The 57,192-nt window shown below is 60.5% G+C and carries 50 protein-coding genes and 1 tRNA gene (2 of these 51 running past the window's edge); 21 read left to right on the forward strand and 30 right to left on the reverse strand.

Annotated elements, in window-relative coordinates:
- Nucleotides 1-539, reverse strand: the start of a protein-coding gene (gene murA / locus GRI43_RS10140) for a UDP-N-acetylglucosamine 1-carboxyvinyltransferase (protein WP_160731004.1). Its footprint begins 745 nt before the window's first position; the window shows 539 of its 1,284 coding nt (coding positions 1-539); the start codon lies at nt 537-539; its stop codon lies off the left edge, out of view.
- 115 nt (nt 540-654) lie between these two features.
- Between murA and galU the strand changes: the two genes are divergently transcribed.
- Entirely contained in the window at nt 655-1,542 is an 888-nt protein-coding gene (gene galU, locus GRI43_RS10145) for a UTP--glucose-1-phosphate uridylyltransferase GalU (protein ID WP_160731005.1), read from the forward strand.
- On the opposite strand, the gene GRI43_RS10150 is transcribed toward galU, so the two are convergent.
- From GRI43_RS10150 to GRI43_RS10195, 10 genes are all read right to left on the reverse strand, one after another.
- Complete coding sequence (locus tag GRI43_RS10150) at nt 1,543-2,205, reverse strand: DUF4259 domain-containing protein (protein WP_160731006.1); 663 nt, start codon at nt 2,203-2,205, stop codon at nt 1,543-1,545.
- A gap of 69 nt (nt 2,206-2,274) precedes the next feature.
- Nucleotides 2,275-4,029: a flotillin family protein gene (locus GRI43_RS10155; protein ID WP_160731007.1), complete on the reverse strand. Its 1,755-nt coding sequence runs from the start codon at nt 4,027-4,029 to the stop codon at nt 2,275-2,277.
- Between the two features lie 26 nt (nt 4,030-4,055).
- Nucleotides 4,056-4,700, reverse strand: coding sequence for an OB-fold-containig protein (locus tag GRI43_RS10160; RefSeq protein ID WP_160731008.1), 645 nt, complete (start codon nt 4,698-4,700; stop codon nt 4,056-4,058).
- Nucleotides 4,701-4,845: 145 nt separating this feature from the next.
- Complete coding sequence (locus GRI43_RS10165) at nt 4,846-5,583, reverse strand: SDR family NAD(P)-dependent oxidoreductase (protein ID WP_160731009.1); 738 nt, start codon at nt 5,581-5,583, stop codon at nt 4,846-4,848.
- A 238-nt stretch (nt 5,584-5,821) separates the two neighbouring features.
- Nucleotides 5,822-7,120 (reverse strand): cytochrome P450, encoded by a 1,299-nt coding sequence (locus tag GRI43_RS10170; RefSeq protein WP_160731010.1) that lies wholly within the window; start codon nt 7,118-7,120, stop codon nt 5,822-5,824.
- A gap of 1 nt (nt 7,121) precedes the next feature.
- On the reverse strand, nt 7,122-8,648 hold the full coding sequence (locus GRI43_RS10175; RefSeq protein WP_160731011.1) for an acyl-CoA synthetase: 1,527 nt from the start codon (nt 8,646-8,648) through the stop codon (nt 7,122-7,124).
- Nucleotides 8,649-8,805: 157 nt separating this feature from the next.
- Nucleotides 8,806-9,492, reverse strand: coding sequence for a M23 family metallopeptidase (locus GRI43_RS10180; protein WP_160731012.1), 687 nt, complete (start codon nt 9,490-9,492; stop codon nt 8,806-8,808).
- 149 nt (nt 9,493-9,641) lie between these two features.
- Complete coding sequence (locus tag GRI43_RS10185) at nt 9,642-10,454, reverse strand: ferritin-like domain-containing protein (protein WP_160731013.1); 813 nt, start codon at nt 10,452-10,454, stop codon at nt 9,642-9,644.
- A gap of 18 nt (nt 10,455-10,472) precedes the next feature.
- Nucleotides 10,473-10,937, reverse strand: a complete 465-nt coding sequence (locus tag GRI43_RS10190) for a peroxiredoxin (RefSeq protein WP_160731014.1) — start codon at nt 10,935-10,937, stop codon at nt 10,473-10,475.
- Nucleotides 10,937-13,645 carry a bifunctional [glutamine synthetase] adenylyltransferase/[glutamine synthetase]-adenylyl-L-tyrosine phosphorylase gene (locus GRI43_RS10195; RefSeq protein WP_160731015.1) on the reverse strand — a complete coding sequence of 903 codons (2,709 nt, stop codon included), beginning with the start codon at nt 13,643-13,645 and terminating at the stop codon, nt 10,937-10,939. Before GRI43_RS10195 ends, GRI43_RS10190 begins: the two co-directional genes overlap by 1 nt.
- 88 nt (nt 13,646-13,733) lie before the next feature.
- Between GRI43_RS10195 and GRI43_RS10200 the strand changes: the two genes are divergently transcribed.
- From GRI43_RS10200 to GRI43_RS14030, 3 genes are read left to right on the forward strand one after another with little or no spacing between them, the layout of a single operon-like run.
- A complete protein-coding gene (locus tag GRI43_RS10200; RefSeq protein ID WP_160731016.1) occupies nt 13,734-15,404 on the forward strand; it encodes a M28 family metallopeptidase in 1,671 nt (556 codons plus the stop codon).
- Nucleotides 15,405-15,435: 31 nt separating this feature from the next.
- Nucleotides 15,436-16,419 (forward strand): agmatine deiminase family protein, encoded by a 984-nt coding sequence (locus GRI43_RS10205; RefSeq protein ID WP_160731017.1) that lies wholly within the window; start codon nt 15,436-15,438, stop codon nt 16,417-16,419.
- Nucleotides 16,420-16,453: 34 nt separating this feature from the next.
- On the forward strand, nt 16,454-16,576 hold the full coding sequence (locus GRI43_RS14030; RefSeq protein WP_268893596.1) for a hypothetical protein: 123 nt from the start codon (nt 16,454-16,456) through the stop codon (nt 16,574-16,576).
- Between the two features lie 22 nt (nt 16,577-16,598).
- On the opposite strand, the gene thrS is transcribed toward GRI43_RS14030, so the two are convergent.
- Complete coding sequence (gene thrS / locus GRI43_RS10210; protein WP_160731018.1) at nt 16,599-18,596, reverse strand: threonine--tRNA ligase; 1,998 nt, start codon at nt 18,594-18,596, stop codon at nt 16,599-16,601.
- A 275-nt stretch (nt 18,597-18,871) separates the two neighbouring features.
- A complete protein-coding gene (locus tag GRI43_RS10215) occupies nt 18,872-20,524 on the reverse strand; it encodes an alkaline phosphatase D family protein (protein WP_160731019.1) in 1,653 nt (550 codons plus the stop codon).
- A 150-nt stretch (nt 20,525-20,674) separates the two neighbouring features.
- On the opposite strand from GRI43_RS10215, the gene GRI43_RS10220 reads away from it, so the two are divergent.
- The 8 genes from GRI43_RS10220 to GRI43_RS10255 all read left to right on the forward strand — a co-directional run bounded on the left by GRI43_RS10220 (nt 20,675) and on the right by GRI43_RS10255 (nt 30,665).
- Nucleotides 20,675-20,854: a hypothetical protein gene (locus GRI43_RS10220; protein ID WP_160731020.1), complete on the forward strand. Its 180-nt coding sequence runs from the start codon at nt 20,675-20,677 to the stop codon at nt 20,852-20,854.
- Nucleotides 20,851-21,474 (forward strand): hypothetical protein, encoded by a 624-nt coding sequence (locus GRI43_RS10225; protein ID WP_338090036.1) that lies wholly within the window; start codon nt 20,851-20,853, stop codon nt 21,472-21,474. Before GRI43_RS10220 ends, GRI43_RS10225 begins: the two co-directional genes overlap by 4 nt.
- Nucleotides 21,471-21,662 (forward strand): helix-turn-helix transcriptional regulator, encoded by a 192-nt coding sequence (locus GRI43_RS10230; protein ID WP_160731021.1) that lies wholly within the window; start codon nt 21,471-21,473, stop codon nt 21,660-21,662. Before GRI43_RS10225 ends, GRI43_RS10230 begins: the two co-directional genes overlap by 4 nt.
- Nucleotides 21,663-21,918: 256 nt before the next feature.
- Nucleotides 21,919-22,659 (forward strand): alpha/beta fold hydrolase, encoded by a 741-nt coding sequence (locus GRI43_RS10235; RefSeq protein ID WP_160731022.1) that lies wholly within the window; start codon nt 21,919-21,921, stop codon nt 22,657-22,659.
- Between the two features lie 17 nt (nt 22,660-22,676).
- Nucleotides 22,677-23,504, forward strand: coding sequence for a tetratricopeptide repeat protein (locus GRI43_RS10240; protein ID WP_160731023.1), 828 nt, complete (start codon nt 22,677-22,679; stop codon nt 23,502-23,504).
- The gene (locus GRI43_RS10245) at nt 23,504-24,487 is read left to right on the forward strand and encodes an LLM class flavin-dependent oxidoreductase (RefSeq protein ID WP_160731024.1); all 984 of its coding nucleotides are present in this window, start codon (nt 23,504-23,506) and stop codon (nt 24,485-24,487) included. The genes GRI43_RS10240 and GRI43_RS10245 overlap by 1 nt, the downstream gene beginning before the upstream one ends.
- A 147-nt stretch (nt 24,488-24,634) precedes the next feature.
- On the forward strand, nt 24,635-29,356 hold the full coding sequence (locus tag GRI43_RS10250; protein ID WP_160731025.1) for an NAD-glutamate dehydrogenase: 4,722 nt from the start codon (nt 24,635-24,637) through the stop codon (nt 29,354-29,356).
- Nucleotides 29,357-29,438: 82 nt separating this feature from the next.
- Nucleotides 29,439-30,665 (forward strand): NAD(P)/FAD-dependent oxidoreductase, encoded by a 1,227-nt coding sequence (locus GRI43_RS10255; RefSeq protein WP_160731026.1) that lies wholly within the window; start codon nt 29,439-29,441, stop codon nt 30,663-30,665.
- Here the strand turns inward: GRI43_RS10255 and queG are convergent.
- Nucleotides 30,649-31,725, reverse strand: a complete 1,077-nt coding sequence (gene queG, locus GRI43_RS10260) for a tRNA epoxyqueuosine(34) reductase QueG (RefSeq protein WP_160731027.1) — start codon at nt 31,723-31,725, stop codon at nt 30,649-30,651. The two genes, GRI43_RS10255 and queG, sit on opposite strands and share 17 nt — an antisense overlap.
- A gap of 44 nt (nt 31,726-31,769) precedes the next feature.
- On the opposite strand from queG, the gene GRI43_RS10265 reads away from it, so the two are divergent.
- From GRI43_RS10265 to msrB, 4 genes are all read left to right on the forward strand, one after another.
- Nucleotides 31,770-32,804 (forward strand): ABC transporter ATP-binding protein, encoded by a 1,035-nt coding sequence (locus tag GRI43_RS10265; protein ID WP_420849998.1) that lies wholly within the window; start codon nt 31,770-31,772, stop codon nt 32,802-32,804.
- The gene (locus tag GRI43_RS10270) at nt 32,801-34,066 is read left to right on the forward strand and encodes an ABC transporter permease (RefSeq protein WP_160731028.1); all 1,266 of its coding nucleotides are present in this window, start codon (nt 32,801-32,803) and stop codon (nt 34,064-34,066) included. The genes GRI43_RS10265 and GRI43_RS10270 overlap by 4 nt, the downstream gene beginning before the upstream one ends.
- Nucleotides 34,067-34,140: 74 nt before the next feature.
- The gene (locus GRI43_RS10275) at nt 34,141-35,457 is read left to right on the forward strand and encodes a cytochrome P450 (RefSeq protein ID WP_160731029.1); all 1,317 of its coding nucleotides are present in this window, start codon (nt 34,141-34,143) and stop codon (nt 35,455-35,457) included.
- Between the two features lie 102 nt (nt 35,458-35,559).
- Nucleotides 35,560-36,057 (forward strand): peptide-methionine (R)-S-oxide reductase MsrB, encoded by a 498-nt coding sequence (gene msrB / locus GRI43_RS10280; RefSeq protein WP_160731030.1) that lies wholly within the window; start codon nt 35,560-35,562, stop codon nt 36,055-36,057.
- A gap of 17 nt (nt 36,058-36,074) precedes the next feature.
- Here the strand turns inward: msrB and GRI43_RS10285 are convergent, their stop codons facing one another.
- The 7 genes from GRI43_RS10285 to GRI43_RS10315 all read right to left on the reverse strand — a co-directional run bounded on the left by GRI43_RS10285 (nt 36,075) and on the right by GRI43_RS10315 (nt 41,849).
- Nucleotides 36,075-37,907 carry a hypothetical protein gene (locus GRI43_RS10285; RefSeq protein WP_235903725.1) on the reverse strand — a complete coding sequence of 611 codons (1,833 nt, stop codon included), beginning with the start codon at nt 37,905-37,907 and terminating at the stop codon, nt 36,075-36,077.
- The gene (locus GRI43_RS10290; RefSeq protein ID WP_235903726.1) at nt 37,865-38,314 is read right to left on the reverse strand and encodes a GtrA family protein; all 450 of its coding nucleotides are present in this window, start codon (nt 38,312-38,314) and stop codon (nt 37,865-37,867) included. The genes GRI43_RS10285 and GRI43_RS10290 overlap by 43 nt, the downstream gene beginning before the upstream one ends.
- Nucleotides 38,315-38,324: 10 nt before the next feature.
- Nucleotides 38,325-39,923 (reverse strand): NAD(P)/FAD-dependent oxidoreductase, encoded by a 1,599-nt coding sequence (locus tag GRI43_RS10295; protein ID WP_160731031.1) that lies wholly within the window; start codon nt 39,921-39,923, stop codon nt 38,325-38,327.
- A 55-nt stretch (nt 39,924-39,978) separates the two neighbouring features.
- Complete coding sequence (locus tag GRI43_RS10300) at nt 39,979-40,671, reverse strand: PilZ domain-containing protein (RefSeq protein WP_160731032.1); 693 nt, start codon at nt 40,669-40,671, stop codon at nt 39,979-39,981.
- 169 nt (nt 40,672-40,840) lie between these two features.
- Nucleotides 40,841-40,925, reverse strand: a tRNA-Leu gene (locus GRI43_RS10305).
- A 119-nt stretch (nt 40,926-41,044) separates the two neighbouring features.
- Entirely contained in the window at nt 41,045-41,326 is a 282-nt protein-coding gene (locus GRI43_RS10310) for an integration host factor subunit beta (protein ID WP_160731033.1), read from the reverse strand.
- Nucleotides 41,327-41,507: 181 nt separating this feature from the next.
- A complete protein-coding gene (locus tag GRI43_RS10315; RefSeq protein ID WP_160731034.1) occupies nt 41,508-41,849 on the reverse strand; it encodes a GntR family transcriptional regulator in 342 nt (113 codons plus the stop codon).
- A 202-nt stretch (nt 41,850-42,051) separates the two neighbouring features.
- Here GRI43_RS10315 and GRI43_RS10320 point away from each other — a divergent pair, with 202 nt between their 5' ends.
- From GRI43_RS10320 to GRI43_RS10340, 5 genes are all read left to right on the forward strand, one after another.
- Nucleotides 42,052-43,884 carry a peptide MFS transporter gene (locus GRI43_RS10320; protein ID WP_160731035.1) on the forward strand — a complete coding sequence of 611 codons (1,833 nt, stop codon included), beginning with the start codon at nt 42,052-42,054 and terminating at the stop codon, nt 43,882-43,884.
- Nucleotides 43,885-43,912: 28 nt separating this feature from the next.
- Nucleotides 43,913-45,289, forward strand: a complete 1,377-nt coding sequence (locus tag GRI43_RS10325; RefSeq protein WP_160731036.1) for an amidohydrolase — start codon at nt 43,913-43,915, stop codon at nt 45,287-45,289.
- Nucleotides 45,286-46,593, forward strand: coding sequence for an amidohydrolase family protein (locus GRI43_RS10330; RefSeq protein WP_160731037.1), 1,308 nt, complete (start codon nt 45,286-45,288; stop codon nt 46,591-46,593). The genes GRI43_RS10325 and GRI43_RS10330 overlap by 4 nt, the downstream gene beginning before the upstream one ends.
- Nucleotides 46,594-46,608: 15 nt before the next feature.
- Nucleotides 46,609-47,100 carry an FKBP-type peptidyl-prolyl cis-trans isomerase gene (locus tag GRI43_RS10335; protein ID WP_160731038.1) on the forward strand — a complete coding sequence of 164 codons (492 nt, stop codon included), beginning with the start codon at nt 46,609-46,611 and terminating at the stop codon, nt 47,098-47,100.
- 73 nt (nt 47,101-47,173) lie between these two features.
- Entirely contained in the window at nt 47,174-47,857 is a 684-nt protein-coding gene (locus tag GRI43_RS10340; protein WP_160731039.1) for an NnrU family protein, read from the forward strand.
- A 196-nt stretch (nt 47,858-48,053) separates the two neighbouring features.
- On the opposite strand, the gene GRI43_RS10345 is transcribed toward GRI43_RS10340, so the two are convergent.
- The 9 genes from GRI43_RS10345 to rpe all read right to left on the reverse strand — a co-directional run.
- A complete protein-coding gene (locus tag GRI43_RS10345; RefSeq protein WP_160731040.1) occupies nt 48,054-48,851 on the reverse strand; it encodes a crotonase/enoyl-CoA hydratase family protein in 798 nt (265 codons plus the stop codon).
- A 28-nt stretch (nt 48,852-48,879) separates the two neighbouring features.
- Nucleotides 48,880-49,491: a hypothetical protein gene (locus tag GRI43_RS10350; protein ID WP_160731041.1), complete on the reverse strand. Its 612-nt coding sequence runs from the start codon at nt 49,489-49,491 to the stop codon at nt 48,880-48,882.
- Nucleotides 49,488-51,410 carry a 1-deoxy-D-xylulose-5-phosphate synthase gene (gene dxs / locus GRI43_RS10355; protein WP_160731042.1) on the reverse strand — a complete coding sequence of 641 codons (1,923 nt, stop codon included), beginning with the start codon at nt 51,408-51,410 and terminating at the stop codon, nt 49,488-49,490. Before dxs ends, GRI43_RS10350 begins: the two co-directional genes overlap by 4 nt.
- 76 nt (nt 51,411-51,486) lie before the next feature.
- Nucleotides 51,487-51,951, reverse strand: a complete 465-nt coding sequence (locus tag GRI43_RS10360) for a Fur family transcriptional regulator (RefSeq protein WP_160731043.1) — start codon at nt 51,949-51,951, stop codon at nt 51,487-51,489.
- 57 nt (nt 51,952-52,008) lie between these two features.
- Nucleotides 52,009-52,695: a peptide-methionine (S)-S-oxide reductase MsrA gene (gene msrA / locus GRI43_RS10365; protein WP_160731044.1), complete on the reverse strand. Its 687-nt coding sequence runs from the start codon at nt 52,693-52,695 to the stop codon at nt 52,009-52,011.
- Nucleotides 52,692-52,829 (reverse strand): hypothetical protein, encoded by a 138-nt coding sequence (locus GRI43_RS10370; protein ID WP_160731045.1) that lies wholly within the window; start codon nt 52,827-52,829, stop codon nt 52,692-52,694. Before GRI43_RS10370 ends, msrA begins: the two co-directional genes overlap by 4 nt.
- Before the next feature lie 217 nt (nt 52,830-53,046).
- Nucleotides 53,047-54,636, reverse strand: a complete 1,590-nt coding sequence (purH, locus tag GRI43_RS10375; RefSeq protein ID WP_160731046.1) for a bifunctional phosphoribosylaminoimidazolecarboxamide formyltransferase/IMP cyclohydrolase — start codon at nt 54,634-54,636, stop codon at nt 53,047-53,049.
- A 9-nt stretch (nt 54,637-54,645) separates the two neighbouring features.
- Nucleotides 54,646-56,553, reverse strand: a complete 1,908-nt coding sequence (locus GRI43_RS10380; protein WP_202391695.1) for a heparinase II/III family protein — start codon at nt 56,551-56,553, stop codon at nt 54,646-54,648.
- On the reverse strand, nt 56,553-57,192 hold the 3' portion of the coding sequence (gene rpe, locus GRI43_RS10385) for a ribulose-phosphate 3-epimerase (RefSeq protein WP_160731047.1). 23 nt of this gene lie beyond the right edge of the window; the window shows 640 of its 663 coding nt (coding positions 24-663); its start codon lies off the right edge, out of view — the gene reads right to left on this strand; its stop codon occupies nt 56,553-56,555. Before rpe ends, GRI43_RS10380 begins: the two co-directional genes overlap by 1 nt.

The raw sequence follows: 57,192 nt of genomic DNA on the forward strand, positions 1-57,192 counted from the left end.
ATCAAGGCATTTTCGGTAGCGCCGACAGATACAACGGGAAAATCATAATCCCCGCCGGGCAGCCCGCCATCGGGTGCGTGCGCGCGAACGTAGCCCTGCGCCAGTTCAATTTCCGCACCCAGTGCTTCCATCGCTTTCAAGTGCAGGTCGATCGGACGGTTGCCGATGGCACACCCGCCAGGAAGCGAAACCGTTGCCTCGCCTGCCCGTGCCAGCATCGGGCCGAGCACGAGGATCGAAGCGCGCATCTTGCGGACCAGATCATACGGCGCGACGGTCGAGGTAAGGCGCGACGCTTCGAAAGTAACCACGCGGCCAAATTCCTCAGGCCGTTTCCCGCGAATACCGATCGAGGTGCCGAACTGGCCCATGAGATGCTGGAATCCATCGATATCGGCCAGCCGCGGAAGATTGCGCAGAGTGACCGGTTCCTCTGTCAGCAGAGCGCAGGGAATCAGCGTCAACGCAGCATTCTTCGCGCCAGAAATCGGAATCGTGCCGGAAAGGCGGTTTCCGCCTCGAATAATAATCTTGTCCATCGCAGCGGTTTAGCCGGAATGACCGGGAGAGCAAGCGTCAGGTCAACGCTAAATCAGGCCGATTTCATCATGGCGCGGTTGACCGCCCAAGCGAGGCCAAGATAGGTCTGCGGATATGAACCAGCACAAACCGATCAAGAAAGCCGTTTTCCCCGTCGCAGGACTTGGCACACGGTTTTTGCCCGCGACCAAAGCCATCCCGAAGGAATTGCTCCCCATCGTGGACCGGCCGCTGATCCAGTATGCGGTGGATGAAGCGCGCGAAGCCGGTATCGAGCAGATCATTTTCGTAACCGGCAGGGGCAAGACCGCGATCGTCGAACATTTCGACGTCGCGTTCGAGCTGGAAACCACGATGGAAGAACGCGGCAAGGACATGTCCGTGCTTGAGGCGACGCGCGCGACTCCGGGCGATATCATCACCGTGCGCCAGCAGGTTCCGCTGGGCCTTGGCCATGCGATCTGGTGCGCCCGCGCGATTGTCGGCGATGAACCCTTTGCGATCCTTTTGCCCGACGAGCTGATGGTCGCGAAAAAGGGCGGCGGAACAGGCTGCATGAAGCAGATGGTCGAGGCGTATAATCAGGTTGGCGGCAATTTGATCAGCGTGCTGGAGGTTCCGCAAGATGAAGTGTCGAGCTACGGCGTCATCGACCCGGGTGCGGAAAACGGCGCGCTGACCGAAGTGAAGGGGCTGGTCGAAAAGCCGGCGGTCGCCGAAGCTCCGTCGAACAAGATCGTGTCAGGCCGCTACATCCTTCAGCCCGAAGTCATGCGCACACTCGAAAATCAGGGCAAAGGGGCCGGCGGCGAGATCCAGCTGACCGATGCGATGGCGAAAATGATCGGCACGCAGCCCTTCAATGCCGTGACCTTCGAAGGCCGCCGTTTCGACTGCGGCAGCAAGGTCGGCTTCGTAGAAGCAACCTTGGCGCTCGCATTGGAACGGGATGATATGGGCGAGGAAATTCGCGCGATGGCCAAGCGGCTACTTGGCTGCTGATCAGTCGTCTGGGGCGTCTTCCGCCCTTAGTTTCTTCATCACGAAATCAAGCAATTCATCGTCGAAGTCCCAGGTCTGGAACATGTGTTTCGGATGAAGCGCCGCGTTGAGGCATTGCAGATGTACCCAGCCACCCTGTTTCGATGACGAGATGTCGTCTTCGTGGATGGTGATGTCGAGCATATGAAATGCGCCATCGCCCATCGGCTTGTCGCAGAAAATGCATGGTGAAGGGTTGGGTGCGGGGCCTTTCTTCAGTTTGGGCGTTTTCTTGGCGCCGCCAACCGGTTTGTTCAGCCTCTCCATCAGTTCGGTAACCGCGCGGTTCCAATCGCCTGACCCCTCTTCCGCCCAAAGTTCCACCAGTTCGCCCCGGCTCATCACGGCTGACAGATTTTCTCGCGCCTTGTTGTACAGCGCAATCGGGCATTTGCCGAAAGTGCTGATTTTGCCGGCCAAATCATCTGGCAAATCCTGTGAAGGATGGCCACGCATTGCGGCGATGCATTCAGCGGCCACGATCACGCTGCAACCTTCGTCGAGCTCGATAAATTCCGATCCCGCTGCCACAAATGCGCGCTCCACATCGGCGACGCTCTCGATCTCGAAAACGAAATCGAGCGCGCTGTCATTTTCAAACGAACCTGAACCCCAAGCACCCATAGAAAGACCCCTCCTGCCGCAGCCCAAGGCCAGGCAGAAGGGGTCATAGCACTGAAATTATTACCGATGCTAACTGGCGGGGCCGGATTTGTCCTTCTTGCCCGCGCTGTCAGGGTTCGGCTTGGCTTCGTTCACCTGGTCCGCCACGTCGGAGAGGATTTCCGTCAATGACGCAGGCTTGCCTGCCTCGCCTTCTGCCGGACCCTTCACAAGGCCGTTGAGCGAAGACCCATCGAGTCCCAACTCTTTCATCAGCCCATCCAGAACGGGTGCCTGGGCACGGTAGGACAGCGCAGCAGACACGGCATCGGATGCAAGATTGCCCGATCCGCCACCTGTTCCGGAACCCGCCGCGGCACTCTTTCCGCCGCCATTCTGGGTAAGGCCGTCGACCTGCACGATCTTGATCGAGTCGATGGCTTCCATCGGCTTGGCGCTTTCGCGGATAACCTCCGGCAAGACTTTGAGCAGGGCGAGCTTGGTCTGAAGGCTGATCTGATCCATCGAAAGGATGTTGGCAGCTTCGTTGATTGCCTGCTGACCGGCGGCCTCCACTTCGAAGCGCACGCGTGCGGCTTCTGCGCGAAGCTTCTCGGCCTCGGCCTCACCTTGGGCTTCCAGCCTCAGCGCTTCGGCACGGTTCGACGCAGCATCCCTTTCGGCTTCCGCCTCGACCTTGACACCGATCGCCTCACGTTCCGCCTGCTTGGCGGCTTCGATCAGTTCGATCTTCTTCTGGCGTTCCGCGATTTCGCTTTCGCGGGCGGTTGAAACCTGTTCTTCCGCTGCAACAGCCTTGGCCCGCGCCTCGTCTGCTTCGGCCTTGGCCTGGCTTTCCTCGCGCGATTTGTTCTGGACGGCAATCTGCTGTTCCTGACGCGCGATTTCGAGCGCTCGCACCTGATCAATTCGCGCTTCTTCCACCATCCGGTCGGCTTCGATCTGCTGTGCATCGACCTGTTTCTTGGCCTCGATCCTCGCAGCGTCGGCCTCGCGGGTGCGTTCGGCCTGCTCGCGGGCAATTTCCGATGCCTGAGCGGCGCGGCGCACCTCGACTTCGCGTTCCTGCGCAAGACGTGCGTATTCCTTGTCGCGGCCAATCTCGTACGATTTGGTGTCCGCTTCGAGGTTCTTCGATTCCATTTGGACGCGCGTGTCCTGCTCGATGTCGTTGCGCAGTTTCTTGCGCGCCTCGATCTGTTCGGTCAGCTTCGTCAGGCCCTCTGCGTCGAAGGCGTTGTTGGCGTTGAAATGTTCGATCGATGTCTGGTCCAGCCCGGTTAGCGAAACCGATTCCAGTTCGAGCCCGTTCATGGCGAGATCGCTCGATGAAACCTGCTGCACCTTCTGGACGAAGTCGGCGCGTTGTTCGTGCAGTTCGTTCATGGTCATCCCGGCGGCGACAGAACGCAGCGCGTCGACAAACTTGCCTTCCACGAGATCCTTCAGCATTTCCGGCTGCATGGTGCGCTGACCCAGCGTCTGCGCGGCCATCGCAATAGCATCCGCATCCGGTTTTACGCGGACATAGAATTCTGCCTTCACATCGATCCGCAAGCGGTCGAGCGTGATCAGCGCCTCTCCATCACGGCGCACAACGCTGAGCACCAGCGTGTTCATGTTTACCGGCATGGTTTCGTGGAAGATCGGGAACACCAGCGCACCGCCATTCATGACCACGCGCTCTCCGCCGAAACCTGTCCTTACAAAGGCGGTTTCTTTCGATGCCCGGCGGTAAAGCTTGGTCAGAAAAATGACGATGGTGAGGAAGGCGATGATCGCCGCCACCACCCCAATGACCCCGATATCTAACAAGTTTTCCATATATTCTCCCTGTTGTTGAATGTGTTTCAGGTGACCGGCGACAGATTTCGCTCAGCCTGCGCCACCCCGTAAAATGTCTGTCCGTCGCGGCGGACGATCAGCAATTCGTCGCCCTCGTGCATCTCGCTGCTGCCTTCATGCGGCTCCACCATCACGTAGTGGACATGCCCGTGCCGATCACGCACGCTTGCGCGCGCCGGATATCCTGCAGCCGATCGGCCATTGGTAATTTTCGCCCGGCGCCCCACGAGGCTGTCGAGACTAACCGCAGTCGTTTCATCCTGCGGGATGATCCGCGCCAAAGGACGAACGATCAGCGAAGTTGCCGGCACACTCGCTCCGAATGAAAACAGCGCGGCAAGCCAGCTGTAGAGCGGCGAACCGGTAAGATCGGCAGCAAAGGCCTGGATACTCAATCCGATCAGCGCGAACAGCAGCAGGAATACGATCAGCCATACTAGCAAAGGCACGCGCCCCAGCCCCAGCAACGTTGTAATCGCACCGCCGATGCCCGCGCTGCCGCTGACCGCACTCGCATCGGGACCCGCATCGAGATCAAGATCGACGTCGGCATCGAAACTGCCGATGCCGACAACCTGCAAAACGCCCAGCAGGGCCATGATTCCCAGCGCAATTGCGAAAGGCATATTGTAGTCGGAAAACAGGCTCACGAATTGCCGCCCAAGAACTCGTTTCCAAGTTCAGGCCCTCTCTTCTTATAGTTCTTTATCATGCCTCATTATCTACCATGAATGGCGATGAAATGACAGGATAATCGGGCGAACCGAGTACGGTTTCCGGACCGACTTCAAGGCTTTACGTAAGCGTCAGCCCACCGTCGACAATGATGGTTTGCCCCAGAATGTAGGAGGACAATGGGGAGGCGAGGAACAGTACAGCGCCGGCAAGTTCGGATGGCTCACCGGTGCGCCGCAGGGGAATAGACCGAACGACCTGCTCGGTGCGCTTTTCATCATCGAAGGTCACTGCGGTCATCTTCGTTCTGACGTATCCGGGGGCGATCCCGTTTACCCTTATGCCATCACGCGCCCAGGCCGAGGCGAGCGTGCGCACCAGCGCCACCGCTCCCGCCTTTGACGCGCCATAGGCCGGGTTGCCGACGGTTGCGTGGAACGCGGCGGTGGAGCTGACGACGATCAGCGAACCTTCCGCCTCCCGCAGCGCGTCATGAAATTTGCGCGCACAATCCATCACCGAGTTCAGATTGACATCGAGCACCTGATGCCATGCCTCACGCTCGAACTCGGCGCGGTTGTAGCGCACGGCACCCTGACAGAGAACGAGCACATCCAGCCGGTCCATATCGGGCGCTGCATCCACGGCAGCCGGATCGGACACGTCGACGGATGTGTAGTGCAGGCCGGTAAGGTCGCAGCCTTCGTCCTTCGCGTAATCGTCCGCGCTTGGCCGCGTGCCCCAGACATGCACCTCTGCCCCGCGCGCCCGGAAGGACTGCGCCATGCCATTGCCGATGCCGCTGGACCCGCCGACAATCAGCACGCTCTTACCGGTGAAATCGAGTGGATTTGTCATGTCGCCGCCTTGAGAATTCTCAACACATATTCGCGGTTACCGTTTCGGTCAGCGCATTCGAGCATACGCTCGACAGTCTCACTTATAGGCCGGCCAGCATTCAAAGCGCTTGGCACATTATGAAAAACGTCCGCGAGTCCCTGAGCAACTTTCAGGTCCTGCGCTGCCCGGATCTCTACCAAAGCCCAGCCCAAAGCTTTGGACAGACTACGAGCATCAAGCTTCGGTGAAGTCTCGCTCATACAGTTGTAATCCTGAGCGGCAGGGTCTTCAGCCCTCCAACAAAGGTCGATTTGGAGCGGGCAGGTTCGCCTGCCAGCTCCACAGCTTCGACACGGTCCAGCAAGGTCTCGAACAATATCCGCATTTCCAGCCGCGCCAGATGCAGGCCGAGGCATTGATGCGCGCCCGCTCCGAAAGCGAGATGGCGGTTGGGGCTGCGGGCTGCGTCAAAGCGTCGCGGATCATCGAATTGTGCCGGGTCGTGATTGGCCGCGACATAGTTGATCATCAGCCAGTCACCCTTGGCGATTTTCTGGCCACCAATCTCCACATCTTCAGCGGCTGTACGCATGAAATGCTGCACCGGGCTGGTCCAGCGGATTGCTTCTTCGACGATACCCGCCAACAAGGAGCGGTCCGCCTTGACCCTGGCGAATTGTTCGGGATCGCGCGCCAATGCCAGCATAGCCCCTGCGGTCGAAGCCGAGGTTGTGTCATGCCCCGCCGCTGCGACGATGATGTAATAGCCCATCATGTCCCGGTCATTCAGCGGCTCGCCGTCAACCGCGGCATTGGCGATGGTGCTGGCAACGTCTCCGGTCGGATTGGCGCGCTTTTCCGCGGTCAGCTTGGCGAAATAGGATTCGAAATCCTTGACCGCCCCGGCAACCAGCTGGGTGATCTGTTCGGCCGTCATGTCTTTCATGCCGGAATGGTTCAGGTCTTCATCCTGACCGCCGAACAATTGCTGGGTCAGCATCAGCATCCGCGGTTCATCTTCTTCCGGCACGCCGAGAATCTGCATCACGACGTGCAGCGGATACGGGGCCGAAACCAGAGGCACGAAATCGGTTTCGGGCCCTGCGTCGATCAGGCGCTGAACGGTATCTTGCGCGATTGCCCGGATTTCATCTTCGATCCCGCGCAGGTTCTTTGGCATGAACCATTCCTGCGTCAGCTTGCGGTATTTCATATGGATCGGAGCATCGAACGTAACGAGGCTCGCGACCATATGGGGGCTGCCGCCGGTCATCGCTTTCGCAAATTCGATGCCCTCGGTGAGAGAGAATACCACCGTTCGCGGGTTGTTGAGGAAGGTGGCATTGTCTTTCGATATTTGCATCACCTCGTCATAGCCGGTGACCAGCCAGAACGGATCGAAGATGCCTTCGTCGTCGGGCAGCACCTTCGTAACGGGTGAAGTGCTGCGGATGTCATCGAAGGTATTGAGCAGATTGTCCCAGTCGGCATAGGAGGCAGGGTCGATCACGGCGCGCGCCATGTCGCCCTGAATTGTCGGAACGTCGTTTGCCATCCTATGCCTCCCTTGCAGCTGCTGCCTTGTATTCTTCCTTCAGCTTGCGTTTGTAGAGTTTGCCGTTCGCCTCGCGCGGCAATTCGGCGCGGAAATCGAACTGGCGGGGCATCTTGATGCGGGCCAGCTCTGCCGAAAGATGCTCGATCAGCTCCGCTTCCAGCGCTTCATTCGCGAGATCCATCGACACCGGCTGCACCACTGCGACGACGCGCTCTCCCATTTCTGGGCACGGCGCACCGATCACCGCAGCGTCCATCACCTTGTCATGCGTAACCAGCAGATTTTCCACCTCTTGCGGATAGATATTCACCCCGCCGGAGATGATCATATTGGATCGCCTGTCAGTCAGATACAGGAATCCTTCTTCGTCCAGTTTCCCGATATCGCCCAGCGTGGTCCAACCCTTGTGGTGGGTCGCCTCTTTCGTTTTGCCCTGGTCCTTGTGGTACTGGAACGGATACGGGCTTTCGAAGAAGATCGCGCCTTCCTCGCCCACGGGCAGTTCTTCGCCGTCATCGCCGCAGATATGGATCGTGCCGAGGATCGCTCGGCCTACCGAACCACGGTGGCTCGTCCAGTCCGCGCTGCCGATCATGGTCATGCCATTGCCTTCGCTGCCGGCATAATATTCGAAGATGATCGGCCCCCACCAATCGATCATCGCTTCCTTGATATCGGCAGGGCAAGGCGCTGCAGCATGAATTGCGTGCTGGTGGGTCGACAGGTCGTAACGCGTCCTGATTTCTTCCGGCAGTTTGAGCATGCGTACGAAATGCGTCGGCACCCATTGGCTGTCTGTAACGCGGTATTTCTCGATCGCTTCCAGTGCGGCTTCCGGATCGAATTTTTCCATCACCACAACCGTACCGCCGAGACGGTGGATCGTGGTCGACCAGCCGATCGGCGCTGCGTGGTAAAGCGGCGCTGGCGAAAGATACACGCTGCTGCCGTCATCCTTGATCTGGAAACCCATGGTAGCGAGGCCCATCAGCGGCGTCGGTGCCTGGACAGAGGGGTCTTCCGGCGCGGCGGGAAGAATTCCCTTGGGGCGCCCAGTGGTGCCTGAGCTGTACAGCATAACGCGCCCGGCAGACTGATCGCCGATTGGCGTGGCAGGCATTCTTGCCAGCACATCTTCGGCGCCTCCGCCGAAAACAAGTGTCGGCAATTTCGCGTCATGTTCCGGCAGATCGGCAACGATCCCATCGAACTTGCGCGACGTGATCAGCAGGCGTGCATCGCTGTCGTTCAGGATATAAGCGATTTCAGCTGCGGTCAGGTGCGTAGAAATCGGCACCAGAACCAGTCCTGACCGCTGCGATGCCCAGTAAATCTCGTAATAACGCGCGCTGTTTTCCATCAGCAGGCCGAAGGCATCGCCCGCCTGCAATCCTTGCTCACGAAGCCAGTGAGCTATCCGGTTCGCCGCTTCATCCAGCTGTTTGTAAGTGACGGTCTCTCCGCTGCCAGCCATGATAACGGCTGCGTGATCCGGTCTGGTCTGCGCGTGTTGTATTGGGTGCATATCGGTCCTCTTCCGAAACCCATACTATTCAAGCGCTGGCACCCGGCAAGCAAAAAGGGACCGCAAATGACAAAGGGCAGCGGATCGCTCCGCTGCCCTCTTTCCAAGACACCCTCTCCGATGTCTAACCCCGCTCTCCCGGGAATTTGATGTAGCGTTATTCTCCGCCGCGTCCGCCTTCGCCCATTGCGAGTGCGTAGGCCTGCTGCGCTTCCGTTTCGACCATATAGGGAATCGGGTTCACAGCCTGGCCTGCGATGCGGACTTCATAGTGAAGGTGCGGACCGGTCGAGCGTCCGGTCGAACCGACATAACCAATGATGTCACCTTTGCTGACACGCTCGCCATCGGCGACTGCGATCCGCGACATGTGAGCGAAACGGGTCTGCAATTTCGCGCCGTGTTCAATTGAAACAAACAGGCCGTAACTGCTGAAACGTTCGGCCTTGCTGACGATGCCGTCAGCTGTTGCGTAGATCGGAGTGCCAGTGGGGGCAGCGAGATCGACGCCCTTGTGTGCTCGGCGCCCGCCAATCACCGGATGCGTGCGCATGCCGTAATTGCTGGTCAGGTTCGCTTTCGCGAGCGGCATCCGCGATGGGATGGAAACGGTTGCTGCCGGTGCCGGTGCTGTCGCGGTATCGCCATCAAGCGATTCCCAACTGGCAAAGAGTTTCTTGAATTGCTGATCACCGCCGCCAAGCGTGGTTGACTGGGCATCGCGAACCGGAGCGGAAATGTCCGCGCTGGCTGCGCTGCTGTTTGCGTGAGCCGGGCTCGCTGCAATGCCGGCAACGGCAAGAGCGAGGGCAGCAAAACTGCGCTTGAATGAAAATGCGACCACTTATCGTCCTTTTTATGGGGTGCCGAAACACCCGAGGATCCCGTTTTTTGAGCTGGCTGACCCCCTAAAGACCTGCTGCTCGAAATTTTTTGAAACGGCTTTGGAACTTTCCTCCGCTTCGTTGATTGTTGGGGTAAGCCGAGAGTTCTTTACGAAGCAAGGCCGCTGTAGAAGTCTCGCGACAAACCGGCTGCAAGACGCGCCGAGTCGTTAAATGGCGCCTTCAAACCTCCTCTGAAATGTTCGCGAACCAAGGATTTCCAACGTTTTTCGGGCGATTCCCCGTTTTCGCGACAAATTGCGATAAAGTGCTTTGTCCCGATCGCTACATGCCGGATTTCGTCGTCAAGGATTCGCGAGAGAATTTTTGCTCCGCCCGAATCGCCCTGTGACCTGACCCGCTCAAGCGTCGACGGAGTGACGTCGAGCCCGCGAGCCTCCAGCACCATGGGCACAATCGCCAGTCGTGCGCTGACGTCATGCGCAGTGCGCTCTGCCGTCTCCCACAGCCCTGCATGCGCGGGTAGCGCGCCGTAGCGGCTTCTCAGAGATCTGAGCTTTCGGTCGAGAAGTGCAAAATGCATCGCCTCGTCGGCAGCGACTGCCAGGAAATCGGCGACAAACTCCTCCCCCATCGCCCCGCCAAAGCGCCCTGCCATGTCCAGCGCCAGATCGATTGCGACGAATTCGATATGCGCCAGTGCATGCCACAGTGCGATGCGCCCTTTTTCCGATCCGCCCTTGCCCCGGCGCGGCATGTGGCGCGGGTCCATCAGTTCGGGCTTTTCGGGCCATGCAGGGCAGCGCGGCATTGCTGCTGCCCCATCTGCCAAATCAAATTCCAGCCTGCCGTGACGCCATTGGCGCGCAGTGTCGCGTGCCGCCATTGCCTTGGCTCGCGGGTCGGCAGTTAATAGCGCGGCACGAATCGACGCGGCGAGTGAATTGCGGGAGGCTGGCATTAAACGGTGACGCAGGCTTCAGATGGATTTGGCCGCCGCAAGCACCTCTTCGGCATGCCCCTTTACCTTCACCTTGTTCCAGGCTTGCGCGATCTTACCGGTTTCATCCACCAGCAGAGTCGTGCGGACCATGCCCATGAACGTGCGGCCATACATCTTCTTTTCGGTCCAGACGCCAAGCTCGTCGGAGAGGCCGCCCTCTTCGGCATCGGTGGCCAGCGCCACAGTCAGGTCATGCTTGGCAATGAAGTTCTGGTGCTTCTTCGGCGAATCCTTGCTGACGCCGAGAATCGCGGTGCCAGCTTTTTCGAATTCGGCCTTCAGCTCGGAAAAATCCTTCGCCTCGGTCGTACACCCTGGCGTGTTGTCCTTGGGATAGAAGAAGATGACCAGTTTCTGGCCCTTGAAATCGGAAGGTTTGACGGTGCCGCCATCCGGGGTTTCCATCACGGTATCGGGAATCGTGGTTCCTGCTTCTGGCATCAGTTCAGCTCCAGCCTGTGTTCAAAAATATTGTGCCAGCAATCCGCAACCTGCCTGCGGGCCGAATCGAATTGCTCCATCAGGTCAGCGTAATTCCGGCACTGGCACGCTTTGGCAAGCGCAGTGGCCGCAGCGCCAGCCGGTTCGGCCAGATCGGGCGCCAGCAAACGTCCGGCGATCAACAGACGTGTCAGGTGATCATGCGCGCCCATCATGTCAGACGGAAGCATATCCATCCGCGCAAGCTCGCTGATCGCGGCGCGCAAATCCGGAACCAATGCCGCGCCGTCACGCAGCTGGAGGAAGTGCACCAGGAATTCCAGATCGACGAGACCGCCGCGCACCAATTTCGCGTCCAGCACCCCTTTGGCCGGTTTGTGCTGCGCCATTTCAGCGCGCATTTTCAGGACATCACTGCGCAGCACATCTGCGTCCCGTGGTGCAGAAAGCACGTCTGCGATTGCACCGGCGAGGACACTGCGGGCCTGATCCGATCCAACGATCGGACGGGCGCGGGTGAGCGCCATGTGTTCCCACGTCCATGCGTCTTGCGCCTGATACCGCACGAAACTGTCGAGGCTAACGGCAAGCGGGCCTTGCGCTCCCTGGGGGCGGAGCCTCGTGTCGATTTCATAAAGTGCACCGTGAGCGGTCGGAACGCTGAGCGCCGCGCTCACCCGCTGGGCGAGCCGGTTATAATACAGCGTTGCGCCCAGCGGACGAGCGCCGTCCGATTCCTGTTCGTGAGAGCCTGTAAAAACGTAGACCATGTCGAGATCGGAGGCATGCGTTAACGCGCCGCCGCCCAGACGCCCGAGGCCCAGCACCACCAGTTCGCTGCCGCTTACCGTGCCGTGGGTCTTTTCGAATTCCTGCACGGCTGCGGTGACCGCGACATTTAGCCCCGCCTCTGCCAGCCGCGACAGGCCCGCAGCGATATCGAGCGGGTCATGCGCCCCTTCCATCAACTGCGTGCCCAGCGCAAAACGCTTTTCGCCGGTGACAATGCGGATGCGGTCGAGTGCGCGTTCGTAATCGGCACCCGCTTCGATGGGCGCCATTTGCTGGATCAATTCGACCACATCGCCGGGAAGATCAAACGCGCTGCGATCGATCAGACTGTCGAGCAAATCGGGCCGGCGCCCCAGCTCATCGGCCAGCGGACCTGCCAGCGTCAGGATGCGGACCAATTGTTCGAACAGACCCGGACGCGCTTCGAGCAGACGGAACAGATTGATCGCGCTCGGCGCCTTGGTCAGGAAATTCTCCCACCTCAGCAGCGCATGGTCCGGATCGGGTGCCTCTGACAGTGCCTCAAGCAGGGCAGGCAGGATCGCATCGAAGGCAGAGATGGCCGCAGGACTGCGCAGCGCACGGATGTGCCCCTCGCTCCACGATCTGATCCGAGTTGCAAGAGCAGCCGGGTCGGCGAAACCGAGCTGTTCCAGATTGTCCACCAAGGTATCACCATCCGGTGTTCCATCCGATCCGATGTCCTCGACATCGATCAGCCTGTCGTAGCGCGCGGCGACCCGGACGGTCAGCGCCGCGAGGTCATCGACCAAAGCGGACGCATCCTGATAGCCGCCTAGCCGCGCGACATTGTCCAACGCCTCGCCCTCCGGCAGCGAATGTGTCTGCCGGTCATGCACCATTTGCAGGCGGTGTTCGATCACCCGCAGCCTGTCATACGATTCGCCCAGCATCGCCGCATCATCTGCACTGATGATCTCCGCCGCAGCCAGCGCGTCGAGCGCGGGGCGGGTGCCGCGCAGGCGCAGCGACGGATTGCGTCCGCCATGGATCAGTTGGTGCGTCTGGGCGAAAAATTCGATCTCCCGAATCCCGCCGCGCCCCTGTTTGACATTGAAACCGGGGCCGGGCTGCGACGCTCCTTTATGCGCCGTGCGAATCCGTGCCGTTAGCCGGCCGATTTCCTCGATCGCGCCAAAATCCAGACTGCGCCGCCAGACGAAGGGACGGATCGATTCGAGAAACTGTTCGCCAGCCGCGATGTCCCCTGCGGCTGAGCGGGCGCGAATAAAGGCGGCCCGTTCCCACGTCAGGGCCGAGGATTCATAGTGCGAAAGTGCAGCGCCAACCGGAATCGCCAGGGGGCTTACTTCCGACGCAGGGCGCAGGCGCAAATCGACGCGAAAAACATATCCTTCCGCCGTATTGCTCGACAGCATCTGGACAATTTCGCGCGCATAGCGCTGCGCCGCCTCGCCAGGTTCGTCGCGCTCGCGGCGGGGCAGGGTGTCAGGATCATACAGCAGGATCGGATCGATGTCGGAACTGTAATTCAGTTCACCCGCGCCATGCTTGCCCAGTGCCAGCGCAATCAATCCCGCAGGTTCCGCATCTGGCACGCGCTTGCGAATGACAGCGCCAATCGCACGGTCGAGCGCGCGGTCGGCAAGGCTGGACAGTTCCGCCATAACGCGGCCGACCGGAAGGGCGCCGGCAAGGTCCCCCAGCGCCAGCACCGCTGACAAGGCCAGCCGTTCGCGCCGCAGGCTGAGGCCGGTGTCTTCTATATCGCTGCCGGCGGCCTTCGCCGCCGCGATGGCATCCTCGTATTGACCCGCAGCCAGCATCGCTTCGATGTCCGGCATCCGGCCCAGAGCATTGCCCAGGAATGGTGAATGCCCGCGCGCACGATCAATCGCGGAAGTCCATCTGGCTTGATCGTTGGCCTCGCTCATCCGCATAGCCCTTGCCCCCTTTCGATTGCTTTGCAATGGAAGCGCATCGAAAAAATCTGAAAGCCCTTCGCAGGGAAGAGGAACCTCAATGATACGCACACTCCTTGCCGCCACGGCTGCCCTTTCGCTTGCTGCTTGCAGCGCCTCCAGCGCAGAGCTCGACATTCCCGAAGTGGAACCGGGCGAGCTGAACGAGCAGACCATGATCGATGTCACTCGCACTTTGTCATCCGACGAATTCGAAGGACGCATGCCGGGCAGCGCGGGCGAGGAGAAAACCGTCGCCCTGCTGATCGAGAAGTTCGCAGCGGCAGGTCTGAAGCCGGGCAATGGCGAAAGCTGGGTGCAGAAGGTTCCGCTGGTGGAAATCACTGGCAAGGATTTCGCCCCGCTGACGATTTCGGGCGGCGATGAAGATATCAGCCTGGAATATTCGAAGGACTGGGTCGGCGTAACCTACCGCGAAGATGCGGCTACTTCGCTGGCAGACAGCGAGCTGGTATTTGTCGGGTACGGCATCAATGCCCCTGAACGCGGCTGGAACGATTACGAAGGCATCGACATGACCGGCAAGACTGCGGTCATCCTCGTCAACGATCCCGATTTCGGGGCGGAAACGCTGGAAGGCGATTTCAACGGCAAGGCAATGACCTATTATGGCCGCTGGACCTACAAATACGAAGAAGCCGCACGGCAGGGTGCCGCTGGCGCGATCATCATTCACGACACGGAACCGGCATCCTATGGCTGGAATGTGGTTGAAAGCAGCTGGTCCGGTCCGCAGGCCTATGCTCAGCGCGGCGAAAACGCACCGCCGCTGACGCAGATGAACGGCTGGGTCCAGATGGATGCGGGCAAGGCGATCCTTGCCGCTGCCGGACAGGATTTCAGCGCGCTGGCATCGGCTGCAAAGGAAAAGGGGTTCAAACCTGTTCCGCTGGGCCTGACTGCCGCGACCAGTTTTTCCAACGACATCCGCAAGTTCGAATCCCAGAACGTGATCGGCATCCTGCCGGGCACGGAACGGCCTGACGAATACATCATGCACACCGCGCACTGGGATCATCTGGGCCGCTGCACACCTGCCAGCGATGGCGATGACATCTGCAATGGTGCAGTCGACAATGCCACCGGCACAGCGGCTTTGGTCGCTCTGGCAGAAGCGCACGCGAAAGCTGGTGCCACCCCGCGCAGCCTGGTCTTTCTGGCCGTGACCGCGGAAGAATCAGGGCTGCTTGGTGCAGATTATTACGCTGCAAACCCGGTCTTCCCGCTTAGCCAGACTGTCGGCGGCATCAACATGGATGCATTCCTGATCGCCGGCCCTTCCAAGGACGTGACCGTTGTTGGCCCGGGCAAGTCGCAGCTCGACGAATTCCTCAACGCCGCGCTTGAGGCGACTGGGCGCACGCCCACGCCAAACCCCAATCCGGAAGCCGGCTATTACTACCGCTCCGACCATTTCGCCTTTGCGAAGCGCGGCGTGCCGATGCTGTATGTCGATGGCGGCGAAGACCTCGCCGAAGGCGGCACCGAAGCAGGCGCAGCCATTGCCATGGATTACCGGGACAACCGCTATCACGGTCCGAAGGACGAGTTTGACGAGAACTGGGACTGGTCGGGCGTGATGCAGGATCTGCAGCTGTTCTACCGCCTTGGCCGAATGATGGGCATGAGCACGAGCTGGCCCAACTGGAACGAGGGCGACGAGTTCAAGGCCACCCGCGACGAAAGCTGCGCCGCAGAGGGTGGCTGCTGAACGAGCAGGACACAATCAGGACAGCCGGTTCATGACCTATCGCATGCCGCCCGAATGGGCACCGCAGGATTGGCTGTGGATCGGCTTTCCCCATGATGGCGACGAATGGCCCGGCTATCTGGCCCGCGCGCAGGAACAGATAGCCGCCTTTGCCAATGCCGTTGCCGAAAGCGGCCAGCAGGTACGCCTGTTGGTGCGCGATGCAGCCAACGAAGCCCGCGCGCGCGAACTGACCAGCGCCGCCGTGACGCTGGAACGACGCACCTATGGCGATATCTGGCTGCGTGACACCGGCCCGCTTGTTTTGACCAATGGGACAGACCGGCAGGCCAAGCGCTTCGGATTCAATGGCTGGGGCGGGAAATACGAAATGCCGGGCGACCAGACGATCGGCACGGAAATCGCGCGCGACGCAGGTTTGCCGGTGGAAACCCATGACTGGATTCTCGAAGGCGGGGCGATCGACGGTGACGGGACTGGTCTGGTCGTAACGACCGAACAATGCCTGCTGAACCCAAACCGCAACCCGCAGCTGTCCCGCGCGGATATCGAGAACAGGTTGAAATCCGATCTCGGCTTTGATCGGGTTTTGTGGCTGGGCGACGGCCTGATCAACGATCATACCGACGGCCATGTCGACAATCTCGCGCGGTTCGTCGCGGCAAACACACTCGTCGTGCCGGTTGCAACCGGATCAAAAGACCCGAATGCGGCAATCTATGCCGATGTGCGGCAACGGGCGCAGGATGCCGGGGTGGCAGTTGCCGACATCCCGTCCCCCGGCCTGATCACGCGGGCAGACCATATCGAACCCGCCAGCTATGCCAATTTCGCGATAACCAGCCATCTGGTGGTCGTGCCCACTTTCGGGTCTGTCCATGACCGGGAGGGGGTAGAGGCAATTGCACAGCTGTTCCCGGATCGCGCGACAATCGGTCTGGCCGGTGATGCGGTGCTGGCAGGCGGCGGTGGGTTCCACTGCGCCAGCCAGCAGATGCCCGCGCCCTCGGGTTAACAAATTGTTAGCTTTGCACGCCGATAATATCGGCATGGCCAAAGCTATCGCCTATATCCGCAAGCCGGAAACGGACATCACCGCGCCGCTGCGCAGCGTGATCGTCACCGGCTGCGCGCTGGCCCTGATTCTGGCCGGAAACGCGCTGCCGTTCTGATCTGGCCTGCTTAAAGTCCGGCCTATTTAAGATCCGGCGCGGTCGCCTGATCTTTCAGCATCGCAATCGCATCTTCCAGCGACAGAAGGTTCTGATCCTTCTCGCCCAAAGTGCGGATGGCAACCGTGCGGTCCTCTTCCTCGCGCTTGCCAACCACCAGGATGTGCGGAACCTTCTTCAGCGAATGTTCGCGAACCTTGTAGTTGATTTTCTCGTTCCGGAGATCGGCAGTCGCACGGATGCCGGCGGCCTCGAGCTGCTGCAGCACTTCACTGGCATAGCCATCGATATCCGACACGATCGGCGCAACCACCGCCTGCGTCGGCGCGAGCCATACGGGCACCTTGCCCGCAAAGTGTTCGATCAGAATGCCGATAAACCGCTCGTATGAACCGAAGATCGCGCGGTGCAGCATGACCGGGCGGTGCTTGCCGCCATCTTCGCCGATATAGGTTGCATCGAGGCGTTCGGGAAGCACACGGTCTGACTGGATCGTGCCCACCTGCCATGTGCGGCCGATTGCGTCGGTCAGGTGCCATTCCAGCTTGGGCGCATAAAACGCGCCTTCGCCGGGCAGTTCTTCCCAACCATATTCCTCGGTTGCCATGCCGGCATCGATCACTGCCTGACGCAGTTCTTCTTCCGCCTTGTCCCAATCGGCATCGCTGCCAAAACGCTGTTCAGGGCGCAGCGCCAGCTTGATTTCGTATTTGAAGCCAAAGTCCTTGTAGACGCTGTCGGCGAGCTCGCAGAATTTGCGCGTTTCTTCCACCACCTGATCTTCGGTGCAGAAGATATGGGCGTCGTCCTGCGTGAACTGGCGCACGCGCATCAGCCCGTGCAGCGCGCCATGCGGTTCATTGCGGTGGCAGCAGCCCATTTCGCCCAGCCGGACCGGCAGGTCGCGGTAGGACGTGATCCCCTGCTTGAACACCAGCACGTGCGCCGGGCAATTCATCGGTTTCAGCGCCATCCAGTCGGCCTTGCCGCTGATCACCGGGCCTTCATCTTCCGTATTCGGCACTTCGTCGGGAATCACGAACATGTTTTCGCGGTATTTGCCCCAGTGACCGGACTGTTCCCACTGGCGAGCGTCCATGACCTGCGGCGTCTTGATTTCGCGGTATCCGCCGCCATCCATCTTGCGCCGCATATAGCCTTCCAGCTCGCGCCAGATCTTGTAGCCCTGCGGATGCCAGAACACGCTGCCATGCGCCTCTTCCTGCAGGTGGAACAAATCCATCTCGCGGCCCAGCTTGCGGTGGTCGCGCTTGGCTGCTTCTTCCAGCCGCATCAGATGCTGGTTCAGCTGTTTCTTGTTCAGCCAGCCCGTGCCGTAAATCCGTGTCAGCTGCGCATTCTTCTGGTCGCCGCGCCAATAGGCACCGGCGACCCGCATCAGCTTGAAAGCCTGCGGATCAAGTTTTCCCGTGCTGGGCAAATGCGGGCCGCGGCACATATCCATCCAGTCTTCGCCCGACCAATAGACCGTCAGTTCCTCGCCCTCGGGCAGTTCGGCGGCCCATTCGGCCTTGAACGTCTCACCGTCGGCGTTCCATTTGTCGATCAGATCCTGCCGGCTCCACGCTTCACGGCGCAGCGGCTTGTCGGCCTTGATGATCTCGCGCATCTTTTCCTCGATCGCGGGGAGGTCGTCCATGCCGAATGGGTCACGGCCCTCAGGTGCCATGACGTCATAATAAAAGCCGTCATCTGTCGCGGGGCCAAAGGTAATCTGCGTGCCCGGCCATAATGCCTGCACCGCCTCTGCCAGAATATGGGCGAAGTCGTGGCGCGCCAGTTCCAGCGCATCTTCCTCGTCCCGCGACGTCACCAGCGCCAGTTCGGCGTCGCCGTCAAACGGGCGGCCCAGATCGCGCAGTTCGCCATCAATGCGTGCCGCCAGAGCAGCCTTTGCAAGACCCGGCCCGATCGCCGCAGCGACGTCAGCAGGGGTCGAGCCTTCGGGCATTTCGCGCACCGATCCATCGGGAAGGCTGATTTTGAACATTTCACTCATCGAATTTATCCGTATCCGTTTGGCGTAACCGTATCCGCGGCCATGGCAGAACTGTGCACGCACCGAAAGTGCCGGTGTTGATCAAATTCGCGATTTCGGGAGGTAACACCGGACCGCCCGAAACCGGGCGGCGGTGACTTGCCTAACGCGCAGCCAACCGCCCCCCGACAATCCGGGTGGTAGTGGTGGTGGTCGTTTCAAGCCGATTGCTCATGCCAGCGAGATAGGCCCGCAAGGCTTTCAAATCAACTAATGGCAATTCAACCGCCCACGAATCAGCCGATGGTCAGAGCGTGGCTTCCCGCCAGTGTCGACAGGCTCGTCGTGGACGCCAGAGCCGTAGACCGCGACCGTACCGTGTTGAGGAAGCGGTATTCCGATGTCGCTCTGTCCGGGGTGAGCGTGACCGACATATAGCCGCGCTGCCCGGTGTCGGCCCATTTAAGCTGCGCGTTCGTACGCACCGCCTGCGCGGCGAAATCGGACGGCTTGATCCACGGCAGATACCCCTCTGCACCCGGGGATGTTACCGAATGACCGGCAAATTCCACGCCCGCCTTCGCCCCCAGATTGGTCAGTTCAGAAGCCCAGCCATTGTGGCTGTCGCCCGCCAGGACGATCAGGTTTGCGTCCGCCTCCTGCGCGGATTTCAGCAGGCGTTCGCGCGCGGCCGGATAGCCATCCCATGCATCCATGTTGAACGGCAGCCCGGCCTGACTGGTGAGGACACCGGCCAGGATACGCTTGCGAATATAATCCGGCACCGCATCGGTCATGCCCTGCGCAATATCGGCCGATGTCTGCAGGCTGGTCATCACGACCTGTTGCAGCAGAACCTGCCAGGTCTTACCGCTGGTGCGAGAGGATTTAAGCCCGTTGGCCAGCCATTCTTCCTGAATATCGCCCATCAGAGTGCGTGAAGGATCGCGCCATTCGCCGGCTTCAAAGCTTTTCAGGGCCGCGAAGATGCGCGAAGGATCGGTGCCGCCGCGCGCCACGATATCGCCAAGGTCGAATGGTTTGCTGCGCGCCTGCAACCGGGTTTCAAGCCGGAATAAGGTCGCCAGGTCACCAATCTCGTACGCCGCCCACGGTTCATCGGATACCGGCATCCAGTCGCGCATCGCCCTGACGGCGGCGCGCTTGCGGTCTTCCCACGAACCCTCTGTCTCGGGCTGGTGATTCTCCGCCCCGTCGCGGTAGCTGTCATTGGCGCTTTCGTGATCGTCGGGCACGTGGATCATCGGGAACAACTGGTGCACCCGCTGCAAATCGGGGTCCGCGCGGTAGGTAGCGTAGCGGGCGCGGTAATCGGCCAGCGCAACGATTTCCGTCGCCGGCATCAATGTCCGGCCCGGCAAAAGCTGCTCTTTCGACGGGTACGTACCGAGGCCGTATTCATAAAGATAATCGCCAGTGTGCAGCACAAGGTCGGTATCGTCAGACTCTGCAAGATGGGCATAGGCATTGAACCAGCCGAAGCCGATATTCGAACAGCCGACTACTGCCAGTCGGAAACTCGCTGTCGGGCCGACCGGCAAGGTCCGGGTCCGCCCGATGCACGATGCTTCCCCATCGGGAGCGATAAAACGAAAATAATACCATTGGCCGGGGGCCAGCCCTTCGACCTTGGCTTTGGCACACCAGTCGCGATCTGCGGATGCGGTCGTTTCTCCGCCGGCAACGATGTTTGCGAAATTCCCGTCGCTTGAAAGTTCATAGCGCAGCGCCGTGTCCTGCGTTGCCCGATAGCGCGTCCATAGTAGGATACGGTCCGGCCCAGGCTCCCCGCTCGCGACGCCGTGGGTGAATCCGCCGCGCGACTGGGCGGCCAAAGGCGCGGCTGCGAGGCCGCCGGCTAGTGCCGCAAAACCAAATAGCGAACGGCGCGAGAGGGACGGCGAAAAGGGGGCTTCAGGATTGCTCATATTCCGGTTTCTACGCCTTTCCAGTGACAGTTCAATGGCGCGCATAGCCAATGCACCAAAGACAAGCACACCACCCTTTTTGTAAAGGATGGTTGACATTACACGACTCGTATGTAAAACACCCTTTACACAATGAAAGGGAACATTGACATGACACAGGTACAAAAAGCTCTCATCCTCGCGTCCGCAATGCTCGGCGTCGCGCTGCTGGCGGTAAACGACATCCTGCCGGGCCAGTTTGCCGAATTTTCGCCGCTAGCACTGCTGGTATTCCTGCCTTGGGTGCTGAACAGCAAAGGTCAGGCCAAGACCGGTGGCGCGTGCAAGTGAACGACCAAATGGCGCAAAGGCCGAAGGGCAGGAGTCCGTTTTTCTGGGGCAGCATGATCATGCTGTCCTACGCTGTCATCGCGGGCCTTTCGATCACCGATGCAATCGACGCACCGCTAAATTTCATCCTGATGATAGCCCCCGCAGGCCTGATGGTCCCTCTGTTCCGCTCGGCCAGCAGGCGGATCGATCAGGGGGGCAGCATAATGTGCGGCAAGGGTCAGGCGCAGCTGCGTTATACCAAACGGGTAATGATCTGCACCGCGCTGTATCTCGCATCGTTCGGGCTGATGGTGTTCTTCATCGATCAGCGTGAACCGAGCGAGGCATTGCGGACCGTTCTGGCCGTTCCCCCGGGGCTGGCTGTGATCGGTATCTTCTGGGCCGTAGGCCGATTGATTATCGAGGAGCAGGATGAATTCGTGCGCATGCTGATTATCCGGCAATCGCTTATCGCATCCGGATTTTCGCTAAGCATTGCGTCGGTCTGGGGCTTTCTCGAAGCGGCCGATGTCGTGCCGCACGCGGATGCTTATTGGTGGCCGGTGGCGTGGTTCATCGGGCTTGCGATCGGTGCGGTTATGAACCGGGTCAAGTTCGGCAGCTGGGGCGCGGTATGAAAAACCGCCTGAAGGTACTGCGGGCTGAACGCAGCTGGAGCCAACAGGATCTGGCCGACAAGCTGAATGTTTCCCGACAGAGCGTAAACGCGATCGAAACGGGTAAATACGATCCTTCACTACCTTTGGCCTTCAAGATTGCCGAGGTTTTTGATATGGCTATCGAAGCGATTTTCGAGCGGGACTGATATGAGAGGGAACAGAATGCGATACGCGATCCTCTTGCTGACATGCTTGCTGGCCGGCTGCTTCGGTGACGATCAGCAGGGCAAATGCGACGAGCCGCTGCAGCTTCCGAGCCTGTACTAGACCCGCGCATACTCGGCCCGCGCATTTTTGGCCCACACTGCCCGCAATCTGGCCCCGGTCCGCGGATCGGCGCGTTTGGCCGCCTCATGGTTTCGGCGCTTGCACCCGGCCCGATGATCGGGAATGACCCCCATCATGAACACGCCGAAATTCCATGAGCTGAAAAACGGGCTCCGGATTGCCTATCGCCACGGCGAGGCGGCAGCCGGATCGCCTACCTTTGTTTTCCTTCCCGGTTACATGTCCGACATGGACGGGGGCAAGGCGACCGCCGTTTTCGATTGGGCACACGAACAGGGCGCTGGCTGCCTTCTGCTCGACTATTCCGGCTGCGGCAAAAGTGGCGGCGAATTTGCGGGCGGCACACTCAGCAAATGGCGCGATGAAGTGCTCGACCTGATCGCTGCACGCGGGATTGAACGGGTCGTACTGGTGGGATCGTCCATGGGCGGATGGCTGATGTTGATGATCGGCCTCGCTCTTGATGGCAAACTTTGCGGGATGGTCGGCATCGCTTCTGCCCCCGACTTCACCGAATGGGGCCGGTCGGATGCGGACAAGGATCGGCTGCAAAATGGCGAAACCGTTTATGATGAAAACCCCTATGGCCCCGATCCGACACCGATGTTCGCCGGGTTCTGGGCCGACGGGCAAGACAACAGGATGCTAAGCAGCGAAATTGCCATCGATTGTCCCGTCAGGCTGCTGCACGGACAGCGCGATCAGGACGTGCCGTGGGATATCAGCATGCGTCTGGCGCAGGCGCTGCGTTCGGATGATGTACAGGTTACCCTGATAAAGGACGGCGATCACCGCTTGTCGCGCGATCAGGATATCAAATTGCTGCTCGATCATCTGCGCCGACTTCTGAACTGATCTGATCGGAGAGAACCATGCTTCCCGCAATGCTTGCCCTGCTGATGCAGGCCGGCCCGAACCCGTCTGCTGGTGCCATACCCGCAATTCCGCCGGAACTGCAGGAACTGCGCAGGCGGCAGAATACCGAATTATCGGTCGAAACCAAAACTCCCGACCGGTTGCAGCAATGCCTGGCACGGGCAGAGCTGGATAGCGTCGCAGCCACAACCGAGGCATCGTCCCGGCTGGGCAAGGCCAGGGGTCTCGACCGCGCGTACGAATTGCATTGCATTGGTTATGCGCAGGCCATTCTGGGCCGGTGGACCGATGCTGCCGGCAATTTCATTGCCGCACGCGATCTCGCAGCGGGGAAAGACCCGGCCTACAGCGCGCGGCTGGGCGCGATTGCCGCGAATGCTCTGCTGAGTGCGGGCAACAATATCGAAGCGCTAACGGTGCTGGAGCAAGCGGTAAACGATGCGGCAGCAGCCGATTTTGGCCCGCTCATCGCTGAAATAGAGCTCGACCGTGCCCGCGCGCTGGTCGCAACGGGTCAGAGCGAGGCGGCAGCGGCTTCCTTGGCAAAGGCCCGCCAACTGGCACCCGGCAGTTCGCGGGCATGGCTGCTTTCCGCCACACTTGCCCGGCGGGATGACGATTTGGTCGCCGCCCAATCCTTTATCGAGCAAGCAAGCCTGCTCGACCCCTCGAACCCCGATATCGGTCTGGAGGCAGGCGTCATTGCCGTTCTGTCAGGGAATGACGATGCTGCCCGGCGCAGTTGGCAATCGGTGGTTACCCTTGCGCCCGGAACCACGCAGGCCCAGACTGCCAAAGGTTATCTGGAGCAATTGACACAGTAATGATTCCCTTTTCCGTACTCGATCTGGTTCCCGTTCGCGAAGGCGGCAGCCTGTCAGAAGCCTACGCCGCATCGGCTGCGCTCGCGCGCACTGCAGAAGATGCGGGGTACAAGCGTTTCTGGGTGGCGGAACATCACGCGATGGAGGGCATCGGAGGAGCTGCGGCATCAGTCGTGCTGGCGCATATCGGCGCGGCTACGTCCACAATTCGGATCGGTTCAGGCGGCATCATGCTGCCCAATCACACGCCGTTCCAGATTGCCGAACAGTTCGGCACGCTTGAGGCATTGTATCCTGGCCGGATCGACCTTGGCCTGGGAAGGGCGCCCGGAGCAGGGCCTGAATTGCAGCGCGCACTGCGCAAGGATTTGCACGCGGCGTCCGAGTATTTCCCGCAAGATGTAGTCGAATTGCGCGCGCTCTTCACCGGCGATATCGATTTGCCGGTAAAGGCAACGCCGGGCTTTGGTGCAAACATCGAGATGTGGATGCTGGGATCTAGCCTGTTTGGCGCCCGGCTGGCGGCGAAACTTGGCCTTCCATACGCCTTTGCATCGCATTTCGCGCCGGATCATCTTGATGCCGCAATCGAAATCTACCGCCGCGATTTCCAGCCCTCCGAAGCGCTGGAAAAACCGCACGTGATGGCCGCGATGACCGTGCTCGCAGCGGATGACGATGCGGAGGCGGAATATTTCGCCTCCTCCCAGCTTCAGGCATTCGTCAGATTGCGCACCGGCAGCCCCGGCAAGCTTCCGCCGCCCATTCGCGATTACCGCGATTCGCTGCCCGCGCAGGCTCAGGCCATGCTCGCCCATATCGGACAGGCCAGCGCGATCGGTTCGGCAGCAACGGTTCGGGACAAGATCGCCGGATTTATCGAACGCACCACGGCCGATGAAATCATCGTCGCCGGTTCAACTTTCGAGCCGGAACATCGCCAGCGATCGCTGGAGCTGACGATGGATGTTCTGTCCGGCTGACCGGCTTCTCCGCGCAAGGCTCGCAACAATCCGCGGGCCGCGCTAGGGATGCGCTTGCAGGGCGGAGAGGATCAGCCTATTTGCGCACTATTACTGCACGGGGCAGTAACAATATAATAGGCCTGAGAGCCTCACGGAGCATGACGGATGGGTTCGAAAACCGCCGCGACGCCTCGCAATTCCAAACAGAAAGCCGCTGCCGGCAGCAGCCTAAGCAAGGCGCTGGCCAAACAGATAGCGGGCTCTATCCTGCCCGGGGACACTCCGTTCGAATCGGACAAGATCCGCGAAGCCGCCGACTTCCTGCTGGAAACAGCAGGACAGCGCGACGCGAAACGATCGGCGATTGCACTGGCGTCCGCCAGCGGAGAGCGGCGCTTCATGCGAATTGCGATCGTCAACGACGACATGCCTTTCCTGGTCGATTCGGTTGCCGCAACCATCGCAGCCCAAGGACTTGCGATCGACCGACTGGTTCATCCGGTGATGTCAGCCAACCGTGACGAAACGGGCGTTCTTACCTCCATATCCGCCACCAACAATGACGGCGTGATGCGCGAATCGATGATTTACATCGAAACTGCACGCATCGATGCCAAACAGCGCCGCGAGCTGGAAAAAGTCCTTCGCGAAACGCTGGGCGACGTTCGCGCCGCAGTCAGCGACTGGGCCAATATGCGCGCGGCGATGCGCGAAGATGCGGCGCGGATCGGCAAAACCGAAGGCGCCGCGCTGCTGAACTGGCTGGAAGACGGGATGCTGACACAGCTGGGCCACCTGACCCGCACGCGTGATGGCAAGCAGAATGGCAAGCTGGGCATATGCCGCAAGAGCGCCGATTTGATCCTCGCGGAAAATTCCTGGGACCGCGCTTTCGACTGGTTCGACGATCCGAAGAACCAGCAAGGCCGCGTGCCGCTGATCATCAAGGCGAACCGGCTGGCCAATGTCCATCGCAGGGTTCCGCTGGATCTGTTCCTGATTCCAGTCATCGAAGGCGGCAAGGTTACTGCGCTTTCGGTCCATTGCGGTGTCTGGACCAGCGCGGCGCTGGCTACCCCGCCCAGCGCAATTCCCAGCCTGCGCACTCAGCTGACATCGCTGATGGAACGGTTCGATTTCGATCCGTCGGGCCACGCCGGCAAGGCGCTCGTCCACGCGCTAACGGCATTGCCGCACGACATCCTGATCGGGTTTGCAGACGAGGATATTGCCCGCGTCAGCACTGCGATGATGGGGCTTGTCGATCGGCCCCGGCCCAGGCTCGCGATTGTCGAGGCTCCGCTTGCGCGGCATCTGTTCGCATTTGTGTGGCTGCCGCGCGACCTGCTTTCCACGCAGGTGCGCGAACAGATCCGCGACCTTCTGGAAGACGGCTGCGATGGCAAGCTGCTCGACTGGAGCCTGGAAGTCGAAGGCGGCAATCTGGCCATGCTGCGCTTCGTGCTCGATATCCGCACAGGCGGGTGCGAATATGACGAAGCCGCGCTGGAACAGCAGATGCAGAACATGCTGCGCGGCTGGCCCGAGGCGGTCGAGCACGAGCTGGCGCAATTCGAGGAAGCTGGCCGAGCAGCGGCGATGGCGTCGCGTTTCGCAGACCTGTTCCCCATTCCATACCGGGTTGCCTACGGCCCGGCAGAGGCGGCGCGCGACATCTTGCGCATGCGCCACAATCTGCAGCAGGAAAGCGGTGCCGCTTCCGCCATCCAGCGCGATGCGCGGCTGTATCATCTGGATGGTGACCCTGAAAATTGCCTGCGCCTGAAAGTGTACGAACATCAAGGTTCGCTGCCGCTGTCCGATGCCGTCCCTGCGCTCGAGAATTTCGGGTTCGAGGTTCTTTCCGAATTCCCCACACCGCTGGCCGGCGGCACGACCGGGACGATCCATGACTTCGTCCTCGCCCTGCCCGAAGGTGTCGCGGCAGCCCCGATCGTGGAGCGCGCCGAAACAATCGAGCAGGCGATCGCGGAAGTTCTCAACGAAACCGCCGAAGACGATCCGTTCAACCGCCTGGTGGTCGGAACTGCGCTGTCGTCGAACGAGGCGGACTGGCTGCGCGCATTCTATAGGTATCTGCGGCAGGCCGGGATGGGTTTCACCATCTACACCGTGGTCGACGCATTGCGCGGCGCGCCCGCAGTCACCCGCGCGCTGATCGCCCGCTTCACCGCGGCGCATGATCCCGATTTTGCGGAAGACCGCACCGCTGCCATCGCTGACGCTGAAAACGCAATCCGGCAAGGACTGTCCAAAGTGGCGGCGATCAACGATGACCGGCTGCTGCGCCTGTATCATGCACTGATCAAGGCGATCCTGCGCACCAACGCATTTGCCCCGGCAGCGGCGGAGGCACTGGCGTTCAAGATCCAGTCCGACCTAGTCCCCAACCTCCCCAAGCCGGTGCCATGGCGCGAAATTTTCGTCTATTCGCGGCGCGTCGAAGGTATCCACCTGCGTTCCGGCCCGGTCGCCCGCGGCGGCCTTCGCTGGTCCGACAGGCGTGACGATTTCCGCACGGAAATCCTCGGCCTGATGAAAGCCCAGCGGGTGAAAAACGCGGTCATCGTGCCAACCGGTGCGAAAGGCGGCTTTTACCCCAAGCAATTGCCGTCACCGGCGCTCGACCGCGAAGGTTGGGCAGCCGAGGGGCAGGCAAGCTACGAGGTGTTCATTCGCACTCTGCTGTCGATCACCGACAACATCGTGGACGACAAGGTTGTTCATCCCGACCGGGTTCTGCCGCTTGATGGCGAAGACCCGTATTTCGTGGTCGCAGCTGACAAGGGCACTGCGCGCTTTTCCGATGTGGCCAATGCAATCGCCACATCGCGCGATTTCTGGCTCGACGATGCTTTCGCCAGCGGCGGGTCCAATGGGTACGACCATAAGGCGATGGGCATCACCGCCAAGGGCGCATGGGTTTCCGTGCAGCGTCACTTCCTCGAAATGGGTGTCGACGTTCAGGAAGACCCGGTCACGGTGGTTGGCTGCGGCGATATGTCGGGCGATGTGTTCGGCAATGGTATGCTGCTGTCGAAGTCGATCAGGATCGTTGCCGCTTTCGATCATCGGCACATCTTCATTGATCCCGACCCTGATGCGGCGGCCAGTTGGAAAGAACGCAAACGATTGTTCGATTTGCCGCGTTCAAGTTGGGAAGATTACGACGCAAGCCTGATTTCAAAGGGCGGCGGCGTCTATTCCCGCGCTTCGAAAACGATCAAGCTTTCAGCCGCCGCTCGCAAGGCGCTCGATATCGACGCCAAGGAGATCGAGCCTGATACGCTGATCGCGGCGATCATGGCTGCGCCCGTCGACCTGATCTGGTTCGGCGGTATCGGCACCTACATCAAAGGCTCGGCTGAAAATAACATTCAGGTGGGCGATCCGGCGAATGACGCGTTGCGGATCGATGGCGGGCAGGTGCGCGCCAAGGTTATCGGCGAAGGTGCAAACCTAGGCGTGACACAAGCGGGCCGGATTGAGTTCGCGATGGCAGGCGGACGGCTTAACACCGACTTCATCGACAATTCGGCAGGGGTCGATTGCAGCGATAACGAGGTCAACATCAAGATCGCGCTCGCCGCAGCCACGCGGGCCGGAAAGCTGACCGAGAAAAAGCGCAACACGCTGCTGGCTGAAATGACCGACGAAGTTTCCGATCTGGTGCTTGAGGACAATCGTCTTCAAGCTCTCGCGCTGTCTATTGCGGAACGCGGCGGCGCAAAGGCCGCCGGATCGCAGCTTCGCCTGATGGAATCGCTGGAAGATCGCGGCGCTCTGGACCGCAAGACAGAAGGGCTGGCGGACAATGAAACGCTCAGCCGCCGCGCTGCAGACGGCATCGGACTGACCCGTCCGGAACTTGCGGTGCTGCTTTCCTCCACCAAGCTGGTTCTACAGGATGCGATCGAAGCAACGTCGCTGCCTGACGATTCCAGCGTCCACGGATTGCTGCTCAATTACTTCCCCGCGCCGATGCGCAAGAAGTTCAAGACGCAGATCGAAGGGCATCAGTTGCGGCGCGAAATCGTGGCGACGAAACTGGCCAATCTGGTGATCAACCGGCTCGGCATCGTACACCCGTTCGAACTGGCCGAAGAAGAGGGCGTCGGCCTGGCGGATGTGACAGCATCTTTCGTCGCGGCAGAAAACCTGTTCGGTATTGGCGAGCTTTGGGAAAAACTGGAAACCACACCGATGCCTGAAAAGGCGCGCCTGATGCTGTTCGACAATGTGGCAGCGGTAATGCGCAGCCAGATGGCCGATCTGTTGCGGGCCGGCGCGAGCATCAGCCCGCCATCTGAGATGATCGAGCGGCTGAACGAGCGCGTCGTGCAGCTGTCGGACACGTCGGGCTTGCTGGCTGTGGAATCGCAGCAACAATCGGCCAAGCTGAGGGCCCAGTTCACCGATGCCGGCGCGCCTGAAAAGCTGGCAGCCGAGGTCGCCCACCTGTTCGATATGGACGGCGCGATCGGTCTAGCCTCACTAGCGCGCAATGCAGAGATGGAACCGCGCACGCTGACAGAAGCGTTCAGTGAATTGGGCGAAAGGCTTGGCCTCGACTGGGCCCAGGGAACTGCTGCGTTGATGAACCCGTCCGATGTCTGGGAACGCCTTCTGGTCGCCGGGCTTGCCCGCGATTTCCAGCAGATGCGGCTCGACTTCCTGCGTCGACTGTCGCGGCGCAAAGGGGCAAAGGATGATCCGCTGGCGGCAGTAGAAAGCTGGGCCGCCGAACATCAGGCCGCCATCCGCCAATTCCGGGCGATGATTGGCCGCGCGCAATCGCAGGCGGCCGTGGCACCGGCCATGCTCGCCCAGATTGCCAGCCAGGCGCGCAACCTGCTGGGAAGATAAACGCAGGCAAAACCAGCCGCGTATAAGGCCGTTTCAGCGAAGCGGTCTTGACCGCGGCCGGTTTTCCGCCAAGTCAGCGGGCATGGATCACGCAGACGTATTGATTGTAGGCACCGGCCACGCAGGGGCGCAGGCAGCAATTGCCTTGCGGCAGAACGGACATGACGGAACGATCATCATGGTCGGCCGGGAAAAAGAGCCTCCTTACGAACGGCCGCCGCTGTCCAAGGAATATCTCGCCGGCGAAAAACCGTTTGAGAGATTGTACATACGCCCTCCGCACTTCTGGGCCGATAAGGACATAGACCTGCGACTTGGCAATGGCGTGATCGAGATCGACGCGCTGGGCAAAACGGTGACGCTGTCTGACGACACCAAGATTTCTTATCGCAAGCTGATCTGGGCAACCGGGGGCGATGCGCGCCGGCTCGATTGCAATGGCGGCAATCTGGAGGGGATCCACACCATCCGCCACCGGGCCGATGTCGACCGGATGATCGCCGAACTTGATGCTGGCGCACGCCGTGCGGTCGTGATCGGCGGCGGCTATATCGGCCTTGAGGCGGCGGCCGTGCTGCGCAAGCTGGACCGCGAAGTCGTGCTGCTGGAGGCACTGCCGCGCGTCCTTGCCCGCGTCGCCGGTGAAGAACTGTCGGCATTTTACGAGCAGGAACACCGGGCCCATGGCGTGGATTTACGGCTTGAGGCTATGGTCGACAGCCTGATCGGCGAAGACGGCAAGGTTTCCGGCGTGAAACTGGCGGATGGAGAAGTCATCCCTGCTGATCTGGTAGTCGTTGGTATCGGCATCGTTCCATCGGTCGGGCCGCTGATGATGGCAGGTGCCGCAGGTGCGAACGGGGTCGACGTCGACGAATATTGCCGGACCACGCTCGACGATATTTATGCCATTGGCGACTGCGCCGCGCATGCCAATCCCTATGCCGATGGGGCGGTTATCCGGGTGGAATCGGTGCAGAATGCCAACGATATGGCGACCACTGCGGCTAAGGCGATCATGGGCGACAAACAGCCCTATCACGCTTTCCCGTGGTTCTGGTCCAACCAGTATGATCTGAAATTGCAGACCGCCGGCCTGTCGCTGGGCCATGATCAGACCGTGCTGCGCGGCGACCCTGCCAATCGGAAGTTTTCCGTGGTCTACCTCAAGGAAGGGCGGATCATCGCGCTCGACTGCGTGAACAATGTGAAGGATTACGCGCAGGGCCGTAAACTGGTCGATGCCCGCATCAGCCCCGATCCGGACGTTCTTGCCAATATCGAGGTTCCGCTCAAGGAACTGCTTTAAGCTCGCTTTCGGCCCACCGCGCTGCTTCGGCCACAGCCGGGTCGGGATCGGATTTCAATTCTGCCACAATCCCGCCGAGCTCCGAATTGCCGCTGTTACCTGCCGCGATCAGGCAATTGCGGACAAACCGGTCGCGTCCAATCCGCTTGATCGGCGATCCGGAGAACAGCGCCCTGAAGGCCGCATCATCCAGCTGCAACAAATCCGCCAGGCGCGGCTCCGCCAGTTCTTCTCTCGGGACAAAGGATTTATGCCGCGCGGCAGTGTCCGCAAACTTGTTCCATGGGCAAACCGCCAGGCAATCGTCGCAGCCATAGATGCGGTTGCCAATCGCCTTGCGGAACTCATCCGGGATCGGCCCCTTGTGCTCGATCGTGAGATAGGAAATGCAGCGCCGGGCATCGACCACATAGGGTTTTGGAAAGGCATCGGTCGGGCAGGCCGCCTGGCATGCATTGCATGATCCGCACCGGTCCTCATGCACCTCGTCTGCCGGGAACGGCACGGTGGTGTAGATAGCGCCGAGAAACAGCCAGCTGCCATGTTCGCGGCTGACCATGTTGCTGTGCTTCCCCTGCCAGCCGATGCCGGCAGCTTCGCCCAGCGGTTTTTCCATAACCGGCGCGGTGTCGACGAAAACTTTCAGCTGTGGTTCTTCCAGGCCGACCCTGCGCGCCTCTGCTACCAGCCAGCGGGCCAGCGCCTTCAGCGCTTTCTTGACGGTGATGTGATAATCGCGGCCTTGCGCATAAACCGAAATTCGTGCGCGATCATGGGACGATTCCAGAGCTAGCGGGTCCAGCTGCGGGGCATAACTCATGCCCAGCGCGATAACGCTGCGCGCCGCATCCCACATGCTTTGCGGCCCCTGACGCACATCCGCGCGGTCCGCCATCCATTCCATTGTGCCGTGATACCCGGCATCCAGCCATTGTTTGAGACGGGCTGCCTGTTCGGGATTGTCTTGCGCCGGAGCGATGCCAACCGATACAAAGCCCAGACGGCGCGCCTCTGCTATCAAGTCTTGCTTAAGCTGAAGGATTACCGCGCTTTTAACCATGGTTGGGGTTACTCCCGTTCACATGCTGCGGTTATCCGGCATGTATGGATATGCCGCTAAGCGATACGCTCGATAAGGACAACAGTGTGACGGTCTCCAACGAAGGCGACAGCAATAGCGAAGCGCCGGCAGGAGACTCTCGCCCGCTCGCAATTGAGGCCCGCGGCCTGGTCAAGCGGTTCGAAGGCACCACCGCCGTCGACGGCGTCGACATTTCCGTACCCGAAGGTGCAATTTACGGCATTCTCGGGCCGAATGGTGCAGGCAAAACCACTACACTCAGGATGCTTCTCGGCATTATTGATCCGGATGAAGGCCTGCGCCGCGTTTTCGGACATGACGAACCGCACGAGATTGCCAAGCTGATCGGCTACCTGCCCGAAGAGCGCGGCCTCTATCCGTCAATGAAGGCTTATGAAGCGATCGGTTTCATGGGCGCGTTGCGAGGAATGCCCTTGGAAGAAGGCAAGGCACGTGGCCGCGAATTGCTGGAAAATCACGGCCTCGCCCATGCTGCAGACCGGCAAATCCGGCAGCTGTCCAAAGGCATGGCGCAGACGGTGCAATTGCTCGGCACGCTGGTCCACCGGCCGAAGCTGGTCGTGCTCGACGAACCGTTTTCCGGCCTCGATGCGATCAATCAGGGCAAGCTGGAACGGATGATCCGCGAACTGGCTGAAAACGGAACTACCGTAATATTCTCCACCCATGTGATCCACCATGCAGAGCGATTGTGCGAAGGTGTTGCGATCATCGCCGGGGGCAAGGTGCCCTATGCCGGTTCGGTCGAGGCTGCGCGCGACCGCATCCCGGCGCAGGTCCGGCTGGAAACCCGCGAACGCGACGGCCGCTGGCGCAGCGCTTTACCCGAAGACGCGCGCCGAGAGGGGGACTTCTGGTATTTCTCGCTCCCCGAAAGCGGTATCGAGACTTTGCTTCGCGCATTGATCGAAGGCGAAGCTGGAATTCTTTCCCTGTCGATCGAACGCGCAGGCCTGCACGATGCGTTCGTGCATATCGCAGGTGAAGCTGCCGCCCGCGCTCTGGAAGCCGACAACGCAGCGGAGGCCGCACGATGAGCCAGCACACCCACGAAACCGCCCGGCTCACCACGCTGCAGGCCGCCTACGTGATCGCCAGGCGCGATTTCCTCGCCATTCTGTTCAGCCGCGCGTTCCTGTTCTTCCTGCTTGGCCCGCTGTTTCCGATTATCGTCGGCGGGCTGGCTGGCGGGATCGGCAGCTCGGTTCAGAAACAGACGGCTTCGGTCGAAGTGGCCGTTTCCATGAGCGAGACCGACAGCGCCGCAATGGTCGAAACCGCCGCCGCGCTGCGCAAGGACGTGGGCAATTTCGTGCCAAGTATGGTGGTACTGGATGCAGATCTGGCGGGCGAGGACCCGATGGCGATCCTGCAGGAACAACGCGCGCCATTTGCCGCGATTATCAGCGGATCACGTCAGGAACCCGTCATCACCGCGACCGGAAACCAGATCGATCGCTGGCGCGGCCCGGTAGCCCTTGTTGCGGCGACCAGCCTCGGCTCCTCGCCCAGCAATTTCCCAGAGATCGCCAGTGTCGAGGTCGCAACCAGCGGTGCCGATGTAAAACGCGACCGGGTCCGCACCGCACAGGCCGGGCAGATGCTGCTGTTCCTGCTTACCATGATCCTGGGCGGCATGGTGCTGTCCAACCTGGTTGAGGAGAAAGGCAACAAGATCATCGAAGTTCTTGCCGCCGCAATTCCGATGGACGCGGTTTTCCTGGGCAAACTTTTCGCGATGCTGGGCGTATCCTTTGTCGGCATTGCCGTGTGGGGATCGGTCGGCAGCCTGATCTATTTCGGTGCCGGATACGAATCGGCGACCTTTGCCGCCCCCGCCGTTGGCTGGCCGATGTTCTTCACATTGGGCGTGATCTATTTCGCGATGGGATATCTGATCCTCGGTTCGCTGTTCCTCTCGATCGGATCGATGGCGGCTACGGTGCGCGAGGTTCAAACCCTGTCCATGCCGGTGACGATGCTGCAATTGCTGGTTTTCTTTTTCGCAAGCTACGCCATGGCGGCACCGGGCTCGACAATGGAAATCGCCGCGACGATTTTCCCGTTCAGTTCTCCCTTCGCCATGCTGGCGCGGGCCGCTCAGGTCGATTCGCTGTGGCAGCATGCGCTGGCGATTGGCTGGCAGATCCTGTGCGTGGCGGTTTTCGTGAAAGCCGGGGCCAGCCTGTTCCGCCGCCGCGTAATGAAGTCCGGGCCGCGAGGGGCAAAATCGGCGAAGCGCCGCAGTTTCCTTTCAATGCGCCGCAAGGATAAGTCGCAAATCGCAACCCACTATTGACATTAGGGTAAGTAAGTTCAGGATGGGCCGGTAATCCGACGCTTGGAAAGAGCGCGGGAGAGGAGAGAATGCCAATGGCCACGCAGGCACCAGAGAAGCCCCAGTTCCGTACATCGCCTTCAGCGTATGAAACGCTGGTGAAACATCTCGATGCACATCCGGAAGATCTTCCGAAGCATCCCGAGAAGTACGATGTAAGCCGCAGCGACATTTATTATGAAGACCGGTGGCAGCCGATCTTCGCGGAAATGCGCGCAAAGGGCCCGCTTCACTATGTGTCCGAAAGCCCGTTCGGCCCGTACTGGAATGTCGTCTCGCACAAGGCGATCCAGCATATCGAGGCCCTGCCCGAGCTGTTTTCCTCCAGCTGGGAGCATGGCGGGATTACCATTCTCGAGCGCGATATGGATGCGGAGGAAGGCCGCGAGCTGCCGATGTTCATCGCGATGGACCGGCCCAAACATACCGGCCAGCGCCGCACCGTGGCACCGGCGTTCACTCCCGCAGAAATGAAGCGGATGGATGACGAGATTCGCAAGCGCACAGGCGAACTCCTCGATTCCTTGCCCAAGGGTGAAGTGTTCGATTGGGTCGAGACGGTTTCCATCGAACTGACGACCGGCATGCTTGCCATCCTGTTCGGTTTCCCGTGGGAAGACCGCCATCTGCTGACTTTCTGGAGCGACTGGGCAGGCGACACCGAGATCGCGCTGGTCAAGGATTTGACCAATGACCGCGAGGAAGTCCTCCAGGAAATGGCAACGTATTTCCAGCAGCTTTGGATGAAGCGTGCACAGGAAGAACCCGGCCCCGATCTTATCTCAATGATGATCCATTCGCCTGCGATGAACCAGATGGACCCGCGCGAATTCATGGGCAATCTGGTCCTGCTGATCGTGGGCGGAAACGACACCACCCGCAACACCATGTCGGGCATCATTCATGCATTCGACAAATTCCCCGACCAGCGCAAACTGTTCGAGGAAAACCCGGATTTGATCCCCAACGCAGTGCAGGAATGCATTCGTTACCAGACCCCGCTTGCGCATATGCGGCGCACGGCATCGGAAGATACCGAACTGTTCGGAGAACAGATCAAGAAAGGCGACAAGCTGATCCTGTGGTATCTTTCGGCCAACCGCGATGAAGAGCTGTTCGAAAATGCCGAAAAGCTCGACATAACGCGCGAAAATGCCCGCAGGCATCTGAGCTTTGGCTACGGCATTCACCGCTGTGTCGGTGCGCGGCTTGCCGAATTGCAGCTGCGTATCCTGCTTGAAGAAATGCACAAGCGGCGGATGCGTGTGCATGTCGCAGGCGACGTCGAGCGGGTCCGGGCGAATTTCGTTCACGGCTTCCGCAAACTGGAAGTCGAGATCACCGAATTCTGACCAGTTCCGGTATACTGGTCAGTCCCGCGCTTTCGGGCATGATCCGTGTGAAACCTTTCTGCTCCCCGCGCCGTATATAGGTGTGAGCAGAAAGGATTGATCATGCCCGAACACGCAGTTTCAACCCGCCGTTCCTTCATCGGCTGGCTATCAGCAGGCGCCGCCTTGCCGGTATTGGCTGCTTGCGGCAGCGCGCCAGCAGAAGCGCGTAATTTTCCGGTCAAGCTAAGCGATGCGCAGTGGCGCAAGAGATTGACCAAGCAGGAATATTACATCCTTCGCGAGGCCGGGACTGAGCGCCCCTATAGCTCACCGCTGGACAAGGAAAAGCGCAAGGGGACCTTCATCTGCGCAGGTTGCAATAACCGCCTTTATTCTTCTGCGACCAAATATGACAGCCGCACAGGATGGCCCAGTTTCTGGAAGCCGATCGCTGGCGCAATCGCGACAGATACCGATTACAAGCTGGGTTATCCGCGAACAGAAGTGCTGTGCGCGGATTGCGGAGGTCATCTGGGTCATGTGTTCAATGACGGACCCAAGCCGACCGGAAAACGCTATTGCATGAACGGCGCAGCGATGGATTTCATCGCGGCATAGCCGCCGCAAACCTGCGCCTAGTTGCGCACGCGCCAGACCCTGAAGCTGTCTGGAGTGTCCAGTTCAACCGGTTCCAGCCATTCAGGGTTTTCACCGCTGATTAGCTGCGCAGCCAATCCGCCGGGATTTGCCTGAGCATACAGATTCGGCTCCGCCAGATCGCTGCACAGCGCCACATAGGCGGCTCCGCGTTTGCCGATGATCCTCTGTGCTGTCACCGGATCGCTGGTAAATGCCAGGATCACATCGCGCATGGCCATTTCTGCACGGTGATGGCTGGTCGCGATCACAGCGTGATCGGTGTCCAGGAGGATAACGGGGCCTATGTCGAGCGGGGCAAAGATCGTACCATTTTCCAGCCGCTTCAGCTGCCTGGCAGATTGCTGCAACTGGCAATCGCTGCTGCGAACGATGCCCGCCGGTGTCCCGGCGCTATCTTCGTCCAGTGCGCTTACCGCATCCCACACCCTGACCGGAGTTGCCGGAAGCAACAACAGGATCGTCGCCGCAACCGCACCGACTTTTGCCAGCAAGCGATCTTCGATTCTGAGGATGCGGAATAGCCTGGTGGCCAGCCAGCCAAGCGGGATCGCCGCGATGACGCAAGCAAACGCCGCAGAACGCCAGACCAGCAGCGACATCACGATGCTGCCCGCGATCAGGAAGGCGTATTCGCCCCACCAGGAACGGAGCCAATCGTGCGACTTCTGCCAGAGAATGAGAGTAGCCGAAAACGCCACCAGCAATTGCAGGAGCGTTGGGACGGCCTCGCTCAGGTCCTGTTCCCAAAAGGGTCGCCCTTCCAGAATGTGCACATACCAGTAATCGTGGACCAGCGGATCAAGCGATGCGAACGGCGTTATCAGGCATTTCGGCGAGGCCAGCCCGAAGAAAGAAAGGCCCGCGGCCCCGGTCAGACCAAAAACGGCGACCAGCGCCGGTCGCGGCATTGCAGGTGCAGCCGCGATTGCGCCCGTACCGATGGCGGTGATGATAAAGAAACCCAGATGGGCGGGAGAAACAGCGTCGCAGTACTGAGCCAAGTCGGCTGTGCCGCGCGTCAGGAAAAAGATGACCGAAAGGCCAAGCGCCAGCGCCTGCATATATCCGACAAGCCACCAGCGGGCAGCCCGGTCGCGGAACCAGCGGATAAACAGCACTGCCCCGAATAGGGCGACCATCGGCAGGATTTCGATCGAAATCGTCAGCCCGGCAGCCATTGCGAGCCCGGCGATCGCACCGCCCTGCAATGCCGATCGGTGCGCCATCGCCCACAGCGCGGCCGCAACCGCGACGATTTGCCACCCATGGTGGTCGACCCGCATGGGCTGAAGCTGAAAAACAAGCGGTGCGAGCAAGCCAATGCAGAGACACGCGAAGCCGGCGACTTGCGTATCGAACAATCGCCAAGCGAGCCGTCCGATCAAGAACAGAACTGCACCCAAAGTGAGCAGCGGGACCATGACCAGCGCTGCCGTTTCCGCGCCCGATTGGCCCAAAACCGGGCTGAGCACGAAAATCAGCAAGGCCAGCGGGATGTCGACCAGCCGCGACCAATGCATTTGTGTGCCTGTCGGGGGATCGATCCGGTACTGGTGTATATCGAACCAGCCCTGCCCGGCGATCAAGTCACGCACCTGGACCAATCGCAGCGCATCGTCCGGATCGGGGAATTGACCCTGCAACAACCGCGGCAGACCGATGGCAATGAAGATCGCAGACAACGCCGCCCAAACCAGCATGATACGCCGGTTGGGCCGTTCGTGCTGGCGATCCCGCCTGTCTCCTCCCGCCATGTCCATCTGGGTTACCCGGCAGGCCTGAAAACTACGCGGCTTCGCAGCAGCCATGTGACGCTAAAGCTCAAGGCAATCGCGACCAGCTTGGCCGGACGCGGGTCGAAGGCCATGTAATCGGCCGCGCCGACTATCGCGGTGGTTACCGCCAGCCCGGCAAAGGCGGAAATTACGAACAGTGCCTTCTGCTTTGTCCGTTCGCGGCCGCGCTCGGCCACGGTGTCCGTAAACACAGTGCGGCTGGATAGAAGCCAATGCGCAAGGATGCCCGCGCTGTAACCGGCAGCAGAGGCAATGGCCGCCAGCATACCCGCAGACAGCAGGACAAGGAACAAGCCGACATCGACCGCCAATGCCCCGACGCTCGCCAACAGGTAGCGCAGCAACCGGATATCGCGCAGCTTATCCAAGGCGGCGCGCATTCGCCTGGCGCCGGTCAAGGTTTGCACAGGCAGGCTCATGCCGCATTCCTCAAGCGACCTTGCGGCCTGCATGGTCGCCGTCAGCATCGGGTTTGATGCGTTCGGGGACATCGCGCAGCGAATTAAGTGCCGCTGCCTGATCAGCCGAAACCGTTTCGCGCGCCGGGATGGCTTTTTCGGCGCCTTCGTTACCGGCTTCGTGGTATTCAGCGTCTTCGTTGACGCACCACGTGTCATAGACACGCTCGCCGGCGAGAATGTTCTCGGTCGTGAGCATCGCGGTCATCATCGCGTGGTCCTGGTTGTTGTAACGGTGCATACCGTTGCGGCCAACAAGGTGCAGCGTGGGATATTTATCTTCCAGTTCGCAGCGCATCGCCTCGACATTCGCTGCATAATCCTCGTCATAGACGGGATAGGCTTTTTCCTGCCGGACAACCGCGCCGCCGACCACGTCCTGCGGGTCGCACAGGCCCAGAATCTGCATCTCTTTCTTCGCCAGTTCGATCAGATCCTCATCGGATGAAGACCACAATCCGTCATTCTCGAAACAGAAATACTCCAGCCCGACGCAAGCGACATCTTCATCCGGCACCATTTCCGGCGACCAGCTGCGGAAGTTCTGAACCCGGCCCACTTGGACCTTTTCGTCATGGATATAGATCCAGTTGTCGGGGAACAGGTCTTCCGATTTGATTTTCAGCGCCACCGTCAGGAAGTCGCGGTATTTCAGATTGGATGCGTTGAGTGTCGTATCCGGCAGCGGGTGCAGGCGCGCGGCCAGCTGCCGCATCGGTGCCGAACTGATCGCATCGCCGGCCTTCACCACGACCTTGTTGCCGTCCTTGTCCCGTCCGGTCATCCGCCAGCCGCCTTCGCCATCGGCAGCGAGCTGTTCCAGGCCGTGGCCCATCACGATGTGTCCCTTGCCCGTGGCAAGGATCTTGTCGCGCGCGGCGTCCCACATCATTCCGGGGCCAAGTCGCGGATAGCGGAACGTCTCCAGCAGAGTCTTGGCAGCTTGTCCGTCATTGGGTTTCTTGTTGAGCCCGAGCGAGCGCTTGAGGCCGTCCACGACCGCGCTCCACAGGCTGAGGCCCTTGATCCGCTGAGCTGCCCAATCGGCGCTCATTTCATCGCAGGGCATGCCCCATACCTTCTCGGTATAGGTCTTGAAGAAGATGGAATAGAGCTTCTTGCCGAACTGGTTCGTGGTCCAGTCTTCAAAGCTCTTCACGTCTTTCAGCGGAAACAGTTTGTAACGCAGATAGCTGACCATGCACGCAGTGGATCGCAACAGGCCAAGATTTCCCAGCGCCTCGAATGCACGCAGCGGATAGCTGTAGAACTTGCCTTCATAATAGATGCGGCTCATCCGCGGACGCTGGATGAAATCATCGGGCAGGATCTCGTTCCACAAGTCCACGACTTGCTGGCTTTTCGAAAAGAAGCGGTGGCCGCCAATGTCGAAGCGATAACCTTCATGTTCCACGGTACGGCTGATGCCGCCGACATAGGTTTCGTCTTTTTCGATGATCGCGACGGTCTTGCCCTGCTTGGTCAGCAGATACCCGGCGGTCAGGCCCGCGGGACCTGCGCCGATGATGGCTACGTCTACGTTCAATTCCCTGTTGGCGCTCGCGCTCATTCTTGCCCCCGGTGTTTGTATGATCCGGAGGTGAAGGAAATTGGTTAAGAGAAAGTTAGCGCGAGTGCGAAATCGCGCTCGGCGGAATGGCAGCAGAGTGCTCTGCGCGGCGGTCTGTGGGTGATTGCTCGCAGCGTTCGCCGCGCCCGTGGAGGTTGCGGATCAGTATCGCGAGGTTCGCCAGCGAGAACGTCGTATCGAACACCAGCCCGTAACATCCATCCTTGCGCCAGCGGACCCGCGCCTCGATCTCGGGCACTCCGCGTGCTTCCATCCGAATGGGCTGATCGATCATCAGACTGTCCGTTGTCTCGATGCTTCCGCCCTGCCGCGACAAATTCACCAGCTGGGCCTGAATCTGGCGGCCGTTCGTGTTGAGAGTTACCGGCAACTGGATGTCGAAGCGCAGATCGCGTTTGGGAAACTCGCCATAGCCGGCAACAATGGTGTCGACTTCGATCGGCACCAGGAACTGGAATCCCGCCTCTCCCGGCTTTTGCCAGATCAGTTCGACCGGGTGCATATCCCCGTTCTGGAATTCGATTGCCATCCGCTTGCCTTCGGGCAGCTCGTGAAAGCTTCGGATGCTCGCACCGCTGGCCGAGATATCGCGCACCACGCACAAATACTGACGGTCTTCCACCACCAGCTTCGCCGTGCGGATCAGCAAGGTGAAACGCGGCGCTGCGCGATCCTCCAGCTCGACCGGCTGATCCGGCTCAATTGGCAGTCCCTGTATGCCTTGCATTCTATACGGTCCCCGTTGCTGCCTGTCCTGTCTTCAGACGCAATTCCGGGGCTAAGCCAAATTGGCTAACAATATACTATCAGTCTATTCGGTAGTTTTTCCCGGCTTTTACTAGGCCGCAATCTTGGGAGACCAGTCCTCGCGAAAGGCGGTCCGACTAATTGCAGGATGGTACGGGTGACTGGACTCGAACCAGCACGATCAAAGATCAGGGGATTTTAAGTCCCCGGCGTCTACCATTCCGCCACACCCGCACGCTGGCATCCCTTAGGGTGTGCCCCGGTCGCTCTCAAGATTCTATTCGTTTGATATGCACGTAGCACCGCTGGCCGGGCATGGCCTGCAGCCCCGACACAGCCATGCGGCAAAACCCTCAGCTGGGGTTCAGCCGCTCACGCATTTCCTTGCCCGGTTTGAAATAGGGCACGCGCTTTGCAGCGACAGGAACAGCCTCACCAGTGCGAGGGTTACGGCCCATGCGTGCTTCACGTTCGCGGGTAGAGAACGCCCCGAATCCGCGCAGTTCCACGCGGCCACCTTCGGCAAGGCGTTTCGCGATCTCGTCAAAGAAAATGTCGACGACCTGTTCGATCTCGTCCGCCTTGAGGTCGGGATTATCCTTGGCGAGTGCCTGCAATAGCTCTGAACGTATCATTATTCTCTCCTCGCTCCCCCCCGAACTACACGCCCGGCAAAGAGCCCCCTTAACAAAGCAAAGTGCCGTTAACCGGCATCGCGACCCTGTCAACGAAGGTGCCAGAATGCGTGTGGCGGCGCAATGATTACAAACATCAAATCAAGCAAATGCGCGAATTTTCGGCGCCAGAGCCGCCAGATCAGGCTGATTCGAGCAATTCAGCGGGTTGAATGCCAAGCCTGCGCATGCGCTGCCGTATCTCGGGCCATTCATCGCGGATGAACTGATCGCGCTCGCTGCGGCGCAATTTTTCTGCCGCACCAGGCACCACATACATGCCCACACCGCGCTGCACCTCGACCAGGCCGTCAGACTGGAATTGCTGATATGCCTTGGCCACCGTCAGCGGGTTTGCGCCCTGCTCTGCTGCAAAGGCGCGCACCGATGGCAGCATTTCCCCTTCCGCGTATTCACCCTCGATGATAGACGCTGCGATCTGGTCGCGCAGCTTCAGGTAAACGGGTCGGGCTTGCTGGGTCATGGTATCGTCCTCTGGTAAGGTGCATCAGTGCCATAATACACTGCGCCGCGTCAAGTTCCCCGAAACCGCTAGAAACCGCACGGAAAGGCGGTTTCGATTGAAACTAGCGCTTCACATGAGAAATTCAGGCGTTAGTGTGCGTCGCTTCAACCCTCCGGTGGGAGAGGGGTAGACAAAAATCTATTGAGGGGGCCGCACGCCCATGACTGAGCTTATCTTTACGTTCGATTCCGCATTTGAAATGTGGGCGTTCTGGACTGCAGTGGTCGCTCTGGCAGCTTTCCTGCTGGGCGGCACGTATATCGTAACGCGTCCGCAACCGGAATTTGCAGGCCACCCCAAGGGATTGTTCCTGCTGTTCCTGGCTGAAATGTGGGAGCGTTTTTCCTACTACGGCATGCGCGCACTGCTGATTTTCTACCTCGTTCAGCACTGGATGTTCTCGGATTCCGAAGCATCGATAATCTACGGCGCGTACACAGCGCTGGTCTACATCACTCCTGTCGTAGGCGGCTATCTCGCCGACCGTTATCTGGGGCAGCGCAAAGCGGTGCTGTTCGGCGCGGTTTTGCTGACTTTCGGCCACTTCTTCATGGCTTTCGAAGGCAGCGGCGGACAGGCTGACCCCACCATCAACGTGTTCTGGGCAGCCTTGGCGCTGATTATCGTCGGATCGGGCTTCCTGAAGGCGAACATTTCCGTGATCGTCGGCCAGCTCTATTCGCGCACCGACATTCGCCGCGACCCTGCCTATACGATTTTCTACATGGGCATTAACGTTGGTGCGGCGACCGCTTCGATTATCTGCGGCTACCTCGGCCAGACTTACGGTTGGCAGTACGGCTTCGGCCTCGCCGGTATCGGCATGCTGATCGGCCTGATCTTCTTCGTCCTCGGCAAGCCCTTGCTCCTGGGCAAAGGCGAACCGAAAGACCCGGCCAAGCTGGCTGGCGGCAAGGAATTCGGCATTTACGGTGCCGGCCTTGCGATGGTCGCACTGTGCTGGGCTGCAATCCAGTATCAGGAACTGGTCGGCACAGTCCTTGGCGCATTTGGCGGCGCCTTGGTTGCTTACGTTTTGGCCATTGTCACTTTCCAGATGGCTTACGGATCATGGGAAGCGGCTCCACGGGTTCCATTCACGGTCTACCTCGCAAGTGCTGCGGTCATGATAATTGGCATCGTATTGGCCGCTCTTGGCAACTCAGCGATGGCTTACGTGGCTCTTGTCGGACTCGCAGGTTTGGTTGCCGTGCTAATCCAACAGTCGATCGTGAAGACTTTTCACGAGCGCGATCGGATCTTTGCAGCAATGTTCCTTATCCTGACGTCAATCGTCTTCTGGGCATTGTTCGAACAGGCCGGCTCCTCGCTCAACCTGTTCACGGATCGCCACGTCGACACGGAAGGCGTCAACGCCTCGATGTTCCAGTCGATCAACGCGATTTACATCGTGCTGCTGGCACCGCTGTTCGCGATGCTGTGGCAGAGCCTTGCCCGCAAGGGTGCGGAACCATCGACCCCGATGAAATTCGGCCTTGCCGTAATTCAGGTGGGTCTTGGCTTCCTCGTCCTTGTCTGGGGTGCAGAATCGGCCGGCGTGAACGTGCCGACGCCGGTGATCTTCATCTTCCTGATCTACCTGCTGCACACCACTGGTGAGCTTTGCCTGAGCCCGGTTGGCCTCAGTGCGATGAACCGCCTCAGCCCGGGGCAAATTGCTTCATTGGTTATGGGTACTTGGTTCTTCGCATCGGCAACCGGTAACTTCGCAGCCGGCCTGATCGCAGCAGCCACCGGCGCCGAAGGTGTCGGCGAAACGGCTGGCAAGCAGGTCGTGCTCGACGTTTACCAGACCGTTGGCCTTTACGCCGTCGGCATTGGTGTCGCCGTGATGGTCGTCAGCCCGCTGATCAAGAAGCTGATGCACCTTGACACGCTGCAGGATGACAACGTCGGTGACGATCTCGAGGGTCAGGCTGCTGCCGGTCTTGAATCGCAAGAAGGCGGCATCCATCCTGCGACCCGCGGATAAGAGTTCGAATAAATTGGAGACTAAAGCGATGCGCTACCGTGCCTTTACCATTCTGGGGGGCGCGGTAGCGCTCGCTGCTTGTTCCGGTGCCGGGGAATCCCGACCGGCAAGTGCCGCGGACAAGGCACCTGCCGCAGCCGAAACCCCATACGCCTCCACCTACAGCGCATATCCCGGCGCACCCACCGCGCTGGTCGGTGCGACCATTTATGACGGGACCGGCGGCAAGATAGAAAACGGCGTGGTCCTGTTCGCTGACGGTGAAATCGTCGGTGCGGGAGGCGCGGACATGGCAATCCCCGCTGGCTACACCCGGATTGATGGCGCCGGCAAATTCGTTACCCCGGGCATTATCGACATTCATAGTCATCTGGGCGATTATCCCAGCCCGTCGGTCCAGGCGCATTCCGACGGCAACGAAGCAACCGATCCAACCACGCCCGATGTATGGGCAGAACATTCTGTCTGGCCGCAGGACCCCGGCTTCAGCCGGGCGATGGCCAATGGCGGCATAACCGCGCTGCAAGTCCTGCCCGGTTCCGCCAACCTGATGGGCGGGCGCACGATTACACTGAAGAACGTGCCCAGCCGGACGGTGCAGGGGATGAAGTTCCCTGATGCGCCCTACGGCATGAAGATGGCCTGCGGTGAAAACCCCAAGCGCGTCTATGGCAGCCGTGGCCGCAAGCCATCCACCCGGATGGGCAATTTCGCAGTCAATCGCCAGACCTGGCTCGATGCGCAGGAATATGCCGATGGCGACCGCAAGAAACGCAATCTGGCAAAGGAAACGCTGGCCGGCGTGCTGGACGGCGAAATCCTGATCCACAACCACTGCTACCGCGCAGACGAAATGGCGCTGGTGATGGATATGGCCAAGGAGTTTGGCTACAAGGTGAGCACGTTCCATCATGCGGTTGAAAGCTACAAGATCGGCGACCTGCTGAAGGAAAACGAGGTTTGCTCCGCAGTTTGGGCCGACTGGTACGGGTTCAAGATGGAAAGCTATGACGGCATTCCTGAAAACGCTGCGCTGATCCATCAGTCCGGTGCCTGTGTGGTCATCCATTCCGACGATGAAAACGGAATCCAGCGTCTGAATCAGGAAGCTGCCAAGGCGCAGGCCGCCGGGCGGCGCATGGGGATCGAAATTTCCGATGCCGACGTAATTTCCTGGATCACTCTCAACGCCGCAAAAGCGATGGGTATCGGCGATCAGACCGGCAGCCTGACAAGCGGCAAAATGGCCGATGTCGTGCTGTGGAACGGCGATCCGCTGAGCGTCTATTCGCGGCCCGAGAAGGTGTGGGTCGACGGTGCGCTGCTGTACGATGCGAACGATCCGAAAAGGCGCCCGGTAAGCGATTTCGAGCTTGGCCAGCCCGGTGAAGGAGACGTGAAATGAACCGCGTTATGAAGTTCACCGCCGCCGTCAGTGCCCTTGCCATAGGCGCGGGTTTCGCTGGCTCTGCCGCTGCGCAGGATTTCGCCATCACCAATGCAACCGTCGCAATCGGTGATGGCAGCGAACCCGTGAATGGCGCGACCGTCGTTGTACGCGGCGGAAAGATCGTCGCGGCCGGGGCCGGCGTCGCCGCACCAGGGGATCTGCAAGTGTATGACGGCCAGGGCAATTGGGTCACCCCGGGCATCTTCATGCCGCTGACCGATCTCGGTTTGTGGGACGTAGGCGCTGTAAACGACAGCAACGACGTGCGCGCCGGTGATGCCCGTTTTGGCGCAGCGCTGGATGCCTCGACTGCGGTCAATTACGCATCGCAGCACATCGCAGTCAGCCGCGCTGGCGGAGTGACACGGGCGACCATCACAACCGCACCGGCGGACTCGATCTTTGCGGGCCAGGGTGCAGCCATCGATCTGGGCGCAGATCCTGACGCAGTGATGCAAGCCAAGAAATTCCAGCTCGTGGTGCTTGGCGAAATGGGTGCGCGGATTGCTGGCGGCAGCCGGATTGCCGCCTATGCCGAATTCGCCAATGCTTTGCGCGAGGCGCGCGACCTTGCGAACGGAAACTGGAGCGGTGAAGACAATTTGCTAACCCGCGCCGATGCCGCCGCCCTTGGCGCGGTAATCAGCGGCCAGCAGCAATTGTATGTGCACGTGGAACGTGCGGCCGACATCACCGCCGTGCTGGGCCTCAAACGCACATATCCGCAGCTCGATCTGGTGCTTGTCGGGGTCAGCGAAGGCTGGATTGTGGCCCGCCAGATCGCCGCATCCGGCGTACCGGTTATCGCCGACCCGCTCGATGACTTGCCTTCCAGCTTCGAACAGCTGGGCGCCACGCAGAGCAATGTGGGCCGAATGGTCGATGCTGGCGTAAAGGTTGCGCTTGGCGGACTGAGCGGCGGGATCACCGGGCCGCGTACTGCGCCGCAATTTGCCGGCAATCTGGTGGCTCTGCAAAAAGTGCCGCGCGCCTCCGGCCTGACATGGGGCGAAGCCTTCGCCAGCATCACTTCCATCCCGGCCGAGATTTCGGGATATGGGGGCCAGTTTGGCGTGCTGAAACCCGGTGCCGCAGGCGACGTGGTGGTGTGGGATGGTGACCCGCTGGAAGTATCGAGCGCACCGGTTCGTGTTTTCATTGACGGAATCGAGCAACCGCTCACCAGTCACCAGACGCGCCTTCGTGATCGTTACCGCGATCTGGACGAGAGCGACCTTCCCAAAGCATACGACTGGTAAACGGACCTGATGAGCATGAGATTCGTGACACTGCTTGCCGCAGCAGGCGCAGCGGCATTGTCTTCGCACGCCGCTGCGCAGGACGGGCAACCCGCCGACCGTTCCGAAGATGTCGCCTGGCATAATCAACAGCAGGCTGCGCTTGCCATGCGCAGCTATAAGGATGGCTGGTCTTATCTGGACGGCGGCCTGTTGTGGCGGCGGGTCAAGGGCACGGGTCAAGGCCCAAAGCCGCGTGTCGCCGATACGGTAACCGTGCATTACGCAGGCAGGTTCACCGACGGGACCAGTTTCGACAGTTCGTTCGACCGAGGTCAACCGGCTACCTTCCCGCTGCGCCGGCTGATCAAGGCGTGGCAGTTGGCAATCCCCGAAATGGGCGTCGGCGATACGATCGAAATCGCGGTGCCTTCAGATCTTGGCTACGGCCCGTTCGGCAAGGGGGCGATACCCGGCGGCGCGACCTTGCTGTTCACTATTGAATTGCTTGGCATCGCGGAAAGCTAAGGCACAGCGCAAGCCGCGCCGATTGTCATCTCGGGTGCAATGTGGTTCTCTGCACTGAGGCGGAGGATAGCAGATGGACCTGGCACTCATTTCCCTGATTGCAGCGAGCACGGCGTTTGTCGGCACGCATTTCGCCATGTCGCACCCGCTGCGCGCGCCGTTGGTCCGGGCGCTTGGCCCCACCGGCTTCATGGGCATCTATTCACTCGTCAGCGCAGCCTGCATGGTGTGGATGTATTTCGCCTTCGTCGCCGCCGGAGCAGGCACGCCCCCGCTATGGTCAGGGTTCGGCGATTTTGCATGGATGTCCGCAAGCTTCCTGACCCTGCTCGCACTGATCCTGTTCGCAGGCTCGTTGGTCGGCAACCCCGCCCTGCCCGCGCCGGGGGCTGAGGACGCCGCAAGGGCGGAGGTCAGCGGCGTGTTCAAGGTGACCCGGCACCCGATGATGTGGGGTTTTGCGCTGTGGGGCGCATCGCACATGATCGCCGTACCCACCGCGCGCACTCTGATTGTCGCGAGCGCGATCATCTTTCTCGCACTGGTCGGTGCCTATATGCAGGACCGCAAAAAACGCGTGCTGATGGGCGATGCGTGGGCGCAGTGGCAGGTGAAGACCACCTATTGGCCCCGGTGGGAGCGGATCTTGCAGGTCGGCGTATTCCCGCTGGTCGGCGGAACCGCACTGTGGCTGGCGCTGACCTATATTCACATTCCGCTGGGCGGATGGGAAGCGGGCATCTGGCGCTGGGTTTGACGGTACTGCTGACGGCATCTGGGATGGCGTACCGTTCAGCTTCGGCCCTCAAATACTGACAATCTGGAACACATGGAACACTGTCCCTTAGCGGAAAATCTTCGCACCCCAGGGGCCGGTCACGCACGCTTCTACGATGGGAAATAGCAGCGCCGGCCTAGCAACATCGCCCGCCTGTAGGACAGCGGCCCTGCGCCTATTCGCCTTTGAAAACCGGCGCGCGTTTTTCCAGCAGCGCGTCGACACCTTCCATGTGATCGGCGGTGGAATGCATCAGCGCCTGCGCATTGGCGGCCATTTCCAGCGCGGTGTCATAACTGGTGTGGCGCCCTTGCCGCATCAGGTTCTTCGCCTGGCGGAGCGCGTGCGGCGGCATGGCGGCAATTTTGGCCGCGAGCGCCTGCGCCTCGTCCATCAGCGTGTCGCCTTGGGCTACGCGGCTGACCAGCCCCCAGTCTAGCGCGGTCGCGGCGTCGATCACATCGCCGGTGTAGAATAGCTCGGCCGCGCGCGCCTCCCCGATGATGCGCGGCAGGATCCACGTGCCGCCATCGCCCGGGATGATGCCCAGCTTCAGGAATGTGACGCCAAACTTCGCTTTCTCGCTCGCGATCCGCATATCGCCAAGACAAGCGAGGTCGCAGCCCAGCCCGATCGCCGGGCCGTTGACAGCAGAGATCAGCGGGACGCGCAAACCGTATAACGCGCGCAGGATCTTGTGGATGTTGTTGCGATAGCCATCGGCAATTGCAGGGGCGGTGCCGCCAAAATTGCCGGTCTTTTGCTTCATCGCCTTGACGTCGCCGCCCGCCGAAAACGCGCGCCCCGCCCCGGTCAGGATCACGCAGCGCACATCCATATCGGCGTTCACAGCATCGCACGCTTCAACAAACGCATCGCCATCCCCCGCCGCGCCGAGCGGGTTCATCGTGTCGGGCCGATTCAGCGTGAGAGTGGTGACGTGGTTGGCGGTGTCGATCTGGAGAAGTGGCATAAATTTATCGCAAATCTTTCTGGCAAAATTACAGCGGCGCAAGCTTCTCGGCTGATTGCGGCATCGAGAACTCAAAGTCGGCAATGAAGGATGCCTGGGCCACGCACCCGATTGTGTCGCCCATCTGCATGATCCCTTCAAACGTTCCGGGCTGCGCTGCCAGCCATTGTGCTGAAACCTCTACCAAGCCTGCTTCCTCTACAAAGATATCTGTAGCTTCGGGGCCACAAAATGTTTCGACGCGCTTTGCGATCTCCATATCGCTCTCTCCAGGCTTGCGCTCCGGAGGAGGACCTCTTTCGGGCTCCTTGGCAAACTGGATACGGGCTGTAGCCACCTGTCGCGGGCGTGCGATTTCTGCGCGCAACTTCGCAAAACGCGGAGCAAGTTCGGGAGAGAATTCGTCCCCGTAGAAGGTTTTGTCGATCAGGCTGGCCGCGCACCGCAGCTCCTCGTCGCTCGCCTCGGTATCCCTGACCCTTACAACTTCGCGTTTGGCCTTGTTCTTCACCACCGCGACCTGATCGAAGCCGCACGCCTCAACCCGTGCGCGCATTTCCCGGCGCGAGGGGTGGTCGTAATAGGTGCCCGGATCAAAAGCCTCACCAGCCAGCGCCAGGCTGAGTGAGGCAAGGATCATGCTCGCGCCTCTTCCACCCCGGCGCTGTTGTGCCGCAGTGCTTTGAGCACAGTCTCGACGATCTGCGGTGCGTTGAGGCCTGCTTCGTCATACTGCTTTTCAGGGGCGTCCTGATCCTGGAACATGTCGGGCAGGCGCATCGTGCGGATTTTCAGCCCCGCATCGGTAAGACCTTCATCGCTGGCAAAAGTCAGCACATGCGCGCCGAGGCCGCCGATCGCGCCTTCTTCCACGGTGATGACAACCTCATGCGTGCGCATCAGTTTTTCGATCAGATCGGTGTCGAGCGGCTTGGCAAAGCGCAGATCGGCAACGGTGGTGGACAGGCCCTTGGCCTCCAGCTCGTCAGCAGCTTTCAGGCTTTCCGACAGGCGCGTGCCGAGTGAGAGAAGCGCAACCTTGGTCCCTTCACGCACGATCCGGCCCTTGCCGATTTCCAGCTTTTCCAGCTGCTCCGGAATTTCAACGCCGGTGCCTGCCCCGCGCGGATAACGCAGCGCAATCGGCCCGTCGTCATATTCGGCTGCGGTGTACGTCATATGCGCCAGTTCCGCTTCGTCTGCGGCGGCCATGACCACGAAATTCGGCAACGTGGCGAGATAGGTGATGTCGAACGCGCCAGCATGGGTCGCGCCGTCTGCACCGACAAGTCCGGCACGGTCGATGGCGAAGCGAACCGGCAGGTTCTGGATCGCGACATCATGCACCACCTGATCATAGGCGCGCTGCAGGAATGTCGAATAGATGGCCGCGAACGGGCGCATTCCCTGCGCCGCGAGGCCCGCTGCGAATGTTACGCCGTGCTGTTCGGCGATGCCCACATCGAACGAGCGTTCCGGATGCGCCTTTGCGAATTTGTCCACTCCGGTGCCGCTGGGCATAGCAGCGGTGATCGCGCAGATGCGGTCATCGCTGTCGGCCAGCTTGGCCAGAGTTTCGCCGAACACGTTCTGATAGGCGGGCGGCCCGCCAGAGCTTTTCTTCTGTTCGCCGGTGATGACATCGAATTTGGCGACGCCGTGATATTTGTCGGCGCTGTTTTCAGCCGGTTCGTATCCCTTGCCCTTTTTGGTGACCACATGGATCAGAACCGGGCCTTCTTCTGCATCGCGAACATTTTCCAGAACCGGGATCAGGTGATCGAGATTGTGCCCGTCGATCGGGCCGACATAATAAAAGCCCAGTTCTTCGAACAATGTCCCACCGGTGACCATGCCGCGGGTGTATTCTTCCGCCTTGCCCACTGCCCGGTGCGCGCGGCGCGAGATTTTCGCCACGGCTTTCGACGCAAGACTGCGCAGGCCGAGATATTCACTGCTCGACACCATCCGCGCGAGATAGCCGCTGAGGCCGCCGACCGGCGGGGCGATCGACATGTCGTTATCGTTCAGGATCACGACCAGCCGATTGCCGGCCTGTTCGGCATTGTTCATCGCTTCATACGCCATGCCCGCGCTCATCGCGCCGTCGCCGATTACCGCGATGCCGCGGCCCGGCTTGCCATTCAGCTTATTCGCCACCGCGAAACCGAGCGCGGCCGAAATCGAGGTGGAGCTGTGCGCCGCGCCGAACGGATCGTATTCGCTCTCGCTACGCTTGGTGAAGCCCGACAGGCCGCCGCCCTGGCGTAGCGTGCGGATGCGGTCGCGGCGTCCGGTGAGAATCTTGTGCGGGTAACACTGGTGGCCGACATCCCAGATCAGTTTGTCGTCCGGGGTGTTGAACACGTAATGGATGGCCACGGTCAGTTCGACCACACCAAGGCCCGAGCCGAGGTGGCCGCCGGAGGTGCTGACCGCGTCGATCATTTCGGCGCGCAATTCGTCGGCAACCTGCCGCAGCTGGTCAGCTTTCAGCTGGCGGAGGTCCGAAGGGTATTCAACCGTGTCCAGCAGCGGCGTCTTGGGGCTTGAAGTCATGCCCTGCGTTCTAGCCGTGTGGCCATGCCTTGTCGATTCTGACTATCGGTTTGTTTCAGCAGTTTGCCGGGATGGCTCAGCTGCAGCTTGCGCAGGTCCCGCGGATCTCGATTATCGGGCGTCTGGCGCGGAAATCCGCAGCTTTTGCGACACCGCGAACTTTCTCCGAAATCTCGTCATTGTCGATATGCGTGGCTTCGCCGCATTCGTCGCACACCAGGAAGATGCAATCGTGCTCGCAGCCGGGGTGGCTGTTTGCGAGAAAAGCATTGGCGCTCTCCACCCGCAGGGCGAGGTTGTTAGCCACGAACAGGTCGAGAATCCGGTACACGCTGTTGGGTGCAACGCGCTTGCCGCGTTTGGCCGACAGGTTATCGGCAATGTCATAGGCCGAGGCGGGCCGTTCGTGCCGCGCCAGTTCCTCGAAAATATCCGCGCGCATGCTGGTCCACTGCTCGCCCGAGCTGACGAGAGAATCGCGTGCTGCATCGATCAGGCTTGCGCCTGAATGTTCGTGATGGTGGTGATTATGATTGCCCATGCAATGCCATATAGCGACACAGATCGCGCTATGCCACTTTCAGCGCGGCCTTCCCCGTCAGCCGGGAACGAAGTTTGACCGGTAATGCGACGGGTAAAGCCGTTTCAACGCGTCGATTTTTGGCTTGTCCCATGTCTGAATGTAACCGTGGCGGGGGTTCTTCAGCATGAAATCCTGGTGGTATTTCTCGGCTTTGTAGAACTTACGGTATTTTTCGATCTTGGTGACGATCGGGCTGTTCCAGACGCCGGATGCTTCCATCTGCCCCAGATACGCTGCGGCGACCTTGCGCTGTTCCGCATTCATCGGGACCAGCGCGGCGCGGTATTGGCTGCCGCGATCAGGGCCCTGCCGGTTGTGCAGGGTGGGATCGGCGCCCACTGAAAAGAATATCCGCAGCAATTCGTCATACCGGACGACCTTGGGGTCGTAGACAACACGGACCGCCTCTGCGTGCCCGGTCACACCGGTGTTGGTCTGCTCGTATGTGGCAGTAGCAGCGTTGCCGCCGTGATATCCGGAAACCGCGCTCTTCACGCCTTTGACGTGGCTGAAGACCGCCTCGATTCCCCAGAAACAGCCGCCTGCAAAGACGGCGGTCTTGAGGCCCATACCTTCATTGGCAAACTGTTTGGGTGCAGGCGCGAGAACGGCTTTCTCTGCTGCCTGCACAGGCATCCCGCATCCCGCCAGCGTCATTGCCGCTGCGGCCATGGGTAGCATGAGGCGGCCGAGGCGCTTCATCGGACCGTCGCGGCCACGGCATCGGGAATCAGCTGGCTGCCGAGATCGGGGCTGATCTGGAAGGCAACGAAGAACGCGCCCACGGCAAAGCCGATGGCAAAATTGCGCGCTAGGTCAGATTTGAAAAAACTCATGGCGGTTATCTTTGTTCTTTGTTCGAATCTTGAGGCGCGACCTTAGGAGGCAATCGCTTGCCAACCGGTGAACGCGGCGTTGTCTGAAGGATATTCGCGCCGGGCGAGCAAAAGGTTGCAACTATTTTGCTCGCACCGGAGGCCTGCGCCCCAAGCGGGTGCGAGTATCCGCGCGGAGCAGGCGCTCTACTAAACCAAGCTCTGGCCGGCCGAAACCTTAGTGGCGGAAGTGACGCATCCCGGTGAACACCATGGCAAGGCCCGCTTCATTGGCGGCGGCGATCACTTCGTCGTCGCGCATCGAACCGCCTGGCTGGATGATTGCCGTCGCGCCTGCTTCCGCAGCTGCCAGCAAGCCGTCGGCAAACGGGAAGAACGCATCCGAGGCAACAGCACTGCCCACCGCGCGCGAGGCATCCCAGCCATATTTTTCAGCGGCTTCCTGCGCCTTCATGGCGGCAATCCGCGATGAATCCCGGCGGTTCATCTGGCCTGCGCCGATGCCTGCCGTCGCGCCGTCCTTGGCATAGACGATGGCGTTCGATTTCACATGGCGGGCGACCGTCCACGCAAACAGGCAATCCTTCAGTTCCTGCTGTGTCGGCTCACGTTCCGTCACGACTTTCAGGTCGGCAGCAGAAATTGCGCCGTTGTCGCGTGATTGCACCAGCAGGCCGCCGGTTATCGGCTTGATCGCCAATCCGGCGCGGCGCGGATCAGGCAGATCGCCAGTTACCAGCAGGCGCAGGTTCTTCTTCCTGGCGAAAGCTTCGCGGGCCTCGTCCGTGACGGAAGGCGCGATCACCACTTCGGTGAAGATCTTGCAGATCGCCTCAGCCGTGGGGCCGTCGAGTTCGGTGTTGACCGCAACGATGCCGCCAAATGCGGAAACGCTGTCACAGGCCAGCGCTTCTTCCCATGCCTCGATCAGGCTGCCGCGCTGGGCCACACCGCAAGGGTTGGCGTGCTTGACGATGACCACCGCCGGATCACCGCCGGCAAATTCCGCGCACAGTTCCAGCGCCGCATCGGCATCGTTGTAATTGTTGTAGCTCAGTTCCTTGCCCTGAAGCTGCTCTGCCTGCGCAATACCCTTCGCGTGCGGGCCGACGGGTGTGTAAAGCGCTGCCTTCTGATGCGGGTTTTCGCCATAGCGAAGCTCGACAGGTGCCTTGCCATTTATCGCCAGCATGTCGGGGAACATCTGGCCCTGATCGGCAAAGGCGAACCATTGGCTGATCATGGAATCGTAGGAGGCAGTGGCGGCAAATGCCTTAGCTGCCATCCTTCGGCGGAAATCGAGTGACGTCGCACCGCCGCTTTGCTCAAGCTCGCCCAGCAATGTCTCGTAGTCTGAAGGATCTGTGACGATGGTGACGAAAGCGTGGTTCTTTGCCGCTGAACGGACCATGCTCGGCCCGCCAATATCGATGTTCTCGATAATTTCGGGGCGCTCGGCACCTTTCGCGACGGTCGCTTCAAAGGGGTAGAGGTTCACCACCACCAGATCGATCGCGCCAATCGCGTGCTGTTCCATCGCCGCGAAATGTTCGGGGTTGTCGCGTACGGCGAGCAGTCCGCCATGGACCATCGGATGCAGCGTCTTGACCCGGCCATCCATCATCTCGGGGAAGCCGGTCAGATCGGAAACGTCCTTCACTTCCAGCCCGGCATCGCGCAGCGCCTTTGCCGTGCCGCCGGTCGAGACGAGCTCGACACCGCGCGCCGAAAGCGCTTGTCCCAATTCTGCCAAACCGCTTTTGTCGGACACCGAAAGCAGGGCCCGTTTAATCGTGACGTCGGTCATTGCGTGAAACTATCCCATTTTCTTGAGGAGCCAGGAGAATGTCCCTCCGCTCCTCGATGTCATGCCCTGAATTACCAATTGCTGGATCGGATGCGGCCGCCCGCCGCCATCGACCCACATGCTTTCCTCGATCGAAAGCTGCGCTGTTTCGTCTTTCAGGCCGCCATCCAGCGATCCAACACGGAACTGCCAATAGGTGCCATCGGGCAAAGCGAGCCCGGCGCCCTTCTTGTCGTCCGACAGGCCCAGCTCGATGCCCGGTCCGATATGGAAACGGATTGCGAAACCGATCTTGCCGCGCTTGCCCTTCTTGCCGACCGGCACCAGCAAGTCTTCGCCGCGCAGTTCGCTGCCATCGTCACGCATCACCAGAATTCGGCGGTGGTTCAGGCCGAAACGGCCCGAATACCCGTCATGGCTCGCCTCAAGCCGGGTGGCCAGACCGTTCTTGACCTGCATGGTCTTGCGGTCGACTTCGACTTCGTTGACGCCAGCGCCAAGTTTGCCATTGATATGGACCGCAGTGGAATTGGCGTCATCCAGCGTCAGGGTCGAATGCGCAGCAGTTGCCCGCAATCCCTGTTCGATGCGGGCGGGAACCTGTCCGCCGGCAAAGGCTGCACCGCCGCAATTCACGATAATGCGCTGCCCCTTGGCGCACATTTCGAACGCGAGGGTCGATGCGCAGCCGGACCGGGCATTGCGCGAAAGCGCAGGCGGCGCTGCGTCAAAGATCAGCGTGGTCTTGTTACCGGCGATCCGCTGATAACCCCATTGCCGCACGTCTTTCAGCGGCCGCGCGCGAACACCGCTGGCATCGATCAGCGCAGCCAGACGATCTGCGCGAACTGCACCGGCGCCTTGCCAGCTTCCCAGCGCGCCGTCGGAATGGGTCACAGTATGCAGCGGCGGAACCAGCAGGTTCAGCATGGTCTCTAGCGCCTCGGGCGGGTCGAGATCGCGCGCAGCATAGCAAGCCCGCAGGTCCACCAGCAGCGCGATTGCATCGATCTGCGCCAGCGGGCTGCGCGACAGCACACCGCCATCATCGGCCACCAATTCGCCCAGCGCGCGCACCAGACCGGCTTCGCCGAACAACTTGCGCGGCTTGCCTTCCGGCATCAGCAATCCGGCAGCCACAATCGCGCACCAGCCCGCAACCTCGCCTTGCCGGTCGTCTGCCTTGGTCACGTTGCGGTCCAGCCAGCGGGCAGTTTCGGCCATTACTTCGAGGATCAGGCCGCGCTTTGCCGGATCTTCGTTCGACAGGATCAGCGGGGCGTTGACCAGCCAGTTCAGCAGCCGGTGCCCGGCATGCTCAACCTTCCACGGCGTGCCCTTGCCTGGCTTGCCATTGGCATCGAGCCATGCACCCATCACCCGCTCCGCCGTCGGCACGCATTGCTCGCGCGTGGCAGAGGCAGACAGGTGCCGCAGCCATGTGAAGCCATGCACCGTGCGCTCGAACGGCGGCGTCAGCCGCGCAGTCGCGGAAAAATCCATTTGCGCAATCGGCGCTTTGACGCCGTGCACCAGAAAATGCCCCGCGCGCAGTGCGACACCGGCGGCACGCTCGCCAGCATAGGGGCTTTCCACCGTGCCCAGCAGCCGCGGCTTTGGCGGCTTCGAAAACGGTGACGTCAGCGTGGATGCGGGCACACCGAGACGGTACGCCAACCGGATCAGCCGCTCTCCCGCGCTGGTGGAAGGCGGTGCAAAATCGGCAATGACCAGCGAACGGCCCGGCTGCAGCATTTCGCGCTTGGCCGAATGACTTTCGGCGGTGGCGGTTACCAGACCATCGCCGATGGTGTTCCGATCCGCTTTCGCCAGCGGCATTGCCAGCTGCGCTTCAGCGGGCGCAGCCGCGCTCTCTTTGGATGGAGCGGCACGTGTTTTGGCGGCCGCCTCGTTCATCAGCCCTGACCTCGCAGGGCAGCGATGTTGGCTGCATACTGTCCCGGTCCGCCTTTGAATGTCGCAGAACCGGCAACCAGCACATCCGCGCCGGCATCGACGCACAGGCGGGCGGTTTCAGGGTTGACCCCGCCATCCACCTCTAGGTGAATTTCGCGGCCGGTCTGGTCGATCATCGTGCGGATCGCCTCGACCTTGCGCAGTTGGCTGTCGATGAAGCTTTGCCCGCCGAACCCCGGGTTCACGCTCATCACCAGAACAAGATCAGCCAGATCGATCAGATAATCGAGTGTCTCGACCGGGGTGCCGGGGTTCAGCACGATGCCGGCTTTCTTGCCCAGCGCTCGGATAGCCTGCAACGTGCGATGAATATGCGGCCCGCCCTCGGGATGAACCGTGATGATATCCGCGCCTGCCTCGGCGAATTCTTCCAGATACTGATCGATCGGGCTGATCATCAAATGGACGTCGAACGGCTTGTCGGTATGCGGGCGGAGCGCTTTCACCACCGCCGGACCAATGGTGATGTTGGGGACGTAATGCCCGTCCATCACATCGACATGGATCCAGTCGCAACCGGCTTCGTCGATTGCGCGCACTTCTTCGCCGAGCCGGGCGAAATCGGCAGAAAGGATAGAC

This window comes from Pontixanthobacter luteolus (genome assembly GCF_009828095.1).
Taxonomy (GTDB): Bacteria; Pseudomonadota; Alphaproteobacteria; order Sphingomonadales; family Sphingomonadaceae; genus Pontixanthobacter; species Pontixanthobacter luteolus.

Excerpts from the sequence above, each read along its gene's own strand:
- GRI43_RS10255 (WP_160731026.1), top strand. The coding sequence starts at position 29,439 with ATGGATCACGCAGACGTATTGATTGTAGGCACCGGCCACGCAGGGGCG.
- GRI43_RS10190 (WP_160731014.1), bottom strand. The coding sequence starts at position 10,937 with ATGCCAGAAGCAGGAACCACGATTCCCGATACCGTGATGGAAACCCCG.
- thrS (WP_160731018.1), bottom strand. The coding sequence starts at position 18,596 with ATGAGTGAAATGTTCAAAATCAGCCTTCCCGATGGATCGGTGCGCGAA.
- GRI43_RS10185 (WP_160731013.1), bottom strand. The coding sequence starts at position 10,454 with ATGCCAGCCTCCCGCAATTCACTCGCCGCGTCGATTCGTGCCGCGCTA.
- dxs (WP_160731042.1), bottom strand. The coding sequence starts at position 51,410 with ATGACTTCAAGCCCCAAGACGCCGCTGCTGGACACGGTTGAATACCCT.
- GRI43_RS10325 (WP_160731036.1), top strand. The coding sequence starts at position 43,913 with ATGCGCTACCGTGCCTTTACCATTCTGGGGGGCGCGGTAGCGCTCGCT.
- GRI43_RS10370 (WP_160731045.1), bottom strand. The coding sequence starts at position 52,829 with ATGAGTTTTTTCAAATCTGACCTAGCGCGCAATTTTGCCATCGGCTTT.
- GRI43_RS10290 (WP_235903726.1), bottom strand. The coding sequence starts at position 38,314 with ATGAGCCTGCCTGTGCAAACCTTGACCGGCGCCAGGCGAATGCGCGCC.
- queG (WP_160731027.1), bottom strand. The coding sequence starts at position 31,725 with ATGGTTAAAAGCGCGGTAATCCTTCAGCTTAAGCAAGACTTGATAGCA.
- GRI43_RS10285 (WP_235903725.1), bottom strand. The coding sequence starts at position 37,907 with ATGGCTGCTGCGAAGCCGCGTAGTTTTCAGGCCTGCCGGGTAACCCAG.
- GRI43_RS14030 (WP_268893596.1), top strand. The coding sequence starts at position 16,454 with ATGGCCAAAGCTATCGCCTATATCCGCAAGCCGGAAACGGACATCACC.
- GRI43_RS10275 (WP_160731029.1), top strand. The coding sequence starts at position 34,141 with ATGGCCACGCAGGCACCAGAGAAGCCCCAGTTCCGTACATCGCCTTCA.
- galU (WP_160731005.1), top strand. The coding sequence starts at position 655 with ATGAACCAGCACAAACCGATCAAGAAAGCCGTTTTCCCCGTCGCAGGA.
- GRI43_RS10295 (WP_160731031.1), bottom strand. The coding sequence starts at position 39,923 with ATGAGCGCGAGCGCCAACAGGGAATTGAACGTAGACGTAGCCATCATC.
- GRI43_RS10230 (WP_160731021.1), top strand. The coding sequence starts at position 21,471 with ATGAAAAACCGCCTGAAGGTACTGCGGGCTGAACGCAGCTGGAGCCAA.
- GRI43_RS10270 (WP_160731028.1), top strand. The coding sequence starts at position 32,801 with ATGAGCCAGCACACCCACGAAACCGCCCGGCTCACCACGCTGCAGGCC.
- GRI43_RS10195 (WP_160731015.1), bottom strand. The coding sequence starts at position 13,645 with ATGAGCGAGGCCAACGATCAAGCCAGATGGACTTCCGCGATTGATCGT.
- GRI43_RS10330 (WP_160731037.1), top strand. The coding sequence starts at position 45,286 with ATGAACCGCGTTATGAAGTTCACCGCCGCCGTCAGTGCCCTTGCCATA.
- GRI43_RS10250 (WP_160731025.1), top strand. The coding sequence starts at position 24,635 with ATGGGTTCGAAAACCGCCGCGACGCCTCGCAATTCCAAACAGAAAGCC.
- GRI43_RS10335 (WP_160731038.1), top strand. The coding sequence starts at position 46,609 with ATGAGATTCGTGACACTGCTTGCCGCAGCAGGCGCAGCGGCATTGTCT.
- GRI43_RS10315 (WP_160731034.1), bottom strand. The coding sequence starts at position 41,849 with ATGACCCAGCAAGCCCGACCCGTTTACCTGAAGCTGCGCGACCAGATC.
- GRI43_RS10340 (WP_160731039.1), top strand. The coding sequence starts at position 47,174 with ATGGACCTGGCACTCATTTCCCTGATTGCAGCGAGCACGGCGTTTGTC.
- GRI43_RS10215 (WP_160731019.1), bottom strand. The coding sequence starts at position 20,524 with ATGAGCAATCCTGAAGCCCCCTTTTCGCCGTCCCTCTCGCGCCGTTCG.
- GRI43_RS10310 (WP_160731033.1), bottom strand. The coding sequence starts at position 41,326 with ATGATACGTTCAGAGCTATTGCAGGCACTCGCCAAGGATAATCCCGAC.
- GRI43_RS10170 (WP_160731010.1), bottom strand. The coding sequence starts at position 7,120 with ATGGCAAACGACGTTCCGACAATTCAGGGCGACATGGCGCGCGCCGTG.
- GRI43_RS10165 (WP_160731009.1), bottom strand. The coding sequence starts at position 5,583 with ATGACAAATCCACTCGATTTCACCGGTAAGAGCGTGCTGATTGTCGGC.
- GRI43_RS10350 (WP_160731041.1), bottom strand. The coding sequence starts at position 49,491 with ATGATCCTTGCCTCACTCAGCCTGGCGCTGGCTGGTGAGGCTTTTGAT.
- GRI43_RS10240 (WP_160731023.1), top strand. The coding sequence starts at position 22,677 with ATGCTTCCCGCAATGCTTGCCCTGCTGATGCAGGCCGGCCCGAACCCG.
- GRI43_RS10220 (WP_160731020.1), top strand. The coding sequence starts at position 20,675 with ATGACACAGGTACAAAAAGCTCTCATCCTCGCGTCCGCAATGCTCGGC.
- GRI43_RS10300 (WP_160731032.1), bottom strand. The coding sequence starts at position 40,671 with ATGCAAGGCATACAGGGACTGCCAATTGAGCCGGATCAGCCGGTCGAG.
- GRI43_RS10150 (WP_160731006.1), bottom strand. The coding sequence starts at position 2,205 with ATGGGTGCTTGGGGTTCAGGTTCGTTTGAAAATGACAGCGCGCTCGAT.
- GRI43_RS10345 (WP_160731040.1), bottom strand. The coding sequence starts at position 48,851 with ATGCCACTTCTCCAGATCGACACCGCCAACCACGTCACCACTCTCACG.
- GRI43_RS10200 (WP_160731016.1), top strand. The coding sequence starts at position 13,734 with ATGATACGCACACTCCTTGCCGCCACGGCTGCCCTTTCGCTTGCTGCT.
- GRI43_RS10320 (WP_160731035.1), top strand. The coding sequence starts at position 42,052 with ATGACTGAGCTTATCTTTACGTTCGATTCCGCATTTGAAATGTGGGCG.
- GRI43_RS10155 (WP_160731007.1), bottom strand. The coding sequence starts at position 4,029 with ATGGAAAACTTGTTAGATATCGGGGTCATTGGGGTGGTGGCGGCGATC.
- msrA (WP_160731044.1), bottom strand. The coding sequence starts at position 52,695 with ATGAAGCGCCTCGGCCGCCTCATGCTACCCATGGCCGCAGCGGCAATG.
- GRI43_RS10235 (WP_160731022.1), top strand. The coding sequence starts at position 21,919 with ATGAACACGCCGAAATTCCATGAGCTGAAAAACGGGCTCCGGATTGCC.
- purH (WP_160731046.1), bottom strand. The coding sequence starts at position 54,636 with ATGACCGACGTCACGATTAAACGGGCCCTGCTTTCGGTGTCCGACAAA.
- GRI43_RS10265 (WP_420849998.1), top strand. The coding sequence starts at position 31,770 with ATGGATATGCCGCTAAGCGATACGCTCGATAAGGACAACAGTGTGACG.
- GRI43_RS10380 (WP_202391695.1), bottom strand. The coding sequence starts at position 56,553 with ATGAACGAGGCGGCCGCCAAAACACGTGCCGCTCCATCCAAAGAGAGC.
- GRI43_RS10175 (WP_160731011.1), bottom strand. The coding sequence starts at position 8,648 with ATGCACCCAATACAACACGCGCAGACCAGACCGGATCACGCAGCCGTT.
- GRI43_RS10245 (WP_160731024.1), top strand. The coding sequence starts at position 23,504 with ATGATTCCCTTTTCCGTACTCGATCTGGTTCCCGTTCGCGAAGGCGGC.
- GRI43_RS10360 (WP_160731043.1), bottom strand. The coding sequence starts at position 51,951 with ATGGGCAATCATAATCACCACCATCACGAACATTCAGGCGCAAGCCTG.
- msrB (WP_160731030.1), top strand. The coding sequence starts at position 35,560 with ATGCCCGAACACGCAGTTTCAACCCGCCGTTCCTTCATCGGCTGGCTA.
- GRI43_RS10205 (WP_160731017.1), top strand. The coding sequence starts at position 15,436 with ATGACCTATCGCATGCCGCCCGAATGGGCACCGCAGGATTGGCTGTGG.